At 62.3% G+C, this 57671-nt stretch carries 46 protein-coding genes (2 of these 46 only partly in view); 11 read left to right on the top strand and 35 right to left on the bottom strand.

What is annotated here, in order from left to right; genetic code table 11:
• The 25 genes from IC757_RS02555 to IC757_RS02435 form a co-directional block, all read right to left on the bottom strand.
• Nucleotides 1–545 carry the 5' portion of a glycosyltransferase family 2 protein gene (locus IC757_RS02555; protein ID WP_190975837.1) on the bottom strand. 319 nt of this gene lie to the left of the window's left edge, so the window shows 545 of its 864 coding nt (coding positions 1–545); its start codon is at nt 543–545; its stop codon lies beyond the left edge, outside the window.
• Nucleotides 542–1417, bottom strand: coding sequence for a class I SAM-dependent methyltransferase (locus IC757_RS02550; protein WP_190975836.1), 876 nt, complete (start codon nt 1415–1417; stop codon nt 542–544). The genes IC757_RS02555 and IC757_RS02550 overlap by 4 nt, the downstream gene beginning before the upstream one ends.
• 62 nt (nt 1418–1479) lie before the next feature.
• The gene (locus IC757_RS02545; RefSeq protein WP_190975835.1) at nt 1480–2313 is read right to left on the bottom strand and encodes a glycosyltransferase family 2 protein; all 834 of its coding nucleotides are present in this window, start codon (nt 2311–2313) and stop codon (nt 1480–1482) included.
• The gene (locus IC757_RS02540) at nt 2310–3491 is read right to left on the bottom strand and encodes an ABC transporter ATP-binding protein (RefSeq protein WP_190975834.1); all 1182 of its coding nucleotides are present in this window, start codon (nt 3489–3491) and stop codon (nt 2310–2312) included. The genes IC757_RS02545 and IC757_RS02540 overlap by 4 nt, the downstream gene beginning before the upstream one ends.
• Nucleotides 3488–4294, bottom strand: coding sequence for an ABC transporter permease (locus tag IC757_RS02535; protein ID WP_190975833.1), 807 nt, complete (start codon nt 4292–4294; stop codon nt 3488–3490). The genes IC757_RS02540 and IC757_RS02535 overlap by 4 nt, the downstream gene beginning before the upstream one ends.
• A 40-nt stretch (nt 4295–4334) precedes the next feature.
• Entirely contained in the window at nt 4335–5312 is a 978-nt protein-coding gene (locus IC757_RS02530) for a peptidylprolyl isomerase (protein WP_190975832.1), read from the bottom strand.
• A gap of 100 nt (nt 5313–5412) precedes the next feature.
• The gene (locus tag IC757_RS02525; RefSeq protein ID WP_190975831.1) at nt 5413–6495 is read right to left on the bottom strand and encodes a hypothetical protein; all 1083 of its coding nucleotides are present in this window, start codon (nt 6493–6495) and stop codon (nt 5413–5415) included.
• Nucleotides 6496–6825: 330 nt separating this feature from the next.
• Nucleotides 6826–8367, bottom strand: a complete 1542-nt coding sequence (locus tag IC757_RS02520) for a hypothetical protein (RefSeq protein ID WP_190975830.1) — start codon at nt 8365–8367, stop codon at nt 6826–6828.
• A gap of 125 nt (nt 8368–8492) precedes the next feature.
• Nucleotides 8493–8927 (bottom strand): hypothetical protein, encoded by a 435-nt coding sequence (locus IC757_RS02515; RefSeq protein ID WP_190975829.1) that lies wholly within the window; start codon nt 8925–8927, stop codon nt 8493–8495.
• Nucleotides 8928–8951: 24 nt separating this feature from the next.
• Entirely contained in the window at nt 8952–11141 is a 2190-nt protein-coding gene (gene gspD, locus IC757_RS02510; protein ID WP_190975828.1) for a type II secretion system secretin GspD, read from the bottom strand.
• A 1-nt stretch (nt 11142) separates the two neighbouring features.
• Complete coding sequence (locus IC757_RS02505) at nt 11143–11925, bottom strand: hypothetical protein (protein ID WP_190975827.1); 783 nt, start codon at nt 11923–11925, stop codon at nt 11143–11145.
• Nucleotides 11922–12527, bottom strand: a complete 606-nt coding sequence (gene gspM / locus IC757_RS02500) for a type II secretion system protein GspM (RefSeq protein ID WP_190975826.1) — start codon at nt 12525–12527, stop codon at nt 11922–11924. The genes IC757_RS02505 and gspM overlap by 4 nt, the downstream gene beginning before the upstream one ends.
• The gene (locus tag IC757_RS02495; protein WP_190975825.1) at nt 12499–13659 is read right to left on the bottom strand and encodes a PilN domain-containing protein; all 1161 of its coding nucleotides are present in this window, start codon (nt 13657–13659) and stop codon (nt 12499–12501) included. The genes gspM and IC757_RS02495 overlap by 29 nt, the downstream gene beginning before the upstream one ends.
• Nucleotides 13656–14513, bottom strand: a complete 858-nt coding sequence (locus IC757_RS02490) for a general secretion pathway protein GspK (RefSeq protein WP_223846224.1) — start codon at nt 14511–14513, stop codon at nt 13656–13658. Before IC757_RS02490 ends, IC757_RS02495 begins: the two co-directional genes overlap by 4 nt.
• A 32-nt stretch (nt 14514–14545) precedes the next feature.
• Complete coding sequence (locus IC757_RS02485; protein ID WP_190975823.1) at nt 14546–15250, bottom strand: prepilin-type N-terminal cleavage/methylation domain-containing protein; 705 nt, start codon at nt 15248–15250, stop codon at nt 14546–14548.
• Complete coding sequence (locus IC757_RS02480; protein ID WP_190975822.1) at nt 15247–15723, bottom strand: prepilin-type N-terminal cleavage/methylation domain-containing protein; 477 nt, start codon at nt 15721–15723, stop codon at nt 15247–15249. The genes IC757_RS02485 and IC757_RS02480 overlap by 4 nt, the downstream gene beginning before the upstream one ends.
• On the bottom strand, nt 15720–16184 hold the full coding sequence (locus IC757_RS02475) for a GspH/FimT family protein (protein WP_190975821.1): 465 nt from the start codon (nt 16182–16184) through the stop codon (nt 15720–15722). The genes IC757_RS02480 and IC757_RS02475 overlap by 4 nt, the downstream gene beginning before the upstream one ends.
• Before the next feature lie 175 nt (nt 16185–16359).
• Entirely contained in the window at nt 16360–16767 is a 408-nt protein-coding gene (gene gspG, locus IC757_RS02470; protein WP_223846223.1) for a type II secretion system major pseudopilin GspG, read from the bottom strand.
• A gap of 54 nt (nt 16768–16821) precedes the next feature.
• A complete protein-coding gene (locus IC757_RS02465; RefSeq protein ID WP_190975820.1) occupies nt 16822–18033 on the bottom strand; it encodes a type II secretion system F family protein in 1212 nt (403 codons plus the stop codon).
• Between the two features lie 12 nt (nt 18034–18045).
• Nucleotides 18046–19800: a type II secretion system ATPase GspE gene (gene gspE / locus IC757_RS02460; protein WP_190975819.1), complete on the bottom strand. Its 1755-nt coding sequence runs from the start codon at nt 19798–19800 to the stop codon at nt 18046–18048.
• Between the two features lie 94 nt (nt 19801–19894).
• Nucleotides 19895–20566 carry an exosortase H-associated membrane protein gene (locus tag IC757_RS02455; RefSeq protein WP_190975818.1) on the bottom strand — a complete coding sequence of 224 codons (672 nt, stop codon included), beginning with the start codon at nt 20564–20566 and terminating at the stop codon, nt 19895–19897.
• Between the two features lie 5 nt (nt 20567–20571).
• Nucleotides 20572–24405: a phosphoribosylformylglycinamidine synthase gene (gene purL, locus IC757_RS02450; RefSeq protein WP_190975817.1), complete on the bottom strand. Its 3834-nt coding sequence runs from the start codon at nt 24403–24405 to the stop codon at nt 20572–20574.
• 97 nt (nt 24406–24502) lie between these two features.
• Complete coding sequence (locus IC757_RS02445) at nt 24503–25228, bottom strand: DsbC family protein (protein WP_190975816.1); 726 nt, start codon at nt 25226–25228, stop codon at nt 24503–24505.
• Nucleotides 25229–25461: 233 nt separating this feature from the next.
• Nucleotides 25462–26352 (bottom strand): site-specific tyrosine recombinase XerD, encoded by an 891-nt coding sequence (xerD, locus tag IC757_RS02440; protein ID WP_411913467.1) that lies wholly within the window; start codon nt 26350–26352, stop codon nt 25462–25464.
• A gap of 42 nt (nt 26353–26394) precedes the next feature.
• Complete coding sequence (locus tag IC757_RS02435; RefSeq protein ID WP_190975815.1) at nt 26395–27111, bottom strand: hypothetical protein; 717 nt, start codon at nt 27109–27111, stop codon at nt 26395–26397.
• A 289-nt stretch (nt 27112–27400) separates the two neighbouring features.
• Here IC757_RS02435 and IC757_RS02430 point away from each other — a divergent pair, with 289 nt between their 5' ends.
• On the top strand, nt 27401–27820 hold the full coding sequence (locus tag IC757_RS02430; RefSeq protein ID WP_223846222.1) for an RDD family protein: 420 nt from the start codon (nt 27401–27403) through the stop codon (nt 27818–27820).
• Nucleotides 27821–27841: 21 nt separating this feature from the next.
• Here the strand turns inward: IC757_RS02430 and lptG are convergent, their stop codons facing one another.
• Nucleotides 27842–28924, bottom strand: coding sequence for an LPS export ABC transporter permease LptG (lptG, locus tag IC757_RS02425; RefSeq protein ID WP_190975814.1), 1083 nt, complete (start codon nt 28922–28924; stop codon nt 27842–27844).
• Nucleotides 28918–29985, bottom strand: a complete 1068-nt coding sequence (lptF, locus tag IC757_RS02420) for an LPS export ABC transporter permease LptF (RefSeq protein ID WP_190975813.1) — start codon at nt 29983–29985, stop codon at nt 28918–28920. Before lptF ends, lptG begins: the two co-directional genes overlap by 7 nt.
• 63 nt (nt 29986–30048) lie before the next feature.
• Between lptF and IC757_RS02415 the strand changes: the two genes are divergently transcribed.
• From IC757_RS02415 to IC757_RS02405, 3 genes are all read left to right on the top strand, one after another.
• Entirely contained in the window at nt 30049–31545 is a 1497-nt protein-coding gene (locus IC757_RS02415) for a leucyl aminopeptidase (protein ID WP_190975812.1), read from the top strand.
• A gap of 278 nt (nt 31546–31823) precedes the next feature.
• Complete coding sequence (locus tag IC757_RS02410; protein WP_190975811.1) at nt 31824–32225, top strand: DNA polymerase III subunit chi; 402 nt, start codon at nt 31824–31826, stop codon at nt 32223–32225.
• A gap of 131 nt (nt 32226–32356) precedes the next feature.
• Nucleotides 32357–35131 (top strand): valine--tRNA ligase, encoded by a 2775-nt coding sequence (locus IC757_RS02405; RefSeq protein ID WP_190975810.1) that lies wholly within the window; start codon nt 32357–32359, stop codon nt 35129–35131.
• Nucleotides 35132–35144: 13 nt separating this feature from the next.
• Here the strand turns inward: IC757_RS02405 and IC757_RS02400 are convergent, their stop codons facing one another.
• A complete protein-coding gene (locus IC757_RS02400) occupies nt 35145–40007 on the bottom strand; it encodes a diguanylate cyclase domain-containing protein (RefSeq protein WP_190975809.1) in 4863 nt (1620 codons plus the stop codon).
• A 384-nt stretch (nt 40008–40391) separates the two neighbouring features.
• Between IC757_RS02400 and IC757_RS02395 the strand changes: the two genes are divergently transcribed.
• The 7 genes from IC757_RS02395 to IC757_RS02365 all read left to right on the top strand — a co-directional run bounded on the left by IC757_RS02395 (nt 40392) and on the right by IC757_RS02365 (nt 47948).
• Nucleotides 40392–41063 (top strand): hypothetical protein, encoded by a 672-nt coding sequence (locus IC757_RS02395; protein WP_190975808.1) that lies wholly within the window; start codon nt 40392–40394, stop codon nt 41061–41063.
• A gap of 144 nt (nt 41064–41207) precedes the next feature.
• Complete coding sequence (zwf, locus tag IC757_RS02390; RefSeq protein WP_190975807.1) at nt 41208–42662, top strand: glucose-6-phosphate dehydrogenase; 1455 nt, start codon at nt 41208–41210, stop codon at nt 42660–42662.
• A gap of 2 nt (nt 42663–42664) precedes the next feature.
• Nucleotides 42665–43369 carry a 6-phosphogluconolactonase gene (gene pgl, locus IC757_RS02385; RefSeq protein ID WP_190975806.1) on the top strand — a complete coding sequence of 235 codons (705 nt, stop codon included), beginning with the start codon at nt 42665–42667 and terminating at the stop codon, nt 43367–43369.
• Nucleotide 43370: 1 nt separating this feature from the next.
• A complete protein-coding gene (gene edd / locus IC757_RS02380) occupies nt 43371–45203 on the top strand; it encodes a phosphogluconate dehydratase (RefSeq protein ID WP_190975805.1) in 1833 nt (610 codons plus the stop codon).
• Nucleotides 45203–46201: a glucokinase gene (glk, locus tag IC757_RS02375; protein ID WP_190975804.1), complete on the top strand. Its 999-nt coding sequence runs from the start codon at nt 45203–45205 to the stop codon at nt 46199–46201. The genes edd and glk overlap by 1 nt, the downstream gene beginning before the upstream one ends.
• A complete protein-coding gene (gene eda, locus IC757_RS02370; RefSeq protein ID WP_190975803.1) occupies nt 46198–46842 on the top strand; it encodes a bifunctional 4-hydroxy-2-oxoglutarate aldolase/2-dehydro-3-deoxy-phosphogluconate aldolase in 645 nt (214 codons plus the stop codon). Before glk ends, eda begins: the two co-directional genes overlap by 4 nt.
• 71 nt (nt 46843–46913) lie before the next feature.
• Entirely contained in the window at nt 46914–47948 is a 1035-nt protein-coding gene (locus IC757_RS02365) for a LacI family DNA-binding transcriptional regulator (protein WP_223846221.1), read from the top strand.
• A 223-nt stretch (nt 47949–48171) separates the two neighbouring features.
• On the opposite strand, the gene IC757_RS02360 is transcribed toward IC757_RS02365, so the two are convergent.
• From IC757_RS02360 to IC757_RS02330, 7 genes are all read right to left on the bottom strand, one after another.
• Nucleotides 48172–49872, bottom strand: coding sequence for an alpha-amylase family glycosyl hydrolase (locus IC757_RS02360; protein WP_223846220.1), 1701 nt, complete (start codon nt 49870–49872; stop codon nt 48172–48174).
• On the bottom strand, nt 49869–51209 hold the full coding sequence (locus IC757_RS02355; protein ID WP_190975802.1) for an MFS transporter: 1341 nt from the start codon (nt 51207–51209) through the stop codon (nt 49869–49871). Before IC757_RS02355 ends, IC757_RS02360 begins: the two co-directional genes overlap by 4 nt.
• 174 nt (nt 51210–51383) lie before the next feature.
• Nucleotides 51384–52655, bottom strand: coding sequence for a type II toxin-antitoxin system HipA family toxin (locus tag IC757_RS02350; RefSeq protein WP_223846327.1), 1272 nt, complete (start codon nt 52653–52655; stop codon nt 51384–51386).
• Nucleotides 52645–52926 (bottom strand): helix-turn-helix domain-containing protein, encoded by a 282-nt coding sequence (locus IC757_RS02345; RefSeq protein WP_190975800.1) that lies wholly within the window; start codon nt 52924–52926, stop codon nt 52645–52647. The genes IC757_RS02350 and IC757_RS02345 overlap by 11 nt, the downstream gene beginning before the upstream one ends.
• Before the next feature lie 151 nt (nt 52927–53077).
• Complete coding sequence (locus tag IC757_RS02340) at nt 53078–55489, bottom strand: TIM-barrel domain-containing protein (protein ID WP_190975799.1); 2412 nt, start codon at nt 55487–55489, stop codon at nt 53078–53080.
• Nucleotides 55486–57405, bottom strand: coding sequence for an alpha-amylase family glycosyl hydrolase (locus IC757_RS02335; RefSeq protein WP_190975798.1), 1920 nt, complete (start codon nt 57403–57405; stop codon nt 55486–55488). Before IC757_RS02335 ends, IC757_RS02340 begins: the two co-directional genes overlap by 4 nt.
• 59 nt (nt 57406–57464) lie before the next feature.
• On the bottom strand, nt 57465–57671 hold the 3' portion of the coding sequence (locus IC757_RS02330) for a tryptophan halogenase family protein (RefSeq protein ID WP_190975797.1). The gene runs 1302 nt beyond the window's last position; only the last 207 of its 1509 coding nucleotides appear in the window; its start codon lies off the right edge, out of view; it ends in the stop codon at nt 57465–57467.

Below are 57671 nucleotides of genomic sequence, written 5' to 3'. Positions count from 1 at the left end.
ATCAGCATGCAGGCGCCGGACACGGCTTCGACTTCCACCGCCTCAACGGGTGCCGGCTCGCCGGTCAGGTCAATGCCCGGGCGACGGCTGAAGGGCAGCACCTCACCCAGCACCTGCTCGCGGGTGGGAAGTCGACGACGACTGCCACGCTGTTCGTTGCCGGACATATCGAAAACCCGCCCCGAAACCAGTGCGGCCTGCGGGTGTCGATCCAGTTCATCGACCAGGCGAAGCAGTGCATCGGGCACGATCAGACAGTCGGGGTTGATGACCAGCAGGTACTCGGTGGCAATACTGCGCAAGGCCTGGTTCACGCCCCGCCCGAAACCCAGGTTGCGCCGTGCGCGACGCACCACGAGATCTTCCAGTGCGGGCAATCGCTCGATGCTGCCATCAGTCGAGGCGTTGTCAATGACGATGACCGATGGATGCGGCCGATTCCGGCCGCGGAGCTGATTGATGCAGCGTTCCAGCCATGGCCCCGAGTTGTAGTTGACGATGACCGCGGTCACCCGGGCCAGTGGTGTCACAGTGCCGCCGGTCATGAGCCCTGGATTAGCCGCCGCCACCAGGGTTGATCGAGCTGCCGGCGCAGGCGTTCAATCTCGGCATCGCGCTCGGCCAGCAGGTGTCCGGCCCGGATATGTTTCGCCACTTCCTCGTTGTAGTGGGCATAGACCGATTCTGCGCGATCGCCATACAGTGAATGGGCCGGCAGATCCGGCAGGCACTGCTCGGAGGCGGCCGCCGCGGCCAGCAGGTAGAGGGGTGGATAAGCGGGGCGGTCACCGGCCTGAACGTGACCCTCATCATCCAGCAACCACTGGGCTCGGTCTCCGCCGCTCAACTGCCAAAGGGCGGAGACAAACATCAGTTTCTGGCCCCACAGACGCCAAGCCGGGAAGTGCCGGCCCAGCAGCTGCTCGAACTCGTCACGGTACAGCTCGCGGACATGATAGGGATTGTCATAACCGGTCTCATCGCTGTAGGTCTTGCGATCGGGCGAGGAGATCAGCAGAAAGCCACCGGGCCTCAGCACGCGTCTGAACTCGGCCAGCAGCCTGTCCTGCTCGGCAAGATGCTCCAGGGTTTCGAACGACACCACGGCATCGAAGCTATCGGTGTCGTAGGGCAGCTCGGTGGCATCGCCGCAGTCGAAACCCAGTCGTTCACCAGCATAGCGCTGGCGGGCATGATCCACCGCCACCTCACTCACATCGATGCCTCGCACCCGGGCGGCACGCGCGCTCAGCAGGCGGCTGCCGTATCCCTCGCCACAGGCGGCATCGAGCACTTCCAGCCCGGCCACGACCTCGGCCGCCCAGGCGTAACGATGCCAATGCTCATAGGCCATCTCGCGCACGCACTCGGGCGTGAAGCGTTCACCGGTGAAATCGAGTTCGGGTTGGTCAGACATCCTGGAGCGGAATTGGGGAACGGAGCAAGTGTAGCAAGTCGGGGAGAAGCAGGTTCGAGGTTCTAGGTTCTAGGTTGGCGAGTGGCGTTTGCAGCCAACTGGTTGTAGTGGTTGATGATCTGCTGGCGGCGCGTCGCCATCGGGTCGGCCTCGATAAACGCGCTGACGCGATCCATGTAGTCCGGGTAGCGTTGCAGCAGGGTTTCCATGGCTTGACCGCCGGGAGCCAGGCCCAGGGGACCGAAGCTGGCGCCGCCCTGGTGGGCGACAAAGGCCTCGTCGCACAGCACGTGGCGCCAACCGGCTTGCATGGCGCGCATGCACCAATCGTTCTCCTCGCCATAGCCGCGCCCGAAAGCCTGTTCATCGAACTCACCGATGCAATCCAGGCAGGCCCGGCGCAGGTACATGCAAAAACCCACACCCGTGGGCACCTCCGGGCACATGGGCTCACCCGACTCACGACAGGCCCGGGCCCAGCATTCGGCATCCTCTGGCCAGGGATTTGGACGACAGAATTCGGGAATGGAGGCAATCTCGCCATTGTTGGTCAAGGGCGTGATCGAAGCAATCGAGGTATCGCTGTTGGCACAACGCCGGATCGCTTCCAGCCAGCCCGCGGTGACCTGGGTGTCGGCGTTGAGCAGCACGATGTCGGCCTCGCCGGCCAGCGCCATCCCGAGGTTGGCCGTGGCCACGAATCCCAGGTTTTTCTCGTTGTGAACCCGGACCCAGTGCGACGGCATTCCGGCAAGCACTTCGGCCACTTCGACATCATCCGATGCATCGTCAATCACCACCACCGGAACCTGCTCATCGACCGTTGCGGCCAGCGCGGCCAGGCAGCGGGCCGTTTCGGCCGGCGCGTTGAACACCGGCACGACGACGGCGATCATGGCTGCCTCCACTCGTGCGCCAGGCGCACCATGCCCAGTTCCCGCGTGCGGCCGCTGACGCTGAACTCCTGCTCAGCGGTATCGTGCACGCGCAAGCCTTCCGGGTCCATGGCGTGCGCCCGAATGGCGTAGCCACCAGGCAGCAGATTGAGCGCTGGGAAATGCACATCGATCCGATATTCTCCCGGCGCACACTCTTGTAACGACACACCCTCCTGGTCGCTGGAAACCCCGTAAACCGGGGTGCCATCGGCGCGGACCACGCCAATCAGCGCCGCCGGGGCGCGTTCATCGGGCGAGCGCAGGTGCAATCTCACCGTGAGCGGCTGGCCGGTTTCCAATACCGGGCTGGCCAGCTCGTGCTCCGGAAACTCCGGGCGCGAAACGCGATAAAGCGTGCCAGACTCGCGATTGCGGCGCGCACCTCTCTCGGCAGCGTCCTTGCGCTCATGCCAGGCCAGGTAGGACTGCGTGACATCGAAGACATCACCCTGGGCACGCACCTGCCCGCCGTCGAGCCAGATGGCGTTTCGGCACAGCTTCTGCACCTGGTACATATTGTGGGAAACCATCAGCAAGGTGCCGCCATCGGCCAGGTAGCGTTCGATCCAGCGTATGCACTTTTTCTGAAAGGACTCGTCACCGACGGCCAGCACCTCGTCGGTGATCAGCAGGTCCGGGCGCACAGAAGCAACGACCGCGAAACCCAATCTGACCACCATGCCCGAGGAATAATGCTTGACCGGTTCGTGGATGGAAGCACCGATATCGGCAAAGGCAAGAATATCGTCCAGCCGCTCGGCTACTTGTTCGGTCGACAGACCGAGAAAGGCGGCATTCATGCGCAGGTTGTCCAGCCCGGAATACTCCGGGTCGAACCCCGCACCCAGTTCCAGCAACGCGGCCGAGCTGCCCCGGCTTTCAATGTGGCCGGTGGTAGGCGCCAGAACACCGGTCACAATCTTGAGAAGTGTCGACTTGCCCGCTCCGTTGCCGCCGATCACCGCCATGGACTGGCCACGAGGCACTTCGAAACTGACTTCCTCCAGCACCCGGGTGCCACCACTGGCCGATCCGCGCAGCAGGACCTGCCAGAAGGCACGCAGGCGCTGCCCCGCCTGAACGGTCGGCGGATAGACCTTGGTCACCCCTTCAAGCCGGAGCAGAACCTCGCTCACAGAAAGTCCTCGAAATAGGGGCTGAGGCGTCGGAACAGTCGCCAACCCAGATAAAGTGCCAGCAAACCGGCCGCGCCAAGTGCCAGCAGCGCCATGCCGGGCAGCAATTCACCCCACAGCAACGGGCCGCGCACCTGTGTCATCCACCAGGTCATGGGGTTGAGATCCAGCCAGCCCGAAAACCGCTCGGGCAGCATTTCGGGGGCATACAGTATCGGGGTGAGAAAGAACCAGAACATGAACAGGGTGGGCAGCGCCTGTTCCAGGTCACGCAGAAACACCTGCACTGCCGCCAGCCCAAGCCCCAGGCCCAGTGCAAACAGGTAGAGCGTCAGCAGGGTCAGCGCCACCGTCGGCAGCCCCGCGAAATGCACCGGTGTACCAGTCAGTTGCAGCGCAACAAGCACCACCAGGTAACCGGCAAGATGGAGCAGGAAAGCCGATGTGACCGAGGAGACCACCAGCAACTCGCGCCGGATGGCCACCTTGGAAATCAGGGCGGAGTGTTCAAGAATGGCACGTGAGCCCCTCAGCACGCCCTCGGAAAAGGCCAGCCATGGCCACAGTGCCACGGCCAGCCAGGCCACGAAGGGAATGTCCAGCCCATCGGGCACGCGGGCCCGGAAGATCACGCCGAACACGAAGCCGTACACCGCCAGCAGCAGCAGCGGCGTGAGAATCAGCCAGATCCAGCCGCTGGCACTGCCAATAAAGCGCGAACGGATGTCGCGCCAGATTAACTGCCCCAGCATGGACGACAGGCCCAACCCGGCAGCACGCACACTTTTTATCGAGTTGCGCACTCCGGACTCCGATAGCAGCACATCAGCCCCGGTTCGGGCCTCAATCCCTGGCCGGGAGACCCGTTTCGGGATCAAACCCATAGCGGCGCTGCAAACGTTCAATGACGCCGGGCGTGACCTCCAGGTCATCCGACTCCAGCACACTGGACAGGTAGCGCTCCTTCAGCCGCTCCCGGTGTCGTTGCCGTGCCAGTTGACCGGCCTTGTCGGCGACCTCTTCCCATTCCGGGATCTCTCTCTCGTGCGCCTCATCGAGACGAATGATGTGCCAGCCGAAGCGAGAGCGTACCGGCTCACTCAGTTCACCCGGCTCCGACAAATCCCTGAGTTCTCGCGCGAAGTTGCTGTCAAGCTCATCCAGGGTTACGGCTTCGTAACGTCCAGCGTTCTCCCGGCTGGCAGGATCTTCCGAATACTCCTCCACAAGCGCCTCGAAGGACTCCCCCGATTCGATCCGATCATACAGATCGAGGATCAGACGCATGGCACCGCTCTCACCCCTGTTGGAGGTTTGTATCAGAATATGCGAGAAGCTGTATCGCCGAGGCTCACGAAACCGGTCCGGACCTGTCAGGTAGAGCTCCCGTGCGCGCTCGGTGTAGTCGTCCAATAGACGGGCCTCGATATACCGATCGATCTGAATCTCGTTCAAGGCCGACTCGAGTCTGCGCATGAGGCGTGCATTCAGCAACTCGTCCTCGTCAAGCAGGCCATCGCCCTTGGCATTCAGTGCTACCCCCCGCTGCATGACCAGCGCTTCGAGCTGATTGGCAACCCGCTCCGCGCTGGCCACGAACTGAGTCCGGTCTGCCTCCGGTATGCCCGCCATGAAAGCATCGAAATCGAGTTCCGTGGTGACGATCCCACCGACTCGAACCAGAGGGTCGGATTCGAACCCAAGGCAAAATTCGGCCTGGTAGCGCTCATTGGCAACCAGCGGTGAAGCAAGAGCGAGTAACGATATCAGAATCGGGAAAGAAACAACCGTCATCAGGACAGAACGATCAATCAGATGCATTCTCGAAAAATCTCCTCAACTTTGATGAACTCGTGCCAGAAAAGAAACCGGGCGGGTGAAACCGCCCGGTAGCAAACGTGAGAGGCTGTACGCCGTCGCGTTAAAACAGCGCGGGTTGCAGATAATGGCCGCAACGCGAACGACCGTTACAGTCGCTTTGCTGGGGTGGAAAATCCTCCGGGTCAGCACCGTTCACGGAATACAGGACATTAAAGTAGTAGGTTTCGCCAGGCTCGATGCTGCAATACCCTGGGGTATTGCCAACGGTCCAGTACGTTCTGATAATGCCCTCACTTGTGGTCGCAATTGCACCGCAACTCTTGTCTTCAAATGTAGCGACATCGAAATCGCCGGGACAGCGTGTAATCGTGGCAAACATTCTTCCGGCAGCCGAGGGGGAACCGGCACCGGTCATGGGTGCGACCCGCCAGCTTCCCAATCCGGTCAGGTTGTCGGGCACTGTGAACCTCATGGCCACGTAACGATCCCGGCGCAGACTGAAGGAGAAATTATTGGACGTCCCCGGAAACTCGTTGCCCGGAAACACATCGGTGTAGATGTTCGGGTTTCCACCATTCCCCCCGATATCGGTTTCCCGGGACCAGCCAGGTACGGTGCTCAGGGTCGGCCGGTCGTCACAAGATTCCGGTGGATCGCCATTGCCATCGTCGGGTTCAAGTACCTCAAGCGTAATGCTGCGTTGATCGCTCACCGCACCATTACGGCACTCTATGCCCACACTCGCGTCTCCAACCGACAAGTTACTCGTACCGACGGTCCTGCTGCCCGCAGGATTCAGTTGGCCGGACCAGTTGGTGCCACTCAGACCAGAGCCTTCGCACTCCCAGGCGCCCCTGGCGCGCCACTCCAGGGTCAATGACTGACCCTGGGTCACCGGATTGGGCGACACCGTGAAGTAGCCCAGATTGTTGCTCTGGTCCAGAGAGACCTGAACATCGTCGCAATCGGGTTGCTCAGGCTCAGTGGAACAAGTAAACCCATCAGCGGCCTCCGCCGCAACGTCTCCATCGGCAAGCAGGGACATGAGCTGACCGGACTTGAGGGGCACCTCCAGCTCCTCTCCATCGACCATCAGCCTGAGGGTACGATCAGCGCCAAGAACGGATCCGACTGCCATCAGCATGGTGATAGCGGCTATGGTACTTGCACGGACGATATTCATGATTTCGAGCGACTCCGGAAAATAACAGGGGGATTGCAACGGCCACACGGCTACCGCTTTAGTCGGATTGTAAAACAAAAAAGTTCCATGACAACCCTAAATTGATGTCTTTTTGCTTCCATAACAGGCACTTAACGAACGCATCACGCAAGTCACACCAAGTTCTGGCGAACCGCACGGTCGCGGCACCCCCTTACCAGCATCTGCGCTGACCACCCCCACATGACCGGGCGCCCACTGAAAAAGGGGCACCCCGTTTGGGATACCCCTTTCATCAGAAACCCGGGCCGCAGTGCGGCCCGGGCATACTTTCAGATGACTGACAGAGAATCAGTCGTCGGCCGAAACGAGGTCCGTCCGGCTGCCACGATGGGCAAAGGCGCCACCGTAGTTAGCCAGAGTGCCCTCGGCGACTCCACCGGCCGTGTAGGTGTTGGCCCAGAAGCCAATGACCGGCAGACCCACCACTTGCAGGCCTTCCATGCTCGACACGCTACGGAAATTACCGAAGTCAAAGCGGGCCCAGCCATGCTGGAAGTCGGACGGCAGGTTGAAGTTCACGTAGCCATAACCGGCCAGGTCGGTCACGTCACTGGACGGCTCACCGAAGATCTCGGAACTGTCCGGCAGGCTCTCGTCATTGGAGAAGCGAATGACGTTGGCTTCACGGCACAGTTCAAACACGTCTTCGATGGTAGTGGACGGCGACACACCGATACCACCTTCCACATCCGGGGTCTGCTCTTCGCGATCCCAGACTGACAGGTTGAGCTCCTCACAGGCGATCGGCGAGTCCGCAGTCCAGACAGAGGTGAACGGCGGGACGGCCTCGGTGTCACCCTCGATCGGGCCCTGCGGAGCGGCATCCGTATGGAAGCGCTTGGTTGGGAAAGTAACGACCCACTCCGAGGAGCCGCCAATGGCGTTCTCGATAGCGTACTCGTTCATCAGCGTCTCGTAGGAGAGCACGTGATTCAGAGCATGGATGTTGTCGGCAGGAGCCCAGTTGGTATCGGAAATGTCGCCATTGACAAATACAGTGCTGTCAAATCGCGTTCCTGACCCAAGGCTGGGGAACAGGTTTTCCGGATCGGTATGCTCACCCTGCTCTGCCCAGAAGCCATCGATGGCCGTGGCGTTGTAGGAGAACATGGTGCCGTTTTCAACATTCAGCACGGCACCGGAACCAAACAGCCCACCGGACGGCGGATCAATTTCGTAGTTGGCACTTTCAAAGCCCGGATTGCCGGGGGGACCCCACTCACCGGTGCCATTGGCAGCCGAGGAGGTGATCCAACGCTCGGTGAACAGCGAGCAAGGCTTCTCTTCAACGCCGGAATTCGGCGGCACGCCATTGACGTGCTCGGCCGCATTCGCAGCAGCACCAGTCAGCACACCCATTTCGATGACTTCGACGTAGCCGCTCAGGGTACGATCGTGACCCTGCGGACCACCATCATCAGCAGCTCCGATGTAAGCGCCTCTCAGGAACTCTTGCTCGCCGCCCTTGGTTTCCAGCAGGTACGGGGCGGTGCAGGTGGTGTCATTGAAGCGAATCATGCCACCGCCAGTGCTTTCGTCCCGGGTGATTGCCGCTGCCCACACGTCATAGGCCGACATGTAGATATTGAAGTCAAGCACTTCGCGCGAGTTCAGGGCTTCGATGAAGCGAATCTTGACCGCCTTGCCTTCGTCGGTGGTATTGACGATGGAAATCAGCGTGTCGTTGTCGCCATGGGCGGTGTAGTACGGATACAGCAGCACCTGACCCAAGCCATCCGGGTTGACGTTGACAGCGTTGGACACGCTGACCATACCCGCCATGCCCGTCAGACCCGCCAGCACTGCGGTCGTCAAGGTATTTCTTTTCATTACAACACTCCTAAGTTGTTGAACACAGGGCTCTGTGATTTACGATCCCAGGCCGTAAAGAGGTCCTCCCGATACGGTCCCGGCGCTCGTGATTGTATGTTAACTCAGCCGGAAATGTAAAGCAATCATCGGGACGGACTATACCACCACTCGCCGCCCGAGTGAATCCAGTTCTCGGTAATAGTACGCTCGCTGGTCACGCGGGACAAGCCGGAGGGCGCACCGGGAACACGGTACTCGACCCGCACGCGGGCGCGGCAGATCTCGGATTCGCATTCCACTGAAACGACCCTGGCACCCGTGTACATGACCGCCCGGTTGCGCTGATCTGCAACATGAGAATAAGCATCAACGGTCTGCCGATAACCGGGGCTGTAGTACTCGTAGGCCTCGCCATACTCCTGCTCCAGCCGAAGATCCCAGCGCTCCTGGGCTCGTTCATGCACAGCCTCGTCGGGTGTTAGCTCGGGTTCGGCCTGGCAGGCGGCCAGCACAAACACGGCACAGGCCAGCGACACGGCACCCCCCAGCGCGCGCTTTGATTTGGGTGTACAACTCATTGACTTCTACCTTATTTGGTTTTTCTAATGATCCAGATCCAGCGGATCCACACCGCGGAACCGCCGCTGAAATTCTCTTGAAACCTCTTCCAGCTCGTTGGTGGACTCGAGCACGGTCGGTGTAATCAACACCAGGGTTTCCGTACGGTCGACGGATTCGCGACGAGCTCCGAACAGACCACCCAGAACCGGTATCCGGCTCAGGCCGGGCAGACCCTCCCGTCTAGAGGAGTTGATTTCCCGAATCAGTCCACCGAGCATCACGGTTTGCCCTGACTGCACGGCCACGTCGGTCGATACCTGGCGTGTGTCTACGGGCGGGTTAGACCCTTCGCCGGGCGCATCGCCGGGACTGGAGACCTCCTGGTCGACCTGGAGATAGACCAGCCCGCCAGGATTGACCCGGGGAGTCACATTGAGAATGACGCCGGTATTGATGTACTGGAAGCTGCCGATCACACGGTCAGTCGTGCCGGTGAACGAAGTCGACTGCACCGGCACCTGGCGACCGACGTTGATGCTGGCCTCGGAGTTGTTGCGCACCATCAGCGATGGTGTTGACAGTGTGCGCACGTCCGACATTGTCTCAAGCATGTTGATTGTTGCGGTCACGAAGGTCCGGTCCATGCCGCGTCGGGTCACTGTGCCAAGCAGGCCGTCACTTCCAGCCCGGGCACGATCTCCGGCCCGGGAACTGGAGAATACCGGGGAGTCCTCCCCATCACCTCCTCCAGGGAACCCCGGGAAGTCGTCTGACCCCGGTTGAGCGTTGGACAGAAACCAGTTGACTCCATAGCGCAGGCTATCGGTCAGCGTTACTTCGATGATCTGGGCCTCTATGAGTACCTGCAACGGCTCTTCGTCGAGGCGCTCGATGGCATTGAGTATGGCGTCGTACTTGCTTGGAGATGCCTGGATCAGCAGCGAGTTGGTCTCCTGCACGGCGGTGATGCGAACATCATCATCCTCACCCAGAGTCATACCACCCTCGGTGGTGCGCGGCTGATCGTCGCGGGTTTCGCGCCGCTCGCGCTGTTCACGCTGAAAATCCCCGACCGAGGAGGCGCGGGCCGGCTCCATGCCGGGCGCCAGCCCGCCGCGGCGCTCGCGGTCACGGGGCTGGCGGGTGGTGCCGGTACCGAAAAGATCGCCCAGGTAGCCGGCCAGCACATCGGCCTCGAGATTCTTGACCCGGTAGACATAAAGGCGCGAACCGGCCTCGGGACTGGAACGATCCAGGCGCCGGATCCACCGCTCGGCCTCGCGGAGATAGTCCTCGTTGGGTGTAATGACCATGATGGCATTGAGCCGTTCCAGCGGCATGAAGCGGAACATGCCCGACAGCGGTGTTTCGCCACCCTCGCCGAATACCGCTTCGAGCTCGGGGAGAAGCTCGTCCGGCTCTATGCGGCGCAGGTCGAAGATGCCGACCGACATGCCGGCCAGCCAGTCGACATCGAAGGTTTCGACAATCTGCATGTAATTGCGCAACTCGTGCTGCGTGCCGGCAAGAAACAGCAGACCACGAGCGTTGTCGACATTGAAGATGCCGTCCTCGCGCGCGTAGGGCTCGAGGATCTCGGCCATTTTGGCCGGCGCGATGTACTGCAGCGGCACCGCCATGACCTCGTAGCCACGACCCCGCTCCAGCGCATCGGTGCGAGGCACCAGGTTGCCGCGCACGGCCTCGGACACCGGCACGACGTGGTAGCGGCCCTCGCGCCAGATCAAGGTTGCGTTGTTCCAGCGCAGCAGCATTTCCAGCACCGGCATGATCTGGTCGCGCGTCAGCGGCCGCGCCGTGGCAAAGGTCACCTCGCCACTGACACCTGGCGCAATGACGTAATTCTCCTGGAACATGTGACCGAGAATGGCGTGGACCACTTCCTGGATACCCTGGCCTTCGAAGTTCAGGGTGATTTCGCCGTCATCGCCCGGCGGTTCACCACGTGGCCTTGCTGCGCCATCATCAATGAATACGCCGGTGCCGAGGAAAAACTCGGTTTCATCGAAGGTGCCCTCGTCTTCGGCCTCGTCGTCATCGTCGTACAGGGAAATTTCACCATCGTCAGCGCGGTGATCCGGGCGCTCCACTGCGGGTTGGGGCTCGGGTGTGCGCTCCTGCTCGGCCACGGTTGCGCAACCGCCAAGCAGCAAAACGGCAAGTACCACCATGCCCCGGCGCAGGCTGCGCGCCGAGTCGAAATAGTTCATATCAGCCATCATTGTCCTGTCTTTGTTGTTGGCGCGCACGGCGCTCGGCCTCGGCCCTCAGCTCGGCCCGGCGCTCGGCCACGCGGCGTCGAATTTCCTCGGCCCTGGCGCGGGCTTCGTCACTTACCTCTTCGGCATCCTGATCAGCGGCCTCCGCCGCTTCGTCCGGCTGGGGCTCGACTGCCCGTTCTGCCTGTCGCGCCAAGCGGGATTCCGGCCGGGGTGTCTCGACCGTGAGCCCGCTGGTGTGAACCTGCAACTCGAGCGCCGCCTGTCGCCCATCCACCGACACGAACGACACCTCGCGCGGCAGGATGGACTCGATTCGCCAGGCCGCCTGCTCGCCCTCCAGGCTCATGCCCTCGCGCAGCACCACGGTCTTGCCGGCTTCTTCATCGCGCACCATGGCCAGCTTGACCTCGGGAGTGATCACGATGCCGGCCACGGCCGCACTCAGGTCGGCGATTTCCTCTTCGATCTCGTCCAGATCGGTCTCGTCGTCGTCCTCGACCTCCAGGGAAGCCAGCTCCACCGGGGGCAGACGGCGATCGGAGAAGAACACCGGTCGTTCCATGATGCGGGTGTACTCATCGAACTCGGCCAGGCCGGTTTCAGGCACATCGACCTGGACGTCCTCGACGGCGTCACCGCCATCGGTGGCAATGCGATCGATATCCACTCGCCCCAACAACAGCAGCATCAGACCGCCAGCGATGCCGAGCGCACCCAGTCCGGCGACGAGAATCACCGTCAGCAGGTTGCGTTGCGGGTCCAGCATGCTCATTGCGAGGCCTGCTCGGTCAGGAATCCGTACATATCGAAACGCACGTCGATCAGGCCATAGTTGTCTGCCCCGCGCCGGCCAGCCCGGTCGGCCGGAACGCGCTGATTGATCGTCAGGTTGTCAATAAAGACCAGCGGCACACTGTTCTCCAGTTGGTACAGCACTTGTACCAGGTCCGGAAGCGGGCAATTCATGCGCACATTGACCGTGACCTGCTCGAAACGTTCGGGATCCTGATCGGGCCGGTTCGTGGTCGACACGATGGCACACAGCTCGGCGTGCTCGGCTTCTGTCCGGATGATGTCGCGCAAGTGGCGGTTCATGCCGGCCGCGGCGGTATTGAAGTTGGCCTCGGGGAGAAACAGGGCGCTGTCGAGTCGTTCATTCTGAAGGCGATCGAGCTGGGCCTCAAGCTCCGGGCGCCGCTCCACGGCGGCCTTGAAGCGGGCAGCCTGGGTTTCGAGCTGCCCGATCTGCTCATTGAGTTCGATATGGCGGACGACAAACCAGTGAAAGCCGACCAGGTAGACCAGTATGGCGGCGATCACCAGCAGGCCGATGGCCAGCGGGCGGTTATTCTCCAGATTCGGCAACAGCTGCATTGCGCGCCCTCCCGGTCTGAATCTGGGCCCTGGTAGCGAACCGCTCGCGGCCGGTGGCCTGGTCGACATTGACCGAGCCCCGGAATTCGGCATCGTCGAGCAGTTCCGAGTCGTTGATCAGGTCGATGAGCCGCTGCGACCCATCGGCCAGCCCCTGCATGTGCAGTTCGTTGTCGCGTACCTGCAATTGTTGCAGCCAGATATCGTCGGGCAGCAGGCGCGTGACCTCGTCCAGCACCTGGATCACCACCGGCTGCCGCCGGCGGAGTTCGGCCAGAAAATTGGCGGCAGTCAGGGAATCCTCAAGCTGGCGCTGCAGAGCCACCACGGTTTCGGACTGTTCGCGCAGGCTGTCCACCTCGGCCTGAAGCTGGTCGACGCTGCGCTCGCGAAGATAGATCGACTGGGCCATGACCAGCACCAGCATGGCCACGAGGCCGGCCGCCAGCATCCAGTTCAGGCGTGCGCGCTTGTAGACATAAGGCGGGCGCTCAGCCTCGGGCAGCAAGTTGACACCCAGTGGCGACGGCGTTTCCTCGCCGCTGGCCGCTACGTCGATGGCGTGGGGCCGTACACCGATGGCCGCCAGCCGTTCGCGCCAGCGATCAACGCTGCTGACCGGCACCAGGCGCAGTGCGAGCTTGAGCCGACCATGAGCGCTGTCACGACCCGTAACTTCGTGCGCGTAATAGACCTGGTCGGCCTGAAACGGCGTGAACTGATCGAGTTGGTAACGCAGTGCCTGCTGCAGCCCGGACTCCACTGCCAGGGGCAGTTCCACGGGGCACTGCAGGATGTCGTCCTCGGGCAGGCACAGCCTGACTTCGGGATTGCCCTCTTCAAAACTCCGCGCCACGGCAGACCAGCGGTCGCGCAGCAGCCCGGCGTCTTCACTGGGGCCAAACGTGTCCAGATGCTCGGGCGCCTCGCCCCCGGCCCAGACCGCAAGCGACCCGTCCTCGGCCGGTAACAACCAGACCGCCGGCCGCGGCTGCACCAGCCGCTGGCGCAGTGAGTCCGGAATCAGGCTCGACAACTCTCCGCCCCACCAGCGCAGGAAGCCCGGCAGCGGGCTGGCGCGGTAGCGGGCGACGACATCGGCCCAGTAATCGTTAATGGCACTCTGATTCATTGACTCTCGTTTCTGTCACGCCAGCGCTGTATGCGGAACGGTCGCCCCCGGGTATCCGTTCCCAGCGTTACGGTGGTGTCGATCTCGCTCCAGATGCCGTTGTCCAGCGTGGCGCGCGAGCGAATGCTAAAGGTCCGACCGCCACCTTGCAAGTTCACCATCTGCCCATCGGGCAGCATCAGTGCCTGCTGATCGGCCGGATGAAACTGCCGGCGCTCCTCGACAAAAAGCCTGGCGCTTTCCAGGTCAATCTCCGGCATGGCCGCCAGCACCTCCGCCGAGGCAAAGGCCGGATTGATGCGCCCCCGCCCGGAATGTACCGTCAGAAAGGGCTCGACTTCCCGGTACAGGTCCCAGGTCATGCCGATGACCTGCTGCAGTTCGTCGACGGAAACGAAATCCTCGTTGGCCGGGCCGTAAGGATAGCCTGCCGCGAAGTAATCGTCGATCTCGGCCCCGTAGAGCCTCGGCATGTCGTCCGGATCACGCCAGTCCAGGATGGCATCGGCCAGATGCAGGGCTTCAAGCTCCTCGACACCGCGTGAGATGAAGAAATCGGTCAGAAGTTCCGCATCGGCGGCATTGAGGTTGATCTTGCCCGACTCGTCGGTGATGCGAATTTCGATCTCGGCCTCGCCCAGCTCGATGGTGTAGGGGCGTCCGTCCGGCACCCAGCGCGTCTCCATGTCGGTCGAGCGCATCTCGAAAACGGCCCGATGAACACCGGCCTCGGCGGCGTAGCGCGCGGCGGTTTCGTCGAGCAGGAAACGGGCCTGCAGCCCCTCGGTTCGCGCCAGGATGGCATAGATTCCGACCGTGATGCTCAACAGGACGAGGATCCAGAGCACCACCACCAAAGCGATTCCGCGTGCGGTGAGACGGGATCTCACTGTCGGCGCCCCTGGCGGCCCCGGCGCTGAATCATGATATCCGAGGCGCGCTCGATCTGGCGCGGCCGGCCACTGACTTCCGCGTCCACCATTACCGGGGCGATCAGGTCGGGCCAGACCTGGCCATGATCGCGGTCCAGGTCGATTTCCACGGCCACCGCCAATGGCAATTCCTCGGGCGTTTCCCAGTAGTCGGACCAGTAGGTTTCCTGGGTCTCGAAATCACGACCGAGAAAGTGAAACTCGCCTCGAGCGAGGTTTTCCAGCAGCACGATGCCGTCATGGGCCTCGATGTCACCCGGCTCGTAGCCATTGAGCATGGCGTAGTAGTAGACCAGCTCGAATCCGCCGCCAACACCCGGCTCGATGCTCAACTCCTGAACGTAGGATCCGCCGTAACTCAGGTAACCGGGCATGGGCGAGACAAAACGGACACGATCACGATCACCGGCAAAGCGAATGCGCTCGCCTTCGACTTCCTCTTCGATCACCAGCGCCTGGGCCAGCGACAGCTGACGTCGCATGAACTGCTGGACCACGCGCAGGCGATTGTTCTCCTCGATAATGGCCTCGCCCGAATTCGAGGCGCGCACGGCGGCACGGAAGCCGCCATAGGCCATGGCCATGACCAGAGCCACCAGGCTGATGGCCAGCATCACCTCGATCAGGGTAAAACCTCGCATCTGGCGTAGCTGCTTCATCTCGGGCCTGCCAGTTGACGTTCTTCCCAGTGAGTGTCGACCGAACGCAGAGTCTCGAACACGGCCTCCCGGCGACGCGTCTCTCCCCATTCCACCGTCAGGGTCACGTGATAGAGGCTGACCGGCATATCGAGCGGGTCCAGGCCGCGATCATCGATAACCAGCTCCTCGCGCACTTCCATGGTCCAGCGAAACTCGTCATCGAACTGGCCCTGCGTGGTGCCGGGCTCCAGCATCTCCTCCAGCCCCAGCATGTCCAGCCTGGACTGCGCCCACAACGCCGCCCGGGTGTAGTCGCCGGCCAGCCGGGTGTTGCTGACCGAGGTCGACAGAATCTGCAGTAGCACCCCGAACAACAGGGCAAACACCATGAAGGCCGCCATGACCTCGATCAGGGTGAACCCGCCCTGTCGGTGCGGGCGACCGGGCGCGCCGGACGGCAGTCGCCTTGCAGTGTCTGAATACGGAATCATGTATCGCACTCGCTGCTCACTTCGCCGGTCAGCCAGGACACGCTGATCTGCCACTCGCGCTCCTGCGCCAGCAAGGTGACGCAGCCTCCGGTCGAGGCGCCGTCGGGATAGAAACGGATGCCACCGGCATTTTCACCGGTCAGTTCGGAACGGGCCGTATCCAGCGTGATCTCCAGCCCATCGGGCAGCGAAACCCGCTCACGCTCGGCCGCCTGCCAGCTGCGATCATTGGCATCGACATGAAACACCTGCTGCTGCCGGGTCACGATGGCCTGGCCACGGGTATGGCGAATACCAGCGGTCATCTCTCGGGCCGCATTGCGAATCTCGGCACCGCCTATGGAACGGCTGACCGACACCCCAACGACCGCGAACAGCAGCATTACCAGCACCAGCACCACCATCAACTCCAGCAAACTGAATCCACCCTGTCGGCGCAGCCGACAGGGTGTCCCGGACAAGCTATGCGCAGATCCGGGACCTCCATCAGACTTCAGCGCTGTGCGATCAAAAGCGCCCTTTCCAGTGCCCCGACAGGGTGTCCCGGACAAGCGCAACGCTTCTCGTTCGGATTCGATACCGAACAGCCGGCCGGCTTGATGGGCTAACCGGTTCACCTGTGGCGCGCTCCGCGACTCATTCCCAGTTGGTGATCTCGCGATTGACCCCTTCACCGCCCGGCTGGCCGTCGGCACCGTTGGACCAGATGTCATAGCTGCGGTGCTGACCCGGATATCGATAGTTATAGGAGTTGTCCCATGGATCGACCAGGTTGGAATTGTTGACGTAGGGCCCGTTCCAGTTGCGCGCATTGCCCGGTCGCTCCACCAGCTCGCGCAATTCGCGCGGCACCCGGCCGTTATCGAGATAGAACTCGTCGATGGCCATAGACAGGCGCTGTACTTCGGCCTTGGCCGCCCGCACGTTGGCATCCTCGGCACGCTGCAGGATGTTGGGCACCACCAGGCCGGCGATCAGGCCCAGGATGACCAGCACCACCAGCAGTTCAATCAGGGAAAAGCCCTGTCCAGTTCTCACTTTCACGTTTTCCTTCCTCCGCCCCGACTGCCGGGGATCAATTGGGTTACTTGAACCAGATCATGCAATGAGTTCGTTGATGCTGAGTATCGCCATGAGCACCGACATGACGATCACACCAATGACCACCGCCAGCCCCAGGGTCAGCGCTGGGACCAGCATGGCCATGAGCCGATCGATGGTCACGCGCACTTCGCGATCGTAGGTATCGGCGACCTTGAGCAGCATCTCGTCGAGCTTGCCGGTTTCCTCGCCGACATTGACCATCTGCAGGGCCAGGCGCGGAAAATTGCCGTTGGCCGACAGGGCCTGGGCCATGGGTGTGCCGGTCTTGACCTGCTTGGCCGCCTCGGCGACATCGTCGCCCAGCACCGTATTGGTCATGACATTCTTGGCGATGGAAAGTGCCGAGAGCAACGGTACGCCGTTGACCAGCAGGGTGCCGGTCGTACGCGCCAGGCGGGCGGTTTCCATGCGCGCGATGATGTCGCCGGCGCCCTTGAGTCGCAGAAAGCGGGCATCCCATCGGCGCCGCGAGCCCGGACGAGCCATCTGGCTGCGAAACCAGAGCACGGCCACCACCACGGCGGCAATCATCATCCACCAGTAGTTCTGAAGGGCGTCGCCGACCGCCATGACAACGACCGTCAATGTCGGCAGTTCGCCACCGAACTCCTCGAACATGGGCGCAAACTGCGGGATCACGTACACCATCAGCAGAATCAGCGAGGCAATGGCCAGCACTACCAGCAAGGCCGGGTAGATCATGGCCGACACGACATTGTCCTTGAGCTCCTTGCTGCGCTCGAGGTATTCGGCCATGCGCGACAGGGTCTGGTCCAGCGAACCACCGATCTCGCCGGCCCGCACCATGTTGATGTAGAAGCGCGAAAAGACGCCGTGACGCTCTTCCAGCGCCTCGGACAGTGAGCCCCCCTCGCGCACCCGGTTGCGGATCTTCTCGACCAGGCGCTGAATGCGGTCGTTCTCGGCCAGCTCGGCCAGGATGCCGAGCGAGCGGTCCAGCGGCAGCCCTGCGCCGAGCAGGGTGGCCAGTTGCTGGGTCAGGTCGCCGATCTCGCGCTGCGTGAGGCCGCTGCGCCCGCGCAGCAGGTTGGTCAGGCGAAACCCCGATCCGACCTCGCGCGCCGAGACCGGGATATTGCCGGATTCCTGCAACTGGGCAATAACCAGGTCCTTGCTGGGCGCGTCCATCTCGCCGGTAAAGGTCTCTCCGGCCGGCGAGACCGCCTTGTACTCAAACACGGCCATTGGCAGCTCCCATCATGCTTCCTGCGTCACGCGCAGCACTTCCTCAGCCGAGGTCATGCCTTCCAGGGCCTTGATCAGGCCATCCTCGTACATGGTGCGCATGCCTTCGGCTCGAGCCTGGCGTTCGATCTCGCCGGAGGTGGCATGCTTCATGACCATGCGCCGGATCTCTTCGGACAGCACCAGGATTTCGTGGATACCGGTCCGGCCACGGTAGCCGGTGGGACTGACCTCGGACGAACCCGGGTGGTAGAGCGTGAATGGGCGCTGGTCGGTCAACTTGGCCAGGCCCAGCTCTTCGGCCACCTCCGGGAGCACCTCGTAGGCTTCCATGGTTTCCGGATCCAGGCGCCGCACCAGACGCTGGGCCATGATGGCATTGACCGTGGAGGTCAGCAGGTAGTCCTCCACACCCATGTCGATCATCCGGGTCACGCCGCCAGCCGCATCGTTGGTATGCAGGGTGGAGAGCACGAGGTGACCGGTCAGCGCCGACTGGATGGCGATCTTGGCCGTTTCCAGGTCGCGCATCTCGCCAATCATGATCACGTCGGGGTCCTGACGCACGATGGAGCGCAGCGCGCGCGCAAAATCCAGGCCGATGGAGGCCTTGGCCTGGATCTGGTTGACCCCTTCGAGCTGGTACTCGACCGGATCCTCGACCGTGATGATCTTGCGCTCGGGCGTGTTGAGCTTCGACAGCGCGGTATAGAGGGTCGTGGTCTTGCCCGAGCCGGTCGGGCCGGTGACCAGGATAATGCCGTGCGGCACATCCAGCTCGCGCTCGAAGACCTTCTGGGTGTCTGCGGCGAATCCCAGGCTGCCGAAATCCAGCACCACCGCTTCGCGATCAAGAATTCGCATGACCACGGATTCGCCGTGCGCGGTCGGCACGGTGGACACACGCAAATCGAGTTCCTTGCCGCCGACCCGATGCATGATGCGGCCATCCTGCGGCAGACGACGCTCGGCAATGTTGAGCCGGGCCATGATTTTTACGCGCGAGATCACCGCGGCGGTGGAACGGGCCGGCGGCGCCTCGACTTCCTGCAGTACACCATCAATACGATAGCGCACCTTCAGACGGTTCTCGAACGGCTCGATATGGATATCGGACGCGCGCGATTCCACGGCCCGCTGCAGAATCAGGTTGACCAGGCGAATGACCGGCGCTTCGGACGCCAGGTCGCGCAGGTGTTCGACATCCTCCTCGTCTTCGCCGCCACCTTCGCCGCCAAGATGCTCGGCGATCTGGCCCATCGCACTCTTGCCGCCACCGAAGTAGCGCTCGATCTGATTGTCGATTTCCGAGGCAATGCCGACCTTGGGCACTATCTCGCGCCCGGTGGCCATTTCCATGGCCCGAAGGGCAAAGTGGTCGGTGGGATCGGCCATGACCACCACGACTTCACGCTCGCTGGCCTCGATGGGCACCAGGTGCTGCTGCTTCATGTAGCGCACCGAGATGCTGTCGATCTGCGGGCCGGTTTCCGGATATTCCTTGTCGGTAACCATGTCGATGCCGAGCAGCTCGGACTGGGCCCGGGCCAGATCCCGCTCGGAAACCAGCCCCAGCCGCACCAGCAGGGTCAGCAAGTTGCCTCCATGCTGCTCCTGGTAGCTGCGGGCGCGCTGCAGGTCTTCCTCGCGCAGGCGCTCCTGCTCGACCATCAGCCGGCACAGCTCGGCGGCGCGGTCTTCCAGATGCTCACCCACGCTGGGCAACAGGCTGGTCTCGTCAGTAGCAGTCAAAGTCTGGTCATTCATGAAAGGATTTCTCGCATCAAAGCGTGGCGGTCAGCGGCAAAAAGGCCAGTGGGCCACTCTACCCTGCAACAGACAGCATGCAAACAACAACGGTTCAATGCCGCCTGCGAAGCACGTATTGCTCGATGAAGGGCCGGTTCATCAGAATCCAGGCCGCCACCGGGACCACGGCCGGAAACATCAGGTAGCCAAGCTGGTAACACAGCGCGATCATGTCCATCGGGAAGATGGCTTCACGTGCAGCCTGTCCTGCTTCCGGTCCGCTGCGAAACGCCAGGTCGACCCAGGTTTCCCAGAACACACCCCAGACCGTCACCAGGGTGACGACCACAAAGGCAATCAGCAGCTGCAGCAAGCGCTGACGCATCGTCAGCGGGGTGGCCATGATCAGCCCGAACAGCAGGGCCATGCCCCAGGCATAGATCATCGGGTTGACGTGGATATTGACCGCCGCGGTTTGTCCATCGACCTGCTCGGGCAAAACGACGCGGGTGTGAATTTCGAGCTGGAACCCCAGTTGCAGCAATTGCTCGAAGATGTCGGGAAAGAAACCGGTCAGCAGCAGGTCCGAAAGGCGTGCTGTCGGAAACATCAACGCGCTGCCGAAGAAGAACCACAGAAAAAAACCCAGCGGCAGATACAGCAGGGCCAGGAGAAACATCTCCTTGATCGGATTGCCTTTCTCAGTCTCGCCAGCTTCATCAGTTGCGCCGGAATCCTGCGCCTTGTCCTGGCCCTGTTCTTTATCCTGGTCCTGCTCGCTCATCGCCTTTATGCCACCCACTGTCTGGCGTTATGGAACATCTTCATCCACGGTGACTGTTCACCCCACTGCCGCGGCGCCCAGGAGAAGTTGACCGTGCGCAGCAATCGTTCGGGATGCGGCATCATGATGGTCACCCGCCCATCCTCGTTGCACACCCCGGTGATACCGTCCGGTGAACCGTTGGGGTTGTCAGGATAACGCACTGCCGGCTTGCCGTTTGCCATGGCATAGCGAATGGCTGCCGATACCGCCGGATCCTGACCCGCCTCGAAACTCGCCCTGCCCTCGCCGTGCGAGGTCACCACCGGCAATCGCGAGCCGCTCATGCCGGTCAGGAACAGCGAGGGGCTGTCGTCGATCCGGACCAGGTTCAGACGTGCTTCGAACTGGCGCGAACGGTTGTGAACGAAAGCCGGCCAGTGGCTGGTGCCGGGAATGATTTCGCGCAGGGCCGAGAGCATCTGGCAACCATTGCACACACCCAGCGCAAACCGATCGCTGCGGACCAGGAACTGTTCGAAGTGATCGCGCATGACCGGATTGAAAAGAATCGAACGCGCCCAGCCCTGCCCGGCGCCCAGTACATCACCGAAGGAAAAGCCGCCGCAGGCGGCCAGCCCCTGAAACTCATCCAGGCGCTGGCGTCCCGATTCCAGGTCGCTCATATGGACATCGACGGCCTCGAACCCAGCCGTCATGAAAGCGCGCGCCATCTCGCGCTGTCCATTAACGCCCTGCTCGCGCAGGATGGCCACACGCGGACGCGCGCCGGTCAGCACGGCCGGTGCCGGCACATCGAACTCGACATTGGGGGCCAGTCCGGGCCGCGACCAGTCAGCCAGTGTGGCAAACTCCTCGTCGGCACACTCGGGGTGGTCGCGCAGGCGCTGTATGCGATAGCTGGTTTCACCCCAGCGCTGAGCCAGTTCGGGCATGGCGGCGGAATAGAGCGCTTGCCCGTCGGCACTCACCGACCACCGGTCCTGTTGCGACACCTGACCAATATCGTGACTGAAAGCCGCCAACCCTTCCTGCTCGAGTGCCGCACGCACGGCTGCCTCATCCTCGTCTGCCACCTGCAGCACCAGCCCGAGTTCCTCGTTGAACAGGAATGCGGCAGCGTCTTCTGGCGCGCAGGGCAGGTGCAGGTCAACACCGCAGTGGCCGGCCAGCGCCATTTCCAGAACGGTCACGAACAGGCCACCGTCGGAGCGGTCATGCAATGCCAGAATCCGCTTTTGATCAATCAGGCTTTGAACAACGTTGAACAGCCGCTTCAGTGCATCCGGATCATCGACATCCGGAACGGCACCGAGCTCGCGGCCGAATACCTGTGCCAGGGCCGACCCGCCCAGGCGCTGGCGCCCCAGATCAAGCAGCAACAGCCTTGACGGCACCGTGGAGTCGAGTTGAGGTGTCAGGTGGCGGCGCACATCCGGCACGGGCGCAAAGGCGGATACGATCAGTGACACCGGGGCACACATGCGCTTCTCGCCAGAGTCGTCATTCCAGACCGTCTGCATCGACAGCGAGTCCTTGCCCACCGGAATGGACAGATCCAGTCGGGGACAGAACTCGGCCACTGCCTCGACTGCCGAGCGCAGGGCTGCATCCTGGCCATCCGCGCCGGCTGCCGCCATCCAGTTGGCTGACAGCTTGACCCGATCAAGCGACGGCACCCGCGTCCCGGCCAGGTTGGTCACCGCCTCGCCCACGGCCATACGTGCGGCGGCCGGCGAGTCCCAGATGGCCAGCGGCGTGCGTTCGCCCATGCTCATGGCACTGCCTGCATACCCCTCGTAGTCGAGCAGGCTGATGGCGCAGTTGGCGACCGGCACCTGGTGTGGGCCGACCATCTGATCGCGCACGGTCAGGCCACCGACACTGCGGTCGCCAATGGTGATCAGGAACTGTTTCGAACCCACTCCGGGAAGCGCCAGCACCCGATCGGCCGCTTCGGCGAGTGAAACATTCTCCAGGCCGGCATGGTGAACCGGCACGGAGCGGGTCTGAACATCGCGATGCATGCTGGGTGGCTTGCCCAGCAGCATGTCCAATGGCATGTCCACCGCCGGCGTGCCCAACAGGCGATCATCCAGGCGCAGCTGTCCGTCGGCATCGGCCGCCCCGAGGTCGGCCCAGGGACAACGCTCACGCTCGCACAGGGCCGCGAAAGTCTCCAGGTCGTCCGGAGAGATAGCCAGCACGTAGCGCTCCTGCGACTCGTTGCACCACAGCGCCATGGGCGACATCGAACGATCATTGGTGGGGATCTCGCGCAACTCCAGGCGTCCGCCCACACCCCCGTCATGCAGCAACTCCGGAAGCGCATTGGACAGGCCGCCGGCACCCACATCGTGAATGGACTTGATGGGATTGCGCTCGCCGCGCTGCCAGCAGCGGTCGATGACTTCCTGGGCGCGGCGCTGCATTTCAGGGTTACCGCGCTGCACCGAGGCAAAGTCCAGATCCTCGTCGGACTGGCCAGAGCTCATCGACGATGCGGCGCCGCCGCCAAGCCCGATCAGCATGGCCGGACCGCCCAGCACGATGATGCGATCCCCGGCCGACAATGGCTGCTTGTGGGTCAGCCCATCGGCAATGATGCCGCTGCCGCCGGCTATCATGATCGGCTTGTGATAGCCCCATAGCCGATCGTCGACCCGGGCGGCGAAGCTGCGGAAGTAGCCCAGCAGGGCCGGCCGGCCAAATTCATTGTTGAAGCGCGCCCCGCCAATCGGACCCTCGGTCATGATCTGCAGGCTGGACGCCATGCGGGAAGGTGGTTCGGGCAGGTTTTCCCAAGGCTGGACATGGCCCGGGATACGCAGATCGGACACCGAGAACCCGGTCAGTGCCGCGACCGGGCGGGCGCCCCGGCCAGTCGCGCTTTCGTCACGGATTTCACCGCCCGACCCGGTGGCAGCGCCCGGTTCGGGTGAAATCGCGGTCGGGTGATTGTGGGTTTCGACCTTGATCTGGATATGCAACCTGCCCTCGCGAAGGTCATAGGCCGGATGCTCGTCGGTGCTGACCAGCAATCGACTATCGAACCCCTCGACCACGGCAGCATTGTCATCATAGGCCACCAGGGTCCCACCCGGGGTGGCGGCATGCGTGCTGCGGATCATCTTGAACAGCGATGGCTCGCATGGCTGACCATCCACCGTCCAGGTCGCATTGAATATCTTGTGCCGGCAATGCTCGGAATTGGCTTGGGCGAACATCATCAGCTCGGCATCGGTGGGATCGCGCTGAAGACGAGAATAGGCCTCGGCCAGGTAGTCGATCTCGCCGTTGCTCAGCGCCAGCCCCAGTTCACCGTTGGCTTTCGACAGCACGACCGACGGATCATCACCCAGCGCAATCACACCCAGAGGAGCCGGTTCCGGTAGCTCAAACCAGCCAGCAAGGGTATCGATCCGGTCCACGACGATCTGGGTCATGCGGTCGTGCAGATTGTTGCGCGCTTCGCGGGTCAGGTCGGCTGCCGCGACTCCATCGAGCGTGAACACCACCCCGCGCTCGATGGCGGTGTAGCGACCAAGCCCGCAACGCCGGAGAATATCGCGAGCGCGAGAAGCCCAGGGCGTCACCGTGCCTGGACGCGGCGCCACCAGCAACTGGACGTCGGTCAGCTCGGTCAGGGTTGCACCGTCCGCGCCCAGCAATGCGCGCAGGCGCGAACCGTCGGGCTCATCGGGCAGTCGATCCGTACCCAGCAGGTACAGATCGCGGGCATGAAGGCCAATCCGGCGGCCCTGGATCTCGGAAATGGCGTCGGCAAGCTGCTCCAGCCGGAATTGCGGAAGCGCTCGACGACCTGGCAGAAAAATCATTGCGGCCCCTGGGGAGTTCTCTCATTCAGGGGCGCAATTATAGGCGAGAGCGTCGTCCGGCGAGACCCCACACCCACGAGAACCAGCAAGCTGCCGATCAGTGCTGACCATTGAGGCTTTCGAGCCTCGACTTGAGCTGCTCCGGCGGCACGTAGCCGGGAATCATGTCGCCGTTGAAGGTCATCATCGAGGGCGTGCCCGTCACACCCAGAGACTGACCTAGTTGATACTGCTCTTCAACCGGATTGTCGCAGGTGGCACGCGGCGGGGTTTGACCAGCCTTGGCGACGTCCATGGCTTCCTGCTGATCATGTGCACACCACACCGAAACCAGTGTGTCATAGGTCTGCGAGCCGACGCCGGCACGGGGGAAAGCCAGGTAGTGAACCTGGATGCCGTTGCTTGCATATTCCTCAATCTGCTCATGCATCCGGCGGCAATACCCGCAATCAGGATCGGTAAAGACGATCACGTCGTATTCCGCATTCTCGGGGCCAAAACTCACGAACTGGCTGGAATCCAGCCCGGCCAGTCGTTCGCGCCGCATGTCGGATTTGGCCGCATCGGTCAGATCGGTCTGGGTGTCGAGATCGATGAACCGCCCCTGCAACAGGTACCGGCCATCGGCGCTCATGTAAATGATGTCGTTATTGACTCGAACCTGCTTGAGTCCCGGCACCGGGGTCTCGGCCACACTCAGCTCATTCACTTCAGCGACCAGACCACTGATGCGATCCTCGATTGCGGCATAGTCGGCAGCCTGCCCTGCACCTCCGACCCACATCACGACGACGGCAACTGCCGTCTTCAACCAGACATTCATTTCAGTCTCCTAGCACAAACGATTTCGATTCCGAGGCGCCATCCGCCTCCGCTTACCAGCCATTCATCAAGTGGCTGCACTGCCCCCAAGCAGGACCCGTCCCGAACCCGGAGCAGACTTGCCCCCTTGCAACATCGCTCGACACCCCTCTGGCCACACGCAAGGGGCCACGCACTGGTTGGAGTCCAAAGCCCGCAACAAGTTTCAACCACTCTGAAAAACTCCGCATCATATTATCCTCGCGGATGATGCTGGCGATGAAGCTTTTTCAGGCGCGAGCGCGACACATGGGTGTAAATCTGCGTCGTCGACAGGTCGGCATGGCCCAGCAGCATCTGCACGACCCGCAGATCGGCACCGTGATCGAGCAGGTGTGTGGCAAACGCGTGTCGCAAGCGGTGGGGGTAGACTGCATCGTCAATGCCCGCTTGGCGTGCATGTTGGCGAATGCGCGACCACAACGCCTGGCGCGAAAGACGACGGCCAGTGCGGGACACGAATACCTGGTCGCATACCGGCTTCAATTCGGGCCGGAACCGATGCAGCCAAAGCGTCAGCGCATCCTGAGCCGCCTCTCCAAGTGGGACCAGTCGCTCACGTCCTCCCTTGCCCCGAACACGAATCACCCCGCGCACCAGGTTCAATTGGGACAGCGTGACACCGGCCAGTTCACTGACTCGCATGCCGGTCGCATAGAAGGTCTCCAGCACCGCCCGGTCGCGACAGCCGAGAGGCTCATCAACCGATGGCGCGGCCATCAGGGCCTCGATCTGCGATGACGTCAGGGAACCAGGCAAGGGGTGGGCTGCTCGCGGACCTTCCAGATCCAGTGTGGGATCGGCCCTGATATGGTGCTCGCGCACTGCCCAGGCGAAAAACTGCCGCAGACATGAAAGCTGTCGAAGAATACTGGCGACCGTATCACCACGCCGCAACCGTTCAGCCATGCACTCGAGCACTTCGGCCCGGGTGATGGCCGCCAGTGGCACATCGATACGACCGAAGAAGTCGATCAGGTCTCGACGATAGGCGGAAAGTGTATTGGCCGCCAGGCCGCGTTCGGCCCAGGCGGCATCCAGAAAGGCATCAATCGTGGTCAGCGGTGAGGCCACCATTAGCAGCATGCCGGGGATTGCACCAGGCAACCCCCGGCATCAGCCGATGGTTCAGCTGCGACCTGTCAGCCGGGCCAGGCTGGTTTGGGCTGCCGTCTCCAGGTCGGAGATCTTGGCTCGCGCCGCGGCGCGAAGATCTTCGACGGCCTGACGGCGTTCCTGCACCTCACCGGCGGCCAATTCGGCCAGTGCATCACGCAACTCGTCGGCGGCCGCCAGCACCCGGGAATACCGACCGGAACCGGCGCTGGCCTTCTTCTTGCCGCGCTTCTTGGAAGCCTTCTTCTTGGAGGCCTTCTTCTTGGAAGCCTTCTTCTTGGAAGCCTTCTTCTTGGAGGCCTTCTTCTTGGAGGCCTTCTTCTTGGAAGCCTTCTTCTTGGAAGCCTTCTTCTTGGAAGCCTTCTTCTTGGAAGCCTTCTTCTTGGAAGCCTTCTTCTTGGAAGCCTTCTTCTTGGAAGCCTTCTTCTTGGAGGCCTTCTTCTTGGAGGCCTTCTTCTTGGAGGCCTTCTTCTTGGAAGCCTTCTTCTTGGAAGCCTTCTTCTTGGAGGCCTTCTTCTTGGAAGCCTTCTTCTTGGAAGCCTTCTTCTTGGAAGCCTTCTTCTTGGAGGCCTTCTTCTTGGAGGCCTTCTTCTTGGAGGCTTTCTTGACCGGTGACGCAGCGCCGGACGTCACATCCCGCTCGGCTGGGGTGTCACTTTGCGATGCACCCGCGGCACTGCCGGCATCCGGCATCTGCTGGTCGAGTCTTGTATCTTCGCTTGATTGCATGATGCTGACCTCCTCGGGTCCGATCAAAAGTATCGTTTTACGGTTGGCACGTTGGGAGTGTGATTATCCATTTGATCTCGTGAACTCCCTCGCGGCGCCTAATACTGTGCCATATTTCAACGTGTCATGAAAGTCCTTACTAACGGTCTCACTATTGACCAGATGAACTACCGCCGCCGAACACGCCCCTGAAATTCGGCATCAAGCGCAACCGAATTCGGGAATACAATACAGTCACGCCAACGAACGACATGACCGGTCGCCCGACCCGGAAGGCAGCAAACGCATCTTGGACAAGCAACCCTGTGGCCTGGCACGACGCCTTGCAGCCATGCTCTACGACGGCCTACTGCTGATTGCTCTGTGGATGATCGCCACGGCCATCATCATCATTCCAATGGGCGGAGAAATCGAAGCCGGTTCATTGCTTTACCAGCTCTACCTGCTGCTCGTTGCATGGATTTACCTTGGGTTCTGCTGGCTGCATGGCGGGCAAACACTGGGCATGAAAGCCTGGCGCATTCGGCTCGTTTCTGACCATCGACCTGTCACCTGGATGACCACACTGGTGCGTTTTGTCGTGGCCATTGCTTCATTGCTGTGCTTCGGAATCGGGCTGTTCTGGAGCCTGTTTCATCCACGCCGCGCCACCTGGCATGATCTCGCTTCCAGAACCTGGCTGGTGGTCGATCCGAAAACCCCGACCTGAATTCAGGAGACATTCAGCGCTTCAGAGCCGCCTGAGCATCAGAATGCCGAGCATGCCGATGGCCAGCGAGGGCATCAGCGCCGACAGCCACAACGGGCCGGGCATCAGCATGCCCATGCCCTGAGACAGGCGACTGATGACAAAAAATGCCAACCCCAGACTGACACCGAAAAACAGGTTGATGCCACGGCTGGAGTGCCGGCCGCCACGAAAGGCAAAAGGCAGGCTGACCAGGATCATGGCCAGCACATTGAGCGGGAAGAAAACGCGGTTCCAGAGCGCCTGTTCGTAGGTTGCGGTATCGAGCCCGTTGACCTCAAGAAATTCGATCATCTCGGCCAGGTCACCCACCGACAGCACCCGCGGCCGGCTGATGACCGAGGAAAACAGATCATGACTGAGCGTCGAATCCATCCGACGTTCATGCTCGACCCCGATCCGGACTTCATCCGGACTTTCCAGGTTCCGGTAACTGACCTGACGCATCAGCCATGCCTGGCCATCATGAGTTGCAGTCTCGGCGCGCAGAATGTGCTCAGGCCGCATCTGCTGATCCACCCGGTAGATCAGCAGATCTCCGAACTCAGGTTGATCATCACGACTCCATGCCGAGTGACCGATGCGAAGCATGTGCGCACCATCACGAATCCACAGCGCACCGTAACGCCCAAGGTGCACCTGCCCGGTACGCGCCTGGTCGCGCTCGGCGCCAGCGCGGGCCTCCAGCCCCGGCACCAGGAACTCACTGACGGTCATCAGGGCGATCACACACAGCAGGACCGCGCCCATCACACTGACCAGTATCTGTCGGCGATCGAATCCGGCCGCCCGCATGGCCACGAGCTCATTGGCCGCCGCCAGCCCGCCCAGTCCCAGCATGGTGCCGATCAGGGCGGCAAAGGGAAAGATGTCATACAGCCGTCTGGGCGACGTCTGGGCAATATAGATCACCATCTGCAAGGGGCCGTAGTCCCCGGTCAGTGCACGCGACTCCCGTATGAGTTCAATGATGGTGTACAGGCCCAGCAGCAGCACGGCGACCAGTGCAATGCCGAGCAGCACCGCGCGACCAACATGGCGCACCAGTATTCCGGGGATCACCATACTCGCCACTGCCTCACGCACATCCAGGCCATCAGCATGGCCAGGGCGCCGTGGACCGGCCACAATCCGGGCCCCGTCATCGCCGCACGCTGTTCCATCATGATCAACCCGGCATGAATTGCATTGGAGTAAAGTAGATAAAGCACCAGGGCAATCACGATGCTGCCAAACCGGCCCTGGCGTGGCAGTCGGCTCGACAGCGGCAGGGCCAGCATGCCAAGCAATACCGCGGCCGCCGGCGCGGCCAGGCGCCAGTGCCATTCGCGCCGCTCATCCGGGTTTTCCGGCCGCCGCAGCTCATTGAGTGTCATGCCTGACTCGGATTCCGACGACGTGATCTCCGGAGTCGGCAAACGCAAATCATTGCGCGCAAACTGCACCTCGCGCAGACCGCCCTGATTGGGCGGCAGACCATGCTGAAGTTGCCGGCCGTCGGTGAGCGTGAGATAGCGTGTGCCATCTTCCGGGCTGGTCCAGACCCGCCCTTCGCGGGCTGTCAGCACTTCGGCCAGGTCGCCTTCCATGTGCTGTATGAATACATCGCGCAAGCGCTCACCCTCACCCTCAATGGCGCCGACATAGATCGTCGTCCGGCCACCGTCCATGCGTCCGAACTGCCCGGGCCGCACCCCGGCAACCATGGCATGCTGGGCTGCATCCTCCATAAGCTGACCGGTACGTTCCAGGGCCATCGGCGAAAGCCAGCCGGAAATCAGCAGCAGGCCACCACCCCAGAAGCCGGCCAGCACCAGCACTGGCCAGAGCATTCGCCTGAACGCCAGCCCACTGGCACGCACGACTATCGTCTCGCTTTCCTCCTGCAGCCGCCCGAAAGTCAGCAACAAACCAGTCAGCAAGGCCAGCGGACCGACCAGGATGATCGCCTCGGGCAGCCTCAGAGCCAACAACAGGGCCACGCTGGAGCCCGGCAGCTCACCCTGTGCCGCGTCTCCAACCAGTTCGGCCAGAAACAGCGCCACGGTCACACCGAGGAACACCATCAGACTGAGGACGCTTGCAGCCAGGCCCTGGCGCAGGATGTATCGTTGCAGGATCAGCATTCAGATCAGGGGCTCGGACAGGTACAATCTGTGCCTTGCCAAGAGACTCCGGGAAACCAGACCATGCAGTTTACTACTACCAACGCCAAGGTGAGCGCCATCGAGTCGGATTGCCTGATAGTCGGGCTGGCCGTCGATCAGGAATTCGGGCCTGCACTCCAGGCGCTGGACGAGGCCAGTGACGGCGCATTCTCGCGCCTGGCCGAGCGCAATGATCTGCCACGCCAGGCCGGCAAGACTACGATATTGCACGATGTCGCCGGCATAAGCGCCTCGCGTGTGTTGGTTGCCGGCCTCGGCAAGCTCGAGAAACTTGACGGAATCGTTTTCGTCAAGGCCGTTCAAGCCGCCGGCAAGGCACTGCGACAGTCGCAGGCCACTTCAGCGTGCTGCCTGATGGACGATGCGCCGGTTCAGGGTCGGGATGCGGCCTGGAAAGCGCGCCATGCCGCCCTGGCACTGGCCCATGCCGACTACATTTACCAGGCCACCAAGAAACCGAAGGATCATGCCGCTCCGGCCACTGAGTCGGTCAGCTTTCCGGCAGGGAATGGCATCGACACCGAGCTGGGCATCGCCAACGCCATCGCTGCCGGCATTCAGCGCTGCCGTGATCTGGGCGATCTCCCGCCGAACATCTGCACACCGGTATACATGGCCGAAGTCGCCGAGAGCATGGCCGCAGAACACGACGGCCTGGAAGTCGAGATCCTCGACGAGGACCAAATGGCCGAACTGAACATGAATGCCCTGCTGGCCGTCGGCCAGGGCAGCACCAATCCGTCACGTCTCATCCGGCTGAGCTGGAAAGGCGGCAAGGAAGGTGATGCACCTGCCGCCATGGTCGGCAAGGGCGTGACCTTCGATACCGGCGGCATCTCGATCAAGCCGCGCGATCTGATGGAACAGATGAAATTCGACATGTGCGGCGCGGCCACCACCATCGGCGTGATGGAAGCCGTCGCCCGCCTGAAGCTGCCGCTCAACGTCGAAGGCGTGGTCGCGGCGGTCGAGAACATGCCCGACGGCAAGGCCTATCGCCCGGGCGATGTCATTACCGCCATGAACGGCAAGACCATCGAAGTCCACAACACCGATGCCGAGGGCCGCATGATCCTGGCCGACGCCATCTACTGGACCGGCCAGAAGCTCAAGCCGGCCGTGACCGTCGATATCGCCACGCTCACCGGCGCCTGCGTGGTCGCGCTCGGCCACCATGCCGCCGGCATCATGACCCAGGACGACGAACTGGCCGAGGAATTGCTGGCTGCCGGCACCGAAGCCGCCGATCGCGGCTGGCGGTTGCCGTTGTGGGACGACTACCAGGAACAGATCGAAACCCCGTTTGCCGACATGAAGAACCTCGGCGGCATGCCGGCCGGCTCCATCACCGCCGGCTGCTTCCTGTCGCGTTTCGCCGACGGCCAGCGCTGGGCGCATATCGACATCGCCGGCGCGGCCTGGCAGTGGGGCAAGCCTGAAAGTGCCTCCGGCCGCCCGGTCGGCATGCTGGTGCAGTGGCTGGCCGATCGCGCCGGCGGCTGGGACGCCCTCGGCTGACGCCGAGCGGCGTGGTTGCATGTTGCCAGTTGCAAGCCAGTGATGATTAGTTGCAAGTTGTCAGCTAGGAGTTGCAAGTTGTCGGTTGTAAGTTGTAAGTCGACTTCGGATGTTTGGTTTCCGATTTCTGGGTTGCTGGCCATGGGTTGGCAGTGCGGAACCTGGCCCGCACCGCTTTCAGGCGCCGACTTGCAACCTACAACTGACAACTTGCAACTCACCAGCAAAAGTCGCAGCCGCATGCGTCTCCGATCACCGACCAGCCACCCGAAGCCCGCATGCGCGTAGACTTCTACGAAATGAGCGGACGCTTTACCGACCCGCTGTTCGTTGCCGGGGTGCTGGTCTCGCGCGCCTGGCCCAAGACTCGTTCGATTGCCGTGGTCGCACCCCGGCGCGACCTGCACATGCTCGACCGCCAGCTATGGGAAAAGCCCGAGGGCCGCTTCCTGCCCCATGGTATCGAAGACGACCGCGCCCCGATCCGTCTGTCCGAGGATGCGCCCGACCAGGCCGGCATCCTGATCAACCTGGACCCGACTGCCCCCCTGCCGGGCGGACGCTTCGAGCGCATTCTGGAAATCGTGCCGCCGGAAGAAGGGATCAAGGCGAAGCTCCGAGAACGCTGGGTGGCCTGGAAACAGCGCGGCGCTCAATTGCATCATCACGTGCTGAAATAAAGATGAAAAGGTTTCAGGTTTCAGGGTTCAGGAAAAACAAGAACGAAGGCGACCCTGAAACCTGAACGCTGAAACCTGAACCCTTCATTAGTTCGAGCCGCCGACCTACAAATAGCCAACCACATACGAACATGGACAAGACCTACAACCCCCACGACCTCGAACAACGCTGGTACGACTTCTGGGAAGAGAAGGACTGCTTCAAGCCTTCCGGCGAGGGCGAGCCGTTCTGCATTCTGTTGCCGCCACCGAATGTCACCGGCACGCTGCACATGGGGCATGCTTTTCAGCACACGCTGATGGATGCGCTGATCCGCTACCAGCGCATGAAAGGCCGTGACACCTTGTGGCAGGTCGGTGTTGATCACGCCGGCATTGCGACCGAGATGGTGGTCACCCGCCAGCTCGAGGCCGAGGGGAAGAAGCGCGATGACTTCACGCGCGAGGAGTTCGTGCAGCGGGTATGGCAGTGGAAGGAGGAGTCGGGTTCGACCATCACCTCGCAGATGCGCCGCCTGGGGGCATCGGCCGACTGGTCGCGCGAGCGCTTTACCATGAACCCGGACCTGTCCGAGGCGGTCATCGAAACCTTCGTGCGCCTGCACGAGGAAGGCAAAATCTATCGTGGACCGCGCCTGGTCAACTGGGACCCGGTGCTCAAGACCGCCATTTCCGACCTGGAAGTGGTCAACAGCGAAGAACAGGGCAAGATGTGGTCGATCCGCTATCCGCGCACGGATGGCGAAGGCGATGTGATTGTCGCGACGACCCGTCCTGAAACCCTGCTGGGGGATGTCTGCGTGGCCGTGCACCCGGACGACGAACGCTATCGCGACCTGGTCGGCAAGACCGTCGAGCTGCCGCTGACCGGGCGACAGATCCCGGTGGTGGCCGACGATTACGTCGACATGGAATTCGGCACCGGCTGCGTCAAGATCACCCCGGCACACGACTTCAATGACTGGGAAGTGGGCGCGCGTCACGACTTCGAGCCGATCAACATCTTCACGCCCACCGCCGAGCTCAACGACAACGCGCCCGAAGCTTACCGCGGCCTGGACCGCTTCGAGGCCCGAGCGCGCATCATCGAGGATCTGAAAGCACAGGATCTGCTGGTCGAGGAGAAACCGCATACCCTGATGGTTCCACGCGGCGACCGTTCCGGCCAGATCATCGAGCCTTACCTGACCGACCAGTGGTTCGTGAAGATGGACGAGCTCGGCCAGCTCGGGCTCGAAGCTTTTGAATCCGGCGATATCGAATTCGTGCCCGGCAACTGGATCAACACCTACCGCCACTGGATGGAAAACCTCGAGGACTGGTGCATTTCGCGCCAGCTGTGGTGGGGTCATCGCATCCCGGCCTGGTACGACGATAACGGCAACATCTACGTCGGCAGAAGTGAAGAAGAAGTGCGCGAGAAACACGCCTCGCGCCTCGCGCCGGACGCCTCGCTCATCCAGGACCCGGACGTCCTCGAAACCTGGTTCTCCTCGGCCCTGTGGGCCCACTCCACCCTGGGCTGGCCCGATGAACAACGGATGCAGTCCGAAGGGCTTGATCGCTACCTGCCCACCTCGGTGCTGATCACCGGCTTCGACATCATCTTCTTCTGGGTCGCGCGCATGGTGATGATGACCGGACACTTCACCGGCAAAGTGCCGTTCGAACAGGTCTACATCACCGGCCTGATCCGCGACCGCGAAGGTCAGAAGATGTCGAAGTCAAAGGGCAACATCCTCGATCCCATTGATCTGATCGACGGCATCGAGCTCGAAGCGCTGGTCGACAAGCGCACCAGCGCCATGATGCAGCCCAAACTGGCAAAGAAGATCGAGAAGGCCACGCGCGAGGAATTTCCTGACGGCATTCCTGCTTTCGGCGCCGACGCCCTGCGCTTCACCTTTACCGCCCTGGCCGGTCACGGTCGCGACATCAAGTTCGACCTGGGTCGTTGCGAAGGCTACCGTAACTTCATCAACAAGCTCTGGAACGCGGCGCGCTTCACCCTGATGAACACCGGCGAGGACAAGCTGCCCGCCCCGGCCGAGGACGAGCTCGATGTGCTGTCGCGCTGGATTCTTTCACGCCTGTCGCAGACAGTGACCGAAGTCGAGCAGGCACTGACCGACTACCGCTTTGACCTGGCCGCAAAAGCGCTTTACGAATTTGTCTGGCACGAATTCTGCGACTGGTATCTGGAGCTGTCCAAGCCCGCACTGGCCGACGATGCCGATGACAACACCGCCCGCGCCACCCGCCACACCCTGGCCACCGTGCTCGAACGTACACTGCGGCTGCTGCATCCCTTCGTGCCTTTCGTCACCGAGGAGATCTGGCAGCGGGTACGCGTGCCGGCCGGCATTGAGGCGGACAGCATCATGGCCACCGAATGGCCCGAGGCCGGCACCATCGACGAAGAGGCCGTGGCCGATGCCGAATGGCTCAAGGCCATCATCTCGGCCATTCGCTCGGCACGCACCGAGCTCAACCTGGCACCGGGAAAACCCATGCCACTGATGGTGCAACAGGGCGATGCTTCCGACCACAAGCGACTGGAGCGTTTTGCTCAATTGATCCGCCGTCTCGCGCGCATCGAGACCATCGACCGAGTCGATGACGACCGTGACAGCGGAGACTGTGCCGTAGCGCTCGCCGGCAACCTGCGCCTGCTCATTCCGCTGGCCGGACTGGTCGATATCGGCGAGGAACTGGCGCGCATCAACAAGCAACTCGAACGCGAGCGCAAGGGGCTGGAACAGGCCGAGAAGAAACTGGCCAACGAACGCTTCGTCGCCAACGCCCCGGCCGAGGTCGTCGACAAGGAACGCCAGCGTCTGGCCGAACACCAGACTACCGTGGCCGAGCTCGAGGCCCAGGTCCGGAAGCTGGAAAAGCTGGCGTGACGGGACGGCGCTGTCAACCGTCGCTGTCAGACTCCGTCTCCACGATAACCCGATTTCGTCCGGCCGACTTGGCCGCGTAAAGCGCATGATCGGCCCGGCCGATCAGGTCTTCAAGATGGTGACCGTTCAGGGCCACACCGACTGACACACTGACTCGACCGATGGCATGTCCGGCGGCATGCGGGAGATCGAGGTCAAGCACTCGATCGCGGCACTGTCTGGCGATTTCGACCACCCGATCGTCTTCCAGGCCATGCATCAGCACGGCAAACTCCTCGCCACCGTAGCGGGCGGCCAGCCCTTGTCCGCCCAGATCCAGGGCATCGAGCACTCGCGCAACCTCGCGCAAGACCTCGTCGCCTGCCATATGGCCGTAGTGATCGTTGTAGGCCTTGAAGTCATCCACATCGCAGAGCACAAGCGACAGACTGTGACCGGCCTGCAGCCACTGGGTCGCATGATCATCAAAAGCGCGACGATTGCTGATCTGGGTCAATCCATCCAGGTCGGCCAGGCGGGTCAGAACCGCATTGGCACGCTCCAGCTCAAGGGTGCGCTGGCGAACGCGAGCTTCCAGCTTTTCGGAATAGCGCCTCTGCTCCTTGTACAGTGCGGCATTTTCCAGGGCGATGGCAGCGGTGCCCAGAAGGTGCTGGATCATCTGCAAACGCTGATGATTGAAAGCGCCGGAAACCGCCCCGTTTTCCAGGTAGATGGCGCCCAGCACCTCACCCTTGCGCAGTATCGGAACGGCCATGATCGATAGCACATCGTTGCTCCGCAGATAAGGATCGTCACGGTAGATGCTGCGCCTTGAGCCCTCTTCCAGTATGACCGGCAAGCCGGTGCGCAACACGTAGCTGACCATCTGCACCGGACAACGTGCACTTTCATCCAGCGGTTCATCAAGCGTGCCATCCCGGCTGCAGGCAATCACCCGGGGCATCTCCGGGTCCATGATCAGGATTCCGATCTGGGCACCCGCGTTCTCGACGGTCACTTCCATCAACCGCAGCAACAGACGGTCGTAGTCAATTTCTGCGGAGATGGCCTCGTTGGCCTTGATGATGCTGGCCAGGTCGACCCCATCGAGCTCGGCACCCGCTTTCGACTGATTGGGACGCGTACTTTCAGCACCCGCCCCCGAATCGCCGTCACGACGAACCATGGCCAGGCACCCGGCCTGCCGGAAAAGCTGGTCGGCTTCACGCGCGATGGCCTGATCCATGCCAAGGCCAGCCTGTCGGAACAGGTAAACTAGCATGCGGGTTGACTGAGCCTGCAGCAGGGTCTGCTGGTGCTCTTGTGCATGACGTATGGCGCCCAGACAGCTGACCATGGCCTGCTCCAGTTCACCGCGCATGCAATGCAATTCGCCGGCGACCAGGTGGTGGTAGGCCTTGAAGTTGTCAGGTGCAAGATCCGTGACCCGAAGAACGCGCTCGGCAACCACCTCGGCACGATCGCGCAGTTCCTGAGCGTGCTCACCCGTTTGTTTCCGTGCAGCACGCGCAAGACTGATGCTGTAGATCACTGCGTGTCCGAAATTGAGGAGCAGACTGCCCGCCGCCCCGGCCAGGAATGCCGGTTCGGCTCGTTCGCAGAAAGCCAGGGCCTGACGAAAATCTTCCGTGATCCAGGCAGCGCGCGCCATCTCGACCAGCGATTCGCATACGTCGGTGTGGTTGCCCTTCGACTCGTATGCCTGGACAATGGCCTCACAATCCAGGCTTTCGACCTGCCGTCCCATCAGTCGACGAATGCAGTGGGCGCGTATACGTGCCTGTCCGTGCTCCAGGGGCACATGCTGTCTGCAATAGTCGCCCCAGCGCTCACAGCTCTTGAGCATTTCATCCAGGCTAGCGCCCTGAATGACCGTCGATATGTGCTGCACGATCAGGGCATAACTGGCAAACTGCAGATTGCCACTGTTGTGAAGCAGATCAGCAGCCTGTTCCTGCTCGGCAAAGATTTCTTCGTAGGGGCGGGTCCAGCTCAGGGCCATGGCCGCGGCCACCATCCGGCCGGCGCCGCCATAGTAGTCATCACCGAAACGGTCATGCATGAGCCGGGGCAGACGGGCATACGCTTCACCCTGGCGGTACTTTCCCTGCATGCAGAGCACCATCGACCACCAGGCAAATGTCAAACCAGCTTCGGGCGTCAGCCCCGATTCCAGCACATGCTCCACTGCCCGCGCCGTGACATAGCCAAGCAACGAGGGGTTGGAAAAATACACGGCAATAATGGTCTTGTCATACAACCGTGACATGCGTGCCGCCTCTTCGGTTGCTTCCGGTAGATCGTCAATGCGCGAAAGCATTTCCGGACGCACCAGTCGGTTGCTCAAGCGCTCCTGCACGGCAGCCACGCCATTCTCGTCGTCCAGATCCAGCTCGACACCGAGCAGGGCCAGCGCACGTTCGGCCTCTTCCAGCGCTTTTGCCGGGTTGCCCTGGGACTGCAGCGCATCGACCAGGCGTTCGATGACAGCAGCGCGGCTGACCGGGCTGTCGACCATTTTCAGAACCGACTCGTAGGTTTCGGTAGCGGCCTGAAGCTGCCCACGCCCGGCCTGACAGTCGGCCAGCAGCAACTCAAGCTGAATCGTGCCCTCCGAGTCGTGCTGGCGCGCTGAACCGGGCCACAGCGCCACGGCGCGTTCGGCAAACTCCAGGGCCGCGGCAAATGCCGCCTGCGTACGCGAAAGCCGGGCTGCCTCGGCATTGAGGCTGGCGACGGTGACACGGTCTTCGTCACTGTCAACGGCACTCAAAGACCGGTTGTAGTGAGCCACGATGGCAAACACGTTGTGCCGGTCGTCGGCCTGCAACTGTCGCGCAAGCGCCAGGTTCAGCCGACACAGCTCGTCTCTGTCCAGTTGCGCCAGTACGGCTTCACGCACGCGGTCGTGGACGAAAGCATATTCCGACTCCAATCCTCCCTCATGGGCCCTCAACAGCCCCTTGTCGACAAGTTGATGGAAAATATCGCCCAGCGCCTCATCACCCAGAACCTTCATCACGATGCGGGCACTGAATCTCGGCCCGGCACAGGCCGCGACAGCCAGTACGCGGCGCTCATCTTCCTGAAGAGTACGGATGCGGTCGACGATCAGGTCAAGAACGTTGTCGGCCACTTCAAGACGGTCGATACTGTCAAAGTCGGCGCGCCATTGTCCGTCGGCATCGACGCGCAGAAAGTCACCGTCGACCCACTGCGCCATCACCTGCCGAACAAAAAACGGGTTTCCCAGCGTCTTTTCCCTGAGCACCGATACCAGTCGATCACGTTCCACGGCTGGCAGACCCAGTGCATCATCAACCAGGTTCGACAAGTGCTGATCATCCAGACGTTCCAGCTCGATCCGCTGCGGCCGACACGACAACTCGTCCATTCGATCATGCCAGCGCTGCAGCAGCTCGGACCGCTGTTCTCTTTCGGTTGTGACCAGCAGGCAGGGACCATCGCCGCCGGCAATCAAGGACTCGAGCGCACTGAGGGTGGCAATATCAGCCCACTGCAGATCATCGATGACCAATACCAGAGGGGATTGCTCACGCATGGCAAACTGCAGGAAGCTGCGTGCGGCCGTTTCCAGCCGGTTCTGGATCCTCCGGGCGTTGGTTGTCGGAGGTTCGGGCAGGTGGCCAAGTAACTGACGCAACCCGGGCACCAGGGTGGCAACCACGGCTGCATTGTTGCCCAGTGTCCGTGCCAGTTTTTCACGCAGCTCCGACAAGCCGGCTTCCGACAAGGTCAGCCAGCGCTGAACCAGGTGATCGAGTGCTTCGATCAGCGGCGCATAAGGTTTGACAGTCCCTGGATTGCAGCGCCCACGGCAGACCACGGCGCTGCTGATGTCTTCGAGCTGGTCAACGACGCTGCTCTTGCCGATACCGGGAGCACCGCGCAACTGCTGCCAGACCAGGGCCGAATGCTCCTGCGCCATGAACCACCCCGCACGCAGCGTTTCGATGGCATCCTGACGCCCGTACAGACGACTGGACAGCTTCAGCGCGGCGGCAAAGTCGCGTTGCCCGGGTATCAAGTCCAGGGGTTCACCAGCCTGCAATTGCTGTTGCAACGTGACCAGATCGGTGCGCAGCCCGGTCGCGGTCTGGTAGCGGTCCGGTGGTGACTTGGCCATCAGGCGTTGGATCACGGCCTCGACAATCGGTGGAAAATCAGGTCGCAGGGCCGTCAGCGCAGGCGGTACACGAGCCAGGTGAGCATGTATCAGCGCCGCATCATCCTGCTCGGGGAACGGAGGCTTCCCGGTAGCCAGTTCAAACAGCGTTGCACCGAGTGCATACAGATCGCTGCGATGATCCGGGCTGGCCTTGACGCGCCCGGTCTGTTCCGGCGCGATATAGGCCAGCGTGCCAAATAGCATGCTGGCCTCGGGATCATTGACGCGGTGCACCAACTCGAAATCGGTGAGCCTGATCTCGCCGGATTCGGGATGCATGAGAATATTGCCGGGATTGATATCACCATGGACCAGACCAGTGGACTGGAGCTCGGCCAACGCGCCAGCTATGCGCACGGCCACATCCAGCCACTGGTCCAGCGGCAGTGATCGATCACCATTCAGCCGTTTCAGACTGAAACAACCGTCATCCTCGTAGATCAGCGCCCGACGATGGCCCACGCGAACCAGATCGATCAACCGCACCCCACAGTGCAAGCGCAGCTGACTCGCCACCCTGTACTCGTCCTCGAAACGGGCAATCTCCGATGCCGTCGGAAACTCGTTCCGGTGAACCTTCATGACCACCGGCAAGCCGTCACGCTTGCGCACTGCACGGCAGACCAGAGAGGTATTCCCTTGATGCAGCTCGGCCTGCAGCTCAAAGCCTGGAAGGAACTGCATCTTCTCCCCTTGCATTCTGAATTCGCACACGATTCTACTTCAAACGGATCGAAATTCCCTCCACGCCGCAAGATACGGGCCCGAGCACAATGCATTGACATGTACCCAGGCACTATAGGGGCTTTCAACCGCCATGCCACCTAAAGGAATATTTGCCAATGTTGACTTCTTACCGGGCCCGACCCGGGCTGCGTGCCGCCGTACTCGGCTACCTACTGCTTGCCTCGATAGCTGGTTCCGGAATGGCGTGAAGAGCGCTCGCATGAGCTGGAGAACAGTCCGGCACAGTCATCGCAGACCGGCGCCGAACGTGACACCAATGGCAACGAAGAGTACGAAAAGAAGCGACTGCATCGCACCATCAACCTGGCCAGCCGCCAGCAGATGATGGGGCAGCGAAAGCTGGCCGGATACTGCCTGGGCGGCCAGGAAGACCGGACTGTCTCATCTCGAATGCTCGAGCAATCCTCAAGAGTCTTCTCCAGCCAGGCTGACCGACTGGCCGGCAAGCCCGCTGCCGGCGCACCCGATGTAGGTGAAAAGCTCGTCGCGATCAAGACCATCTGGGAAGCCATTCTCAATGCAACGCAATCCGATCTGGATGCACCGACAGCCACCACGCTGGTTGAGCTCAGCGACCAGTTGGTCACAGACACCGACCAACTGCTCTCAATGCTGGTCGGCCAACTTGATGATGCCGACCCCTTCGGTCGCCTGGTCGCCGAAAGTGGACGACAACGCATGCTGGGCCAGCGAACCGCCGCACTGGCATTGTGCAAGCGAAAGGGCGTAACCGCCTCGTTGGTTGAAGGCAAGATCGGAACCATCATGGCCGACCTGGAACAGAGCAACCGGAACCTGCACGCCGAAGTCGCTGTAGGCAAGCGCGTGCAGCGTGAACTGGATGCCGCCCATACCAAGCTGAGGCACATGAAGGACCTGATCGCCAGCGATCAATGGACCACGCACGAAATGCTGGAAACCAGCGATCTGTTCATCGACAGCATGAACCGGGCCACGAGCAAGCTCGCCGAGGCTGGCCTGAGGTCAATCTGATGCTGGATCACTACTGACGTTGCTCGGCCAGACAAGCTGGTTGCATCACGATCCGCGCCATACTGAAAACGTATTCACGAGCAGAGGTGATGACGTAGTCCACACATCGGACTAACCTTGGGCCATCTCCAAGGATCAACCCCGATGACGACACAACCCGCCAACCTGCTGGTCATTTTCGGCGCCACCGGCGATCTCGCCCAGCGCATGCTGCTGCCCTCGCTGCTCGGGCTGGAAGTTGACGAGTTGCTGCCCGAGAAGCTGCATATCGTCTGTTGCGCGCGCAGCGACCTGGACACTAGCGCGTTTCGCAACATGGCCGCGAAACAGCTCCAACGCGTCGAGCATGCCGACGATGTGCCGGTCCGGCGACTGCTGGACCGCATCGAGTACCTGTCGATCGATCTTTCCGACGCGGCCTCGTTCGCCAAGCTGACCAAGGTGGTCGGCCGGCACAAGAACGGCAATGTGCTCTACCACCTTTCCACCGCACCGAGCTGGTATGCCTCGATCTGTGACCGGCTGGCCGAATCCGGGCTGATCGACCCTGACTGCCGGATCATGCTGGAAAAGCCCATCGGGCATGATCTGACGAGCTCGCGCGAGATCAACGACGGTACCGGTCGCGCCTTCAGCGAGAGCCAGATCTACCGGGTAGACCACTATCTCGGCAAGGAAGGCGTGCAGAACCTGCTGGCCCTGCGCTTCGGCAACTCGCTGTTCGAGCCGTTGTGGAGCGCACAGCATGTCGAACAGGTGCAGATCACCGTGGCCGAAACCGTGGGCGTGGAAGGCCGCGCCGGCTACTATGATGAATATGGCGCCATGCGCGACATGGTGCAGAACCATCTGCTCCAGCTTTTGTGCCTGACAGCCATGGAACCACCTTCGCATTTCGAGCCGGCGGCGGTGCGCAACGAGAAGATCAAGGTGCTGCGATCGCTAAGACCCATTGGCGGACCCGACCTGGCCGGACACAGTGTCGCCGGTCAGTACACCGCCGGCGCCATCGACGGCAAAGCCGTACCCGGCTATGTGGAGGAAGTCGGCGAAAAGACGCGCACCGAAACCTTTGTCGGACTGCGCGCCCATATCGACAACTGGCGCTGGTCGGGGGTGCCGTTCTATCTCAGAACCGGCAAGCGCATGCCCCGCCGGATGACCGAGATCTACTTCCAGTTCAGGAGCGTGCCACATTCGATCTTCCCCGCCGCCGAGGCGCAGATGCAGCCCAATGCGCTGATCATCCGGCTGCAACCCGAGGAAAGCATCTCGCTGAGCCTGATGAACAAGACGCCGGGGCTGGATCGCGACGGGGTCAAACTCAGCCAGGTGGCGCTGGACCTGAACCTGCACGACGCCTTTGAGGACAAGCGCCGGCGCAGCGCCTACGAGCGGCTCTACCTGGATGCGCTCGAAGGCAACAGCACGCTGTTCGTGCGTCGCGACGAGGTCGAAACGGCATGGGAATGGGTCGACGGTATCATCGACGGCTGGCACAAGGCGGGCATCGAGCCCAAGGGCTATCCTGCCGGCACCTGGGGACCCAGCTCGGCGGTCGCGCTTACCGAGCGCCATGGCCATAGCTGGCGGGAATGACCATGGAATATACCCTTCATGCATACAACAACCGCGAATCGCTGATCGAGGGGCTTGCCCGCCATATTCAGGCCAGCCTGACCAGCGGTCTGGGCCAGCGAGAACAGGCAAGCATGGTGCTTGCCGGCGGGAGTACGCCCATGCCTCTATATGCTGCACTCGCGCGCGCTGACCTGCCCTGGGAGAACGTCACCGCACTGCCCAGCGACGAACGCTGGGTGCCGGCAACCGATCCAGCCAGCAATCACCTGCAAATCTCCCGGCAGTTCGGCAAACAGCCGCTCCAACTTGGACGCCTTGTTCCGGAAGCCCCCGGTACCAACCCGGATACCGGAACCGCACGCCAGGTTGTGGCCACTCTGCCCGAACCCTTTGATGCGGTGGTTTTGGGCATGGGCGGTGATGGCCATTTCGCCTCGCTGTTTCCGCATTCACCCGCCCTGGCCGAGGGGCTTGATCCCGACAGCCGGGAGACGGCTCTGGTCGTCACCCCCGACCCGCTACCCCCCGACGCCCCGTTTGCCCGCATCAGCCTGACCCTGGCCCGCCTGCTTCATGCCCGCGAGCTGATCCTGCTGATCACCGGCGAGGACAAGCGCCTGGTGCTGGAAGAAGCCGCCCGCGCCGATGCCGACCCCGAAACGCTGCCGATCGCGGCCCTGATCCGCGCCGCCGGCAAGCGCCTGAATGTCTTCTGGAGTCCCTGACATGGCACTCAATCCCGTCATCGAGAAAGTCACCGAACGCATCGCCCGGCGCAGCGAGCGCCTGCGCTCGGACTACCTGGAACGCATCGACCGGGCCCGCGATGCCGGCCCCGCCAGGAGCCACATCAGTTGCGGCAATCTGGCCCATGCCTTTGCCGCGGCCGGCGATGACAAGCCGGTGCTCAAGGCCATGCAGCGGCCCAACATCGGCATCGTCTCGGCCTACAACGACATGCTCTCGGCTCACCAGCCTTTCGACAAGTTCCCGGGCCTGATCAAGCTGGCCGCCCAATCGAAAGGCTGCACCGCCCAGTTCGCCGGCGGCGTGCCGGCCATGTGCGACGGCGTCACCCAGGGCCAGCCCGGCATGGAGCTCTCGCTGTTCTCGCGCGATGTCATCGCCCAGGCCACGGCCGTGGCCCTGTCGCACAACACCTTCGATGCCGCCGTGATGTTCGGGGTGTGCGACAAGATCGTGCCGGGGCTGATCATCGGCGCGCTGGCCTTCGGTCATCTGCCGGTGATCATGGTGCCGGCAGGCCCGATGCCGTCCGGCCTGCCCAACAGCGAGAAGGCGCGCATTCGCAAGCTGCATGCCGAGGGCAAGGCCAGCCGCGAGGACCTGCTCGAGGCCGAGTCGCAGTCCTACCACGCACCGGGCACCTGCACCTTCTACGGTACGGCCAACTCCAATCAGATGCTGATGGAGGTCATGGGCCTGCATCTGCCGGGGGCTGCGTTCATCAACCCCAACACCCCGTTGCGCGATGCGCTGACCCTGGCGGCCGGTGAACGTGCCTGCGAGATCACAGCCGAGGGCGAGCACTACACGCCGATCGGTCACACCGTTGACGAGAAAGCCTTGGTCAATGCCATGGTCGGCCTGGCCGCCACCGGGGGGTCGACCAACCATGCCATTCACCTGGTGGCCATGGCACGCGCGGCCGGACTGATCGTCGACTGGGACGATCTCGACGAGCTCTCCCGCGCCACGCCCCTGCTCGCGCGCCTCTATCCCAACGGCCAGGCCGACGTCAATCATTTCCACGCCGCCGGCGGGCTGGCCCTGGTGATTCGGGAACTGCTGAGCGCGGGCCTGCTGCATCCCGATATCCGCTGCGTGCATGGCGGCGATCTCAATGCGCAGGCGCAAGAGCCGGGCCTGGATGGCGATCAACTGACCTGGCGAGACGGAGCACGGGAATCACTGGACACCCAGATCGTGCGCCCGGTGGCCGAGCCGTTCTCGAAAGAAGGCGGCATTCGCCTGCTGAAGGGCAATCTCGGCCGCGCCATCGTCAAGATCTCGGCGGTGGCCCCGGAACATCGCCGCATCGAAGCGCCAGCAAAAGTGTTCGACTCGCAAGACGACCTGCTCGAAGCCTTTGCCAACGATGATCTGAGTGGCGACTTCGTGGCCGTTATCCGCGGCCAGGGCCCGGGCGCCAACGGCATGCCCGAGCTGCACAAGCTCACTCCCACCCTGCAGGTATTGCAGGATCGTGGCCAGCGCGTGGCGCTGCTGACCGACGGACGCATGTCGGGAGCCTCGGGATCGGTGCTGGCGGCCATTCATGTGGTTCCCGAAGCGGTGGCCGGCGGGGCCATCGGCAAGATCGCCGATGGCGAGCCCATCACGATCGATGCCGATCGCGGACTGATCTCGACCGCGCTGGATGACGACACGCTGGCCGGGCGGGCCGCATTTGTCGTCGATACCGAGCGCTTTCACTTCGGCACCGGACGCGAACTGTTTGGCCACGCCCGCGCCGCTGCCGGCCAGGCCGAACAGGGTGGCTCCATCCTGTTCGACACCCCCGGAGAGCGTCGGTAATGCTCGAGCCGGTCCTGGTTGGCGATATCGGCGGCACTAATGCCCGCTTCGCCCTGGCCGAACCGAACGAGCAGCGACCGATTCTGCGCGACATCGCGCGCTTGCCAACGGCCGATTTCGCCAGCCTGCAACAGGCCGCCAGCCATTACCTGTCCGGCGTAGGGGTGCGCCCCGAACAAGCGGCTCTTGCCGTGGCCAGCCCGGTACGCGGCGATGACATCCGCCTGACCAACCGGGCCTGGTCGTTCAACCGGCTTGAACTAGCCAGAACATTGGATTTTTCGGACTTGCAGGTGCTCAATGACTTCGGGGCCACTGCCCGCGCCACGCCCGCCCTGGAGCCCGGCGAGTTCGAGTGGCTCAACGGACCTGATCGGCAGCGGCTGCAGACTCCGATCAGCGTTATCGGTCCCGGTACGGGGCTGGGCATGGCATTGCTGGTCGACTGCCCGGCACATCAATGGCGGGTGATCGAGACCGAAGGCGGACATGTCAGTTATGCACCGCTGGGTAGCGAGGAGGAGCAGATCCATCAATGGCTGGCCGCCCGCCATGGTCGGGTATCGGTCGAGCGCGCGCTGTCGGGTTCGGGGCTTTCAAAAATCCACGCCGCCCTGGCCGGAGTCCCGCCTGCCAAGACCGAATTGTCGGATCAGCAACTGCGTGATCCGGCCGACGTGGTGCAAGCCGCCCTGGACGGAGAAGAGCGCACGGCGCGCGCGGCCCTGGCCCGCTTTTGCGCCATCCTGGGCAGCGTGGCCGGTGATGCGGCATTGATTCATGGCGCGGCCACGCTGGCGATTGCCGGCGGCATCGTGCCGCGCTTCATCCCGTTTCTGAAATCCAGCGCCTTTCGCGAACGCTTTCTCGATAAGGGCCGCTTTGCCGCCCATCTCGAGCAGGTGCAGATCATCGTCGTCACCCACCCCGAACCCGGCCTGCTCGGCGCCGCGCTGAGCATGCTTTCACCCGAACACAGCGAGCATTCCGAGACATGAATTCCAAAGCCCATCATTCTGCTGGCGCCCTGTTTGCCGATTGCACCGTCATTCCCGTCATCCGTATCGAATCGGCTGAGCGCGCACCCGAACTGGCCCGAACACTGGTCGATGCCGGGCTGGAGTTGCTGGAAGTGACGCTCAGAACGCCGCAAGCCTTCGATGCCATCGAGCGCATTGCCAGAGAGGTACCGGATGCCGTGGTCGGCGCCGGTACCGTGTTGTCCGGTCGCGACCTGGATCGCGCCGCCGCCGTGGGCGCACGCTTTGCCATCGCCCCGGGATGCACCGACAGGCTCTATCGCGCCAGCGCCGACGCCCCGCTGCCGCTGATACCCGGCGTGGCCAGCGCCTCGGAAATCATGCTCGGGCTGGAACACGGCCACAGCCATTTCAAATTCTTCCCCGCCCAGGCCGCCGGCGGCCCGGCCATGCTCAGGGCCTGGAACGGCCCCCTGCCGCAGGTCAGCTTCGTGCCCACCGGTGGCGTGACCATGGAGAACGCCGCCGAGTACCTGGCCCTGCCCAATGTGATTGCCGTGGGCGGCTCATGGATGGTCCCCGAAGGCGCGATTGCCGCCGGGGACTGGGATCGCATCGGGCGCCTGGCCCGGGCCTGCTCGGGGCTTCAGGAAATGTAAATGCCGCGGAAAAGCCAACACCCGAGCTGGAGTACACTCATTGGCATGATGAAGCAAGCCACGTCCACATCGTGTCGCCGATAAAGGGAAAGCCCAACTCCCTGGATATCGCCATGCGCGCGGGCGTGTCACAGGCCACCGTATCCCGGGCCCTGCGCGGCTCTCCACTGGTCAATAAGGAGACCCGCGAGCGTATCGAGGCCATCGCCCGAGAGCTCAATTACAAGGTCGACAAGAGCGCCTCCAACCTGCGCACCCAGCGCTCCAATACTCTGGCGCTGTTGCTGTTCGAGGACCCCACCGACGACCACTCGCTGATCAACCCCTTCTTCCTGTCCATCCTGGCCTCGATCACGCGCGCGGCCGCTGCTGCCGACCAGGACCTGCTGGTCTCCTTCCAGCAACTTTCCGACGATTGGCAGGCCGACTACGAAAACACGCACAAGGCCGACGGCCTGATTCTGCTCGGCTACGGCGATTACCTGGAATACCGCGCCAAGCTGGAACGCCTCACCGCCGGTGGTGCGCATTTCGTGCGCTGGGGTGCGACCCGCCCGGACCAGCCGGGGCTGGCGATCGGATCTGACAACATCGGCGGCGGCGAAGCCGTCACCCGGCACCTGATCGAACAAGGCTGCAAGCGCATCGCGTTCATCGGCGAGGCTTCCAGTCACTACCCCGAGTTCAACGACCGCTACCGCGGCTACCGCAAGGCGCTGGAAGCCGCGGGACTGAAAGTCGACCCCGAACTGCAGGTTGACGCCATCACCACCGAGCGCTCCGGCCTCGAAGCCACGCAGGAGTTGCTCGATCGTGATGTGGAACTCGATGCTGTATTCGGTGCCAGCGATCTGATCGCCATCGGCGCAATGCAGGCAGTATTCAACGCCGGGCTGGATGTGCCCGGCGACGTGGCCGTGGCCGGTTTCGACGACATTCCCATGGCCCAGTACTGCCGCCCGGCCCTGACCACGCTGCGCCAGGACACCATTGCCGCCGGCCAGGCTCTGGTCGAAAACCTGCTCAGGCTTATCGCCGGCGAAAAGATCGAATGCAGCACGATTCCCGGGGAGCTGATCGTGCGGGGGTCGACGGGGGGAGGATAGTGTTAAGTGTGAAGTGTTAAGAACGGCTTGCGGCATGCAGTGTAAGTGATCTGATTGGCTGCGGCTTCGACCTAACACCTAACACCTAACACCCTTCCCCAACCGAAGCCACACAAAGCTCATTCCTCCAAAATACCCAGCCGCAAGCCCCTCACACTTCACACTTCACACTTCACACTTCACACTTCACACTTCACACTTCACACTTCACCCTTGCCTCTCCTCAGAGTAGCCCAAGCAACTCCGGATCGGTTACGGGATCTTCGAGCACGTAGACCTTGATGCCCGTGGGCGGCACGGTCGTGTCCAGGGATTCGCCTTCGGTGATGTCGACATAGTCGCCATTCAGCGGTGCGTTCCAGCGGCCGGACTGCAGGCCGGTGCCGATGCTGAAGGTCTGGGGTTCCGGTCCCTTGTTCAGAAGTACCAGCGCGGTCTGGCTGACACCGTCGTGCTGGAAGACGCGGTAGAAGGCGGCGCGGTGGCCTTGCAGTTCGAGCATGACCTGGCGCCCTTTCTGCAGGGCGATGTGATTCTCGCGCAGCCGGGCGATGCGGGTGAGTGCTTCTCGCACCGGGTGATGACGCGCCTTTTCGATGCCCGCAACGCCGAAGTAGTTGCGATTGCCCTGGTGCTCGGCGCGTCCGGCCTTGAAAGCCATCTCCGAACCGTAATAGACCGACGGAATGCCGCGCGCGGTGAACAACCAGTTGTGCACGTTGATCAGGCCGTTCTCGCCGCCATCGAAACGGGCCATGTCGTGGTTGTCGTAGAAGGTCACCAGCTCGTAGGCATTGCGATAGGGGGTATGGTCCAGGTGCAGGTAATCGTCCAGACGGGCGAAGTCGCCATCGGGGTCCTCGAACACCTCGCGCAGACGCCCCTGCAGGGGAAAGTCCAGCGCACTGAACCCGCCGTTGTCCTCATGCGTGTACGGAGCAATTTCTTCCGGGTCTTCGCTCCAGACCTCGCCGAACATGAAAAACCCCGGCTCGAGTGCGCCAATCCGGTCAGAGACTTCCTTCCAGAACGACTTCGGCATGTAGGCCATGGTATCGATACGAAATGCCGCCGCGCCCTGCTCCACCCAGCGCTCGAAGGCGCCGATCAGGTACTCGACCACTTCGGGATTGTCGGGATCGAAACTGGCCAGCTCGGCCAGGCTGGGCTCGGTGCGAAAGAATGCATGCAGCGGCTTGTTCTCCGGGTCGAGATCGTTCGGATGCCGATTTTCGTGATCGGCAATCAGTTTGCCGTCGGCGTCGAACAACTGACCGAAACCCGGTTGCGGCTCGGGCATGGTCCAGCCCGGCGAGCCGTGATTGCCGACAATATCGAGCACGACCTTGAGCTCCGCCTCGGCCATGCCGGCGGTCAGTTCCGGAAAGTCCAGGCCGGGACTGACCAGGTGCTCGTCGGTCTGGTAGAAGTTGGTCGCCCAGTAGCCGTGATAACCGGTCTTGCCGTGGTCGGTGAGCATGCTGTCGCATTCGATCTCATCGCCGCCGGCGAAGGCCTGGTCGGGATTGTCGGCAATCGGCGTGATCCAGACCGCGGTAAATCCCATCTCGCGAATGTAATCGGCATGGTCGAGCAGACCGCGGAAGTCACCGCCCAGATAACCGATGTTGCCAGCCACGCCGTCGCACTCGGGCAGCGGGATATCGAAGGTGGGATGCTCGCCACCCTGGTCGCGATGATCGTTGTCGGGATCGCCGTTGACGAAACGGTCGGTCATGACGAAGTAGATCGCCTCTGCGGCAAACGGCTCCAGCGTGCCGTAAATGTCGGCCAAAGGGGCTTCCGGCTCGGTCGGCTCGGAGACATTGCGCTCGATATCGTCACCGGATGAACCGCAGGCAGCAATCCCGGCCACCACGACCAGCATGAACGACACGTTCCTGATTGCAGTCAACCGGCTCATGTGCGCGCCGGGGCCAACTCGGCCGGGGTTTCGACTTCGCGCACGCGCAGCATGAACACGGAAGCCAACAGCATGGCCACCCCGCCTCCGACCATGACATGCACCGAGGTCGCGCCGGGGATGAACGACAGTACCTGTCCCAGTCCCACCGCAATGACGATCTGCGGCAACACGATGAAGAAATTGAACACGCCCATGTAAAAGCCCATCTTCTCCGGCGGCAGGCAGTTGGAGAGAATCGCGTAGGGCATGGCCAGGATCGAGGCCCAGGCAATACCCACGCCGACCATGGCGACCAGCAGCAACTGCTGTGTCGGAATGACCGCCACCGACATCAGGCTGAAACCACCGATGACCAGGCAGACCATGTGAATGGCCTTGGGAGAGTAGTATCGCGCCAGTCGCAACAACACGAAGGCGAAGAAGAAACAAACCAAGTTGTAGACGGCAAAACTCACCCCGGTCCACTGCCCGGCCTGGGCGACCAGCGCAGAGTACTCCGGCGTGCCGGATTGGGCATCGAATACCGTGCGGGCGATGGCCGGGGAGTAGTAGATCCACATGCAAAACAACGCCATCCAGGTAAAGAACTGGGCCAGGGCAAGCTGGCGCATGGTCGGCGGCATGTTGAGAATGCCCCACCACAGCTCCTTGAAGAAACCGCTCACGCCCCGGCGTTCGGCCTTCATGCGCTCGAAGGCTTCCATGTCCTCGGGCGGATACTCCGGTGTCGAAACCACGGTCCAGATCACAGCGATCAGGAAGACCCCGGCGCCGGTATAAAAGGCGAAGTGCACCGCCGGCGGTATCTGGCCTTCGGGCGCAGTACCGGCCACGCCGAAGAAGTTGGTCAGCACCCAGGGCAGCGCCGAGGCCATGACCGCGCCGGCCCCGATAAACAGGCTCTGCATGGCGTAGCCGCGCGGGCGCTGGCGAACGGGCAGTTTGTCGGCGACGAAGGCGCGGAATGGTTCCATCGAGACATTGACCGAGGCATCGAGTATCCACAACAGTCCGGCGGCCACCCACAGCGTGGGCGAGTTGGGCATGAAGATCAGCGCGATCGAGGCACAGATGGCGCCGGCCAGGAAATAGGGCCGGCGCCGTCCCATCCGGTTCCAGGTGCGGTCGCTCATGTAACCGACAATGGGCTGAACCACCAGCCCGGTGACCGGCGCGGCCAACCAGAGAATGGGCAGCTGGGCTTCCTCCGCGCCGAGCATCTGATAGATGGCCGACATGTTGGCCATCTGCAGACCCCAGCCGAACTGGATCCCCAGAAAACCGAACGACATGTTCCATATCTGCCAGAACGACAGGGCCGGTTTGTTTTGCATTCGCATGTCCCGCTGTGAAGCCAGAATCAAGCGTTGGTGCATTCACCAACGAAAGCTCCGACGATCATAGAAGGCCGGGCACGGGCTTGAAAGGCAATGAAAACGTATTCAAGGGATCAATGTTCGGATCACCCTCATTCCTGCCCGAGATATTGCTTGAGTGTAAGATCGACATTACCCATCAAGTTCGCGAGCCAGGCGTAGTTGTGTGCGAATGACCTGTTCAGGCTGCTGCAACATGGGCAAGTCGCCGTTGATGTCTTCGAGTGCCTTTCGGACCGACGGCAACTGGTCCGCGATCTGCCCGGCCATGCGGCCCACTTCCCTGACCACGAAGCGCTCGCGCATACCCAGGTCGCGGGCCAACGCCCGCCAGTGTCGGGCATCGATGCGGCCAGGATCCGATTCTCCGCCGACGTGCATGGCCAGATGCCGATCCAGATCGGGCCAGGCGCGGGTACAGACCAGATCGTAGAACGGCGCCAATCGCCAGCGGTTGGTGTTGCGCCCGACCTGCAGCAGCGCCAGGTTCTTGGCGTGACCATCCGAGTTTCCCGCCAGCCAGTTAAAGATCTGCCAGCGCAACAGGTTCAGGAGATCCTCGGCGGGCCGTTCGCTCAAATCCCGAATCCAGCTCGCACACTCGGCCAGTCCGGGCCCGCCCTCGGCCTGGTACTTGCGCGTGGCGCGCAAACCGGCAATCTGACAGAAGTCCTCCTGGTGCAGTCGATGCAAACCTCCGGACCCCGCTTCCCGATCGAAACGCTGGACCACGAGATAGCGGTGATCGTTTCTCCGCGCCAGCCAGGTCGCGGGAACGGGCAGTCCGATCGCATCGGCCAGTCGATTGAGAAAGACCTCGTAGACCGGCACGTTGCGCCACTGCGGCAACTCGAACTTCAGGATATGGGAGGAAGCCGTGACCCCGCGCGGAAGAAAGTACTCGCCCTCGCGGATCACGACGGGACACTTGGCCTGGGCTCCTGCCAGTGACAGACGTGGGGGCGAGGTGTCACCCTGCCCCGGGCGCGGCACAATTCCCTGACCCCGCTGCCGGAGCATTCGATCAAGACGCCCGGCATCGAGCGGCTCCTCGCCAACGCGATTGTCGAGCGCCTGTCCCGCGGGCACGACCTGCAACGCTCCGGCACAATCGCCGCCGATTTCGCGTAACAACACAAAGTCGTCGTCGGCAATGCCGAGATGGCGCACGATGCGCTCGCGCGCCCCACCCTCGGGCAGCAGATTGGAAAACCAGGCGTGGGCCATGCCCTCTTCAGCCTCGAAAGGCTCCTCTTGAAGCGGCAGAACGTGTCCAATCCTGAATCCCTGCCGTAGCCACCCCGGATCGTAAGCAAACCCGATTCGGTCCTGTCGGTCGCGCCACAGGCCGCCCACCAACCGATCCGCATGCCAGACGTCGAGGCGATTCTGCTCAGCCGGCATCGTCACTGGCGCTTTGTCCCTTGCCCGCTGCCGATTGCGCTCGAGGCACGAGGAAACAGTCCAGCCCGAGCAGGGCGGCAACCTCCAGCGCCTTGCCCAGCTCGGCGGTGGCCTTGCCGCGCTCGAGCTCCGACAGAAACCGCATGCCCATCCCACTCAGGCCGGACAGTTGTTCAAGCGTCAGTCCCTGTGCCTTGCGCTGCGCGCGCAGCAGTCCGCCAAACTGGTCGGGAGTGCGGATCAGCGGATGATCCGGAACGAAAGCAGTCATAATCTTACCGTTCGGGAATATATGCTCGACTCCTGTTGAGGATACAGCATATTGTACCGATCGGTAAAATTAGTTGGAGTAAACTCCAACACCCCCACTTTTATCCCGAACGGTAAAACATTTGATCAATGAGCGCCGAGGACGGCGAGGTCTAAGGCTTGAGCTCGAGCAGAAGTCCAGGGTGCTTCCAGTCGGTGCGCACGTGGAGACGACCCGCGTCGTCTAGCCAGGCTTGTCCGTCATCAGTCGCCACTCCGGACCCCTCGACTGCCACTCTTGCCCCGTCAATCCTGATCTCATCGACTTCCGGCGGATTGTGGACAACTACCGTGAGTTCACGAGTTTCAGGCATGCCGGGGTAGCTGCCTTCTCGCTCCAGGGTCAGTGTCAGATCATCCTCGACACTTGCCGCGTCGAAGGTCAGCCTTTCGAACAGGCCTTCTTCAATGCTGGTGCGGGCATGGCCGTCGTCTTCGATCATCTCGCCCTCGGCACGGTCAACGCTGCGGTCGTGCCAGTAGTGCAGTTCGAGATTCCGGCTCGAGTAGTCATCGCTGCTCTGGACCACGTCGACCTTGGGTACGAAGCTGCCGGCGCGAACCATCACGGGCAGGGTATCGAGCGTGACCGGTACCTCCAGCACCTGGCCGCCGTCATTGCGGCTGCCATCGAAAAAGTCGAACCAGACGCCTTCGGGCAGGCGGATGGGCCAGCTGTCGACACCGGGCTCGATCACCGGCGCGACCAGGAAGGCATCGCCCCACAGATAGGTATTGGTCTCGTTGAAATAGTCCGGATTGCCGGGATCGGAATAAAACAGCGGGCGCATCAGCGGCAGGCCGGTGGTGCTGTGCTGCCAGGCCAGGGTGTAGTTGTAGCCCATGAGCCGGTAGCGCAACCGGATGTAGTCGCGCACGATCCGTTGCGTGCGCTCGTCGTGAAAGACCGGCTCGGGTGCAATCTGGTCCTGGGCGTGGGCGCGGTAGACCGGCTGGAACACACCGTATTGCATCCAGCGGGTGTAGAGCTCGGCATCGAACTCCTCGTCGCCGGCGAAGCCGCCGAGGTCGGAATGGATATAGCCAAAGCCGAACAGTCCCATCTGCAGGGCCAGTTCCACCTGCGGCTTGAAGCCGTCCCAGCTTCTGTCGACATCGCCGGTCCAGGGGATCATGCCGTAGCGCTGTGAGCCGGTGGAGCCGGCGCGCATCATGATGAAGGGACGCCGCTGGGGGAAGTCACGCACGTGGCGTTCATGGATGGACTCGGCCCAGTGGTGGCCATAGGCGTTGTGCACTTCATTGGCCATGCCGGCGACATGCTTCGTCGACGGTGGATGGACTTCGGGCTCGCCGAGATCTCCCCACCAGCCGGCCACGCCCTGGTCCATCAGGTCCTTGAGAATGGCCCAAAACCAGTCGCCGGTCTCGGGCTTGAAGAAGTCCAACAGGCCGGTATTGCCGAAGTAGAAATCGAAGGTCTTGGGGTCGCCGGCCATGTTGAGCGCGAGCACCTGCTCGTCCACCGCTTCCTGCCAGCGATCGGAGGTGGTGAGAATGAACGGCTCGGTGACCAGGATGGCTTTCACCCCCTGCTCGGCAAAGTCGGCCATCATGCCCTCCGGATCGGGCCAGGCTTCATGATCCCAGGCCAGGTTGCCCATGTGGCCCTTGATGTCGGGCCCGAACCAGTACAGGTCGATGACGATGGCATCGAGCGGAAATCCCTTGTCGATGTGTTTCTGCACCACATCGCGGGCCTCCTGCTCGCTGCGATAGCCAAAGCGCGAGGCATAGTTGCCCAGCGCCCAGCGCGGCGGCATGGGAGGCCGACCACTGGCAGTGGTGTAGTGCTCGAGCGTATGCTCGAAATCATCGCCGGCACTGACCAGGTAGGCCAGACGGCCGCCTTCGGCTTCGAACTGGAGAATGTCGGGCTCGGTTGAGCCCATGTCGGCATGACCGCGCGCGGCATTGTCGAACACCAGCATCCAGTTGCGACTCGACAGCACGCCGGGAATGCTGAAATACATCTGATCCGATTCAGTGCCGTAACCGTAGTCCGGCCGATTTTCCAGCCGCAGGCGGTGGCCGCGACGGTCCATGCCCAGTACACGCTGACCACCGCCGAGCAGTTTCTCGTCATCGTCGGCCAGACGAAAACGAAAACCGCGCAGCGTGCGCTCCAGGAAGGCACCACCCTCCTCGCTGATCAGCAGCTCGTCGCCGCGCCAGTAGGACAATCTCAGTGGCGACTTGTCGATCTTCACCCTGAGCTGGTCGGTGGAAAACACCAGCCGCTCGTCCTCGACGACCAGATCGGCGGTCACCGCCTGAGCGTTCGGGTCCAGGGTGCGCGACGGATGCTCGCCGCTGTCCTCGAAATCATAGAAGGCTTCGACCACGGCCTCGGTGCGGAAGCTGAGCACCAGCGGGCCACGCCGGGTGTCGATGCGCAGTGTTTCGCCAACCTGCTCGTGACCCTGGTATTCCAGCCGTTCGGCCAGCGCCGGGCCGGCAAGAAGGACCAGCGCAAACCAGAGCGCAACAATCAATCGATTCATTCATTCACCCGCTCAAAGATCAGGGCGTCAAGGGGCGCCAGTTCCAGGTTCACGTGGCCGACGCCATCTCGCACCTGCAAGACGGCTTCCCGGTCGCCGCGAATCCGCTCGACCAGACGATACTCACCATCGTCGAGTTGCCAGGCGGCCATCGCCTCGGCCGGTATCTTGAGGTTCAGGGGCAGATAGGCCGCATCGCGAAAGTTGGCAATCAGTAATAGCTGCTCGTCCACATGCCAGCGCAACCAGCTCAGCAGCTTGTCATCGTAACCCTCGGTGTGCTCGCGGTTGGCGCGGTGGATGTCGGCATACTCGCCCATCATGGCCGGCGACTCACTGATCAGCGACATCAGGCGCACGTAGTAGTCGCGTAGCGCCTGTTCCTCCTCGCTGAGCTGGCCGCCATCGAAAGCGCCATCGTTCATCCAGCGCTGGTGGGCGGGCACGCCGAAGTAGTCGAAGATGGTCGTGCGGCTGGCCTGGCCGAAGCCGGCACCCTCGGCAGCCGGCTCACCTACTTCCTGGCCGAAATAAAGCATGACCGGGGCGGTGCCCATGGCGGCGCTGGCCAACATACCGGGCTTGCCGAAGCGGGCGTCACCGGCAAACTCGGGACTGGCGATGCGCTGCTCGTCGTGGTTTTCCAGAAAGCGCAGCAGGTGATGCTCGATATCGGCATTGCGCTCATGGATCTCGACGAGTTCATCGGTGCTGCCATCGCCGGTCATCACCGCGCGGGTGGCGTCGTAGAACTCGACCTTGTCGTAGTGGTAGTCCATCAGGCCCGAGTGCAGGTACTCGCGGTAACGTTCGGGCTCGTAGAACTCGGCGATCAATACCGCCTCGGGGTGGCGCTGTCGCACATGGCTGTTGAGGTAACTCCAGAACGCCACCGGCACCATCTGCGCCATGTCGTAGCGGAAACCGTCCACACCCAGGTCCAGCCAGAAGTCGACCACCCCGCGGAAGGTCTCCCAGGAGGCCGGCACGTCGCGATCCTGCCAGTAGGCATGGTGTTCCTCGGCATCGGTGCTGGCCAGTTCGGCCGGCACCTCGTCGAAGGCATGCTCGCCTTCGGGCGTAACACCCAGGTTCAGACGCACGGTCTCGTACCAGTCATTGAATCCGGGCTGGACCACCGCGCCGCTGTCGCCGGTCCATCGGGCCGGACACTCCTCGAACTGTCCGTCGGCCAGGGGATGGTCCTCGCCGCCGAGCGGGCGATAGTCGTCGGGCCACTCCGGCAGCTCGAAACACTCGCCGGGGATGTAGTAGAAGCTGTTGTCGCGCGCCCAGGCCACGCTGTCGTCATCGTCGACACCAAAGTCCCTCACGCCCTCGGGCGGCGAAAGCGAGCGGTAATTGCGCGCGACATGGTTTGGCACCAGGTCAATGATCACGCCCATGCCGTGGGCCCGGGTGCGTTCAACCAGTTCGCGGAATTCTTCGATGCGCCGTTCCGGGTCCTCGACCAGGTCGGGGTGCACATCGAAGTAATCGCGAATGGCAAATGGCGAACCGGCCCGGCCCTTGACCACGTCGGGGTCGTCCAGGCTGATGCCGTATTCGGTGTAGTCATGAATCACGGCATGGCGCGGAATGCCGGTGTACCAGATATGGGTGGTGCCCAGCTCGGCAATACCGGCCAGGGCGGCATCGTTGATATCGGCCAGCCGCCCCACCCCGTTTTCCTCCAGCGTGCCCCAGGGGCGGTTGGCGCTTTCAGTGTTGCCGAATAGCCGGGTCATTATCTGATAGACGATAAGCTTGTTGCCCGGAGTCGTTGCTTCTTCTGCAGGCACAGCATCGCGTTCGGCCCGAGGTTCACTGTCTGTCGGCTCGGGATCCGGCGCGCCGCAGGCAGTGAGAACAATCACAAGACACAGCAGAGAAAGGTAGTGGCGGTACTGATGCATAGGCGTGTGCTCCGAGATCTTATTCAAACCGCAGATGAACGCGGATAAACGCAGATCGATCACAGTGGCTCGGCCTTACAGTGGGCCGAAATGAATTCCTCGTGTCCGGGCAGCCTCGATGCGATCTGGTCGACCCGGCCCTTGAGTACACGCAGCGCTTCATCGACCTGTTCGGAAGGTATGGCGCGAGCCAGTGGATGCACCTGCTCAGGTTCTCCGCACTGGCCCAGCAACACCTGCAGCCAGCTGCCTTCGGTAAACAGCTC

The organism is Wenzhouxiangella sp. AB-CW3, assembly GCF_014725735.1.
Taxonomy (GTDB): domain Bacteria; phylum Pseudomonadota; class Gammaproteobacteria; order Xanthomonadales; family Wenzhouxiangellaceae; genus Wenzhouxiangella.
This window is presented reverse-complemented; position numbering and strand designations above follow the sequence as displayed.

What these genes read in the sequence shown, in the direction of transcription:
- purL (WP_190975817.1), bottom strand. Translation starts at nt 24,405, where the DNA reads ATGATTTTTCTGCCAGGTCGTCGAGCGCTTCCGCAATTCCGGCTGGAG.
- IC757_RS02415 (WP_190975812.1), top strand. Translation starts at nt 30,049, where the DNA reads ATGCAGTTTACTACTACCAACGCCAAGGTGAGCGCCATCGAGTCGGAT.
- IC757_RS02360 (WP_223846220.1), bottom strand. Translation starts at nt 49,872, where the DNA reads ATGAGCCGGTTGACTGCAATCAGGAACGTGTCGTTCATGCTGGTCGTG.
- edd (WP_190975805.1), top strand. Translation starts at nt 43,371, where the DNA reads ATGGCACTCAATCCCGTCATCGAGAAAGTCACCGAACGCATCGCCCGG.
- IC757_RS02515 (WP_190975829.1), bottom strand. Translation starts at nt 8,927, where the DNA reads ATGAGTTGTACACCCAAATCAAAGCGCGCGCTGGGGGGTGCCGTGTCG.
- IC757_RS02335 (WP_190975798.1), bottom strand. Translation starts at nt 57,405, where the DNA reads ATGCATCAGTACCGCCACTACCTTTCTCTGCTGTGTCTTGTGATTGTT.
- IC757_RS02480 (WP_190975822.1), bottom strand. Translation starts at nt 15,723, where the DNA reads ATGATTCCGTATTCAGACACTGCAAGGCGACTGCCGTCCGGCGCGCCC.
- IC757_RS02485 (WP_190975823.1), bottom strand. Translation starts at nt 15,250, where the DNA reads ATGAAGCAGCTACGCCAGATGCGAGGTTTTACCCTGATCGAGGTGATG.
- IC757_RS02405 (WP_190975810.1), top strand. Translation starts at nt 32,357, where the DNA reads ATGGACAAGACCTACAACCCCCACGACCTCGAACAACGCTGGTACGAC.
- IC757_RS02505 (WP_190975827.1), bottom strand. Translation starts at nt 11,925, where the DNA reads ATGAGCATGCTGGACCCGCAACGCAACCTGCTGACGGTGATTCTCGTC.
- IC757_RS02525 (WP_190975831.1), bottom strand. Translation starts at nt 6,495, where the DNA reads ATGAATATCGTCCGTGCAAGTACCATAGCCGCTATCACCATGCTGATG.
- IC757_RS02550 (WP_190975836.1), bottom strand. Translation starts at nt 1,417, where the DNA reads ATGTCTGACCAACCCGAACTCGATTTCACCGGTGAACGCTTCACGCCC.
- eda (WP_190975803.1), top strand. Translation starts at nt 46,198, where the DNA reads ATGAATTCCAAAGCCCATCATTCTGCTGGCGCCCTGTTTGCCGATTGC.
- IC757_RS02410 (WP_190975811.1), top strand. Translation starts at nt 31,824, where the DNA reads ATGCGCGTAGACTTCTACGAAATGAGCGGACGCTTTACCGACCCGCTG.
- IC757_RS02445 (WP_190975816.1), bottom strand. Translation starts at nt 25,228, where the DNA reads ATGAATGTCTGGTTGAAGACGGCAGTTGCCGTCGTCGTGATGTGGGTC.
- IC757_RS02465 (WP_190975820.1), bottom strand. Translation starts at nt 18,033, where the DNA reads ATGGCCGTGTTTGAGTACAAGGCGGTCTCGCCGGCCGGAGAGACCTTT.
- IC757_RS02340 (WP_190975799.1), bottom strand. Translation starts at nt 55,489, where the DNA reads ATGAATCGATTGATTGTTGCGCTCTGGTTTGCGCTGGTCCTTCTTGCC.
- IC757_RS02495 (WP_190975825.1), bottom strand. Translation starts at nt 13,659, where the DNA reads ATGAATCAGAGTGCCATTAACGATTACTGGGCCGATGTCGTCGCCCGC.
- IC757_RS02545 (WP_190975835.1), bottom strand. Translation starts at nt 2,313, where the DNA reads ATGATCGCCGTCGTCGTGCCGGTGTTCAACGCGCCGGCCGAAACGGCC.
- IC757_RS02400 (WP_190975809.1), bottom strand. Translation starts at nt 40,007, where the DNA reads ATGCAGTTCCTTCCAGGCTTTGAGCTGCAGGCCGAGCTGCATCAAGGG.
- lptF (WP_190975813.1), bottom strand. Translation starts at nt 29,985, where the DNA reads ATGCTGATCCTGCAACGATACATCCTGCGCCAGGGCCTGGCTGCAAGC.
- gspM (WP_190975826.1), bottom strand. Translation starts at nt 12,527, where the DNA reads ATGCAGCTGTTGCCGAATCTGGAGAATAACCGCCCGCTGGCCATCGGC.
- xerD (WP_411913467.1), bottom strand. Translation starts at nt 26,352, where the DNA reads ATGCTGCTAATGGTGGCCTCACCGCTGACCACGATTGATGCCTTTCTG.
- IC757_RS02395 (WP_190975808.1), top strand. Translation starts at nt 40,392, where the DNA reads ATGATGGGGCAGCGAAAGCTGGCCGGATACTGCCTGGGCGGCCAGGAA.
- gspE (WP_190975819.1), bottom strand. Translation starts at nt 19,800, where the DNA reads ATGAATGACCAGACTTTGACTGCTACTGACGAGACCAGCCTGTTGCCC.
- gspD (WP_190975828.1), bottom strand. Translation starts at nt 11,141, where the DNA reads ATGAACTATTTCGACTCGGCGCGCAGCCTGCGCCGGGGCATGGTGGTA.
- IC757_RS02520 (WP_190975830.1), bottom strand. Translation starts at nt 8,367, where the DNA reads ATGAAAAGAAATACCTTGACGACCGCAGTGCTGGCGGGTCTGACGGGC.
- glk (WP_190975804.1), top strand. Translation starts at nt 45,203, where the DNA reads ATGCTCGAGCCGGTCCTGGTTGGCGATATCGGCGGCACTAATGCCCGC.
- IC757_RS02350 (WP_223846327.1), bottom strand. Translation starts at nt 52,655, where the DNA reads ATGCCGGCTGAGCAGAATCGCCTCGACGTCTGGCATGCGGATCGGTTG.
- IC757_RS02345 (WP_190975800.1), bottom strand. Translation starts at nt 52,926, where the DNA reads ATGACTGCTTTCGTTCCGGATCATCCGCTGATCCGCACTCCCGACCAG.
- lptG (WP_190975814.1), bottom strand. Translation starts at nt 28,924, where the DNA reads ATGGTGATCCCCGGAATACTGGTGCGCCATGTTGGTCGCGCGGTGCTG.
- zwf (WP_190975807.1), top strand. Translation starts at nt 41,208, where the DNA reads ATGACGACACAACCCGCCAACCTGCTGGTCATTTTCGGCGCCACCGGC.
- pgl (WP_190975806.1), top strand. Translation starts at nt 42,665, where the DNA reads ATGGAATATACCCTTCATGCATACAACAACCGCGAATCGCTGATCGAG.
- IC757_RS02435 (WP_190975815.1), bottom strand. Translation starts at nt 27,111, where the DNA reads ATGCAATCAAGCGAAGATACAAGACTCGACCAGCAGATGCCGGATGCC.
- IC757_RS02355 (WP_190975802.1), bottom strand. Translation starts at nt 51,209, where the DNA reads ATGCAAAACAAACCGGCCCTGTCGTTCTGGCAGATATGGAACATGTCG.
- IC757_RS02455 (WP_190975818.1), bottom strand. Translation starts at nt 20,566, where the DNA reads ATGAGCGAGCAGGACCAGGATAAAGAACAGGGCCAGGACAAGGCGCAG.
- IC757_RS02530 (WP_190975832.1), bottom strand. Translation starts at nt 5,312, where the DNA reads ATGCATCTGATTGATCGTTCTGTCCTGATGACGGTTGTTTCTTTCCCG.